The organism is Legionella sp. ST3F1 (assembly GCF_048553315.1).
Taxonomy (GTDB): domain Bacteria; phylum Pseudomonadota; class Gammaproteobacteria; order Legionellales; family Legionellaceae; genus Tatlockia; species Tatlockia donaldsonii.
Map to the genome: position 1 here is coordinate 176,857 of NZ_JBLZIO010000002.1, position 52,054 is coordinate 228,910.

The window sequence follows — 52,054 nt, forward strand, 5'->3', positions numbered from 1 at the left end:
GCAGAAGCTTTGAAAGCGGCTGGCTATGACGCTAAAGCCTTATCTGATGCCGGTTTTACTCCTCAACAATTGCTGGATGCTGGTTTTACACCACAACAATTAGGCCAGGCAGGAATTAAAACAGCAGCTGTAATTGCGGCTGGCAGGACGGCGGATTGTAGTGTTGCTTCATTAAAAGCGGCTCGTGCGGCTGGCGTCTCTGCGGCTACAATAAGACAAACACTTGGTTGTAGTGCAGCAGCAATGAAGGCTGCGGGTTATACTGCCGCAGAATTAAGAGATGCGGGTTTTACAGCCGCTGAACTTAAGGATGCAGGTTTTACCGCGGCTGAACTTAAAAATGCCGGTTTTAGTGCCAAAGAATTGCGTGATGCCGGTTTCAGCGCTGCTGATCTTAAGAATGCTGGCTTTACTGCCAGTCAATTAAAAGACGCAGGATTCAGTGCTGCTGACCTTAAAAATGCGGGTTTTACTGCGAGTCAATTAAAAGCAGCCGGGTTTAGTGCCAAAGATCTAAAAGATGCTGGTTTTAGCGCGGCTGCTTTACGTCAAGCCGGTTTTTCGGCAAAAGATTTAAAAGATGCCGGCTACACCGCTGCAGACTTGAAAAATGCTGGTTTCAGCAACGCAGAGATACAGAATGCAGGGTTTCCTCCAGATACTTCTCAGCTGGCAGGTTTACAAGCAGCCACTCAACCAACGGCTGTTCCATCCAACTTGGCAGGGATACCCAGCGTGCCCGGGCAAGCGCCCTCTGCTACTTCAGCACAGGCAGCCCAAGCACAGCAATTACAGGAAATTTTGAAAAGACAGAACCAACAATTAGCTGATCAAAAATATCAGCAAAAAATTCAACAACGTACAGGCCAAATGTTGGGTGTTGCGAATCAGTCACTACAAGAATGGAAAAAGGTGGCTACCCAGGCCTATACTGGTGGCCAAGAGGAAAAAGCGCCGGGTGCGGAAGGTGCTGAGGTGAGTGGTGCTCCTCAGTCAGGAATGGCCGGCGGCATGGCGAGTGGCCCTGGTGGTGCTGGCGGCAGTACTCCTCCACAGAAAGCAATTGTTAGAACGGGCGATATCGTATTCGCTGTTTTAGATACTTCCGTTAATAGTGATGAGCCAGGCCCCATCCTTGCAACGATCGTGTCTGGTAAATTAAAGGGCTCTAAACTAATCGGCAGTTTCAATTTGCCTGCGAATGCCGATAAAATGGTGATTAGTTTTAACACATTATCGGTTCCGGGGGCTGCTAAAACGGTGAGCATTAGTGCGTATGCCATTGATCCAAATACGGCTCGCACCGCATTAGCCAGTAATACGGATCACCATTACCTTCTCCGTTACGGTTCTTTATTTGCTTCTTCTTTCCTGGAAGGTTTTGGTAATGCTTTCCAATCAGCCAACACAACAGTGACAATCGGCGGGACTGGGGGTGGTGATAATATTACCGTTCAAAACGGTATTGGTCGCTCTGCATTGGAAAACGCTGTGATTGGTTTGGCGACGGTGGGTAAAAGTTGGGGGCAGGTTGCACAACAGCAATTTAGTCGACCCACCACCGTGGAAGTATATTCAGGTACTGGCTTGGGTATATTATTTACTCAGGACTTAACCTCACTTTAACTTGATGAGCAGGTAAAAAATGGCAGACGACAAAGATGAATATAGTGATGAGTACCAGTTTGCTGATCTGGATGTAATAAGTCCGGATTCATCGGATGAAGAGGCACGTCCTTCAGAAGCAGCTGGCGGGGAGACAAAGAAGTTTGATGGCGGCGGCAGAAAAGATATTAGACGAAATGCGCTAATTGTTGTTGGTATTGTGATTGTCATCATGCTCATTTATGAGTTTTGGGGGATGTTTTTCTCCGGTAAAACAACCGATGCAGAGACAACAACTGTTCCACCAATAACAACAGCAACACCTCAACCTACTCCAATACAGCCACCTGTTACTGCAACAGTACAGCCTGTGACCCCTCCAACCCCGCCAGTACAGGCAGGGCCTGATAATACACAAATCACTCAAAAATTGTCTGCTTTGGAAATAAGTCAACAAAATCTGCGCTCTGAAGTAAATGCGCTGAACGATCAGTTAAGTGGTATTAATAGCAATGTGAATGAATTAACCACCAAGATAGCTGATCTTAATCAAATGCTAACTACCCTGGCAGCTAAAGTTGATCAGCAATCAAACCAAATTGCCATATTGACAACCAGAACTGCGCCAAAACCTGTGCCCCGTGTAGTTCATAGAGGGCCTCCACGACCTGTTTTCTATATTCAAGCAGTAATACCCGGCAGGGCATGGTTAATTGCAACAAATGGGTCTACACTTACTGTTAGAGAAGGATCACAAATAGCTGGTTATGGTGTAGTGAAGCTGATTGATGCACGTCAGGGACGTGTAATAACCAGTTCAGGTCAAGTAATAAGGTTCAGTCAGCAAGACAGTTGAGGCAAGTAAATATGTCAGGAACTAGTAATTCTTGGATAGCAAGTCAAGTTGATGTTTTAACTAATCTTGCAACTAATTTGCTCCCTGTTGAGCGGATGGTAACAGGAGCCGCTTATGTAATTGGTTTGGCATTCGCTTTTAAGGCCATTTATAGCTTGAAGATGTACGGCGAGTCCAGGACAATGATGTCGAGTAATACGAGCATGAAGGAGCCAGTAATTTATTTAATAGTAGCAGGAATGTTAATTTATTTCCCTACGGGAATGGCTATTATGTTAAATACTACCTTTGGCTCTTCGAATATTTTACAGTATGCACCGGTAAACAGTAATAATCCATTGATTAGCAGTCTGTTTGGCCCGGGCAACCAAGCAGGTTGGGCGCTGTCTATTATAATCCAGGTAATAGGAGTCGTTGCGTTTGTGAGGGGCTGGGTACTGATAGCTCGTTCTGCTTCGCAAGGCCAACCTCCAGGGGGGACAGGTAAAGGGCTGATGCATGTTTTTGGTGGTATTTTGGCGATGAATGTTGTAGCAACGCTACAAATCATCAATAATACATTATATGGTACAGGTGGTTAATAATAGGAGAGATTAAAGTGAAGAAGCCAGTAACATTAAATACAAAGCGTGGTAATAAAAAACGCTTATTGATGTACACAGCTTGTATTGGTTTATTGATTATTGCTGGGGAGGTAGCTGCTTCTAGTAGCACTATTGGTAGTATGGCCTCACAAATTACTGCATCATTTACAAACCTGGCTAAATTAATTACTGCAGGTTCGTATTTGGCGGGACTAGGCTTTTCTATCGGTGCCATTATGAAATTTAAGCAGCATAAGGATAACCCAACCCAGATTCCAATTGGTACGCCTATCGCATTGGTTTTTATTGCGGCAGCGCTATTATTCCTGCCCTCTATCCTAGGTGTGGCCGGAGCAACCATGTTTGGCGGTAGTGGTGGTTCAACTGCTGGTCCTACTGGTACAATTTTCAGTGGTAGTGGTGGTTAAACGTTAAACTTATTTTTAGAAATCAGGAAGGCAGGTTTTGCTTCCTGATTTTGTTATTAATTCATTGCAATTATTGAGAGCATAGTCATATGGCTGAGAACCAGGGGCGTAATACGACTTTAAAGCTTGTAGCGAGTCCTGGCTCATGGAGGATGTATTCAGCCAGAAAGGCTGATGAGCGTTTTAAAGCCTACGAACTAAAGGTTTTTCAGCGTGATCGCTATACCTGTCAGTTTTGCGGGTTTCAGGCAAGGTTATATCAAGAAGTTGTGAACCTTGATCATGATTTTTCTAATAATCGATTATCTAATCTTGTAACAGCGTGCTGTTTTTGTGCCCAATGTTTTTTTATTGAGTCCGTTGGTGTTGGTGGCTATGGCGGCGGCACATTAATTTATCTTCCTGAACTAAGTCAGCCAGAATTAAACAGTCTTTGTCACGTTCTTTTTTGCGCAATTACTAATGACACAGGATACAAATCCAGTGCGCAAAATATTTATCGTAGTTTTAAATTTCGCTCTCAAGTTGTGGAAGAAAAGTATGGTGAAGGAACCAGTGATCCAGCGATATTTGGTCAATTAATTATTGATTCGAATATTACATCAAAGGATGTCTCTGAAAGCCTTTTTAAAAACATCCGATTATTGCCTTCCAGAGCTAAATTCCGCAAACAAATCGAGCGATGGGCTGCAAGTGCCTTAGAAGAAATTACAGAACATAAATAACTAGTCAGCTTAATTGCATAAAGGTTAAATTTGTAGGGTTCATTGAAAATATTCGTTTAATGGTAGGGAAATGGCATGGGGAACTGGTCAGAATCATTTTTTGAAGGTGTTGATACCTTTTTTGCCTGGTTAAGTACTTCATTGAAGCAAACAACCGAGTCTTATTGCGATTTGGAAACTGCTGATAGTCCAACGGTCCTGGTTAACCATGACGGCGCTTTATTGTCTATTCTGAAAATTGAAGGCGTTACTGCGCTTGCCGGTGCCGAAGAATTTGATCGCCTGGTTGAAGGGTTGAGTAATGCGTTTCAGCCTGCCATGGGCAGGCCTGGCCATGCCCTGCAAGTCTATTTTAGCCATGACAAACAAAATATAAGAAAACTTATCCAGGACATTTACGCGCCCGCTGATGCAACAGCAAAGCGTCTGGAACTGGGCCTTGACGATTTATTCAATGAACGTGTTAATTTTCTGGCTCAATATTGTGCTGAAGAACGGTTATATTTTGTTCTTTACACCCGTCCTTATAATTTATCGCAAGAACAATTAAAGGCGGCAAATAAAGCTAAAATGAAAATGCTGAAAGACACCAAAGCGCCGCCTTTTAAAAATACCCAGACTATTTATGCTGCGATTCCAGAGTTACGTGATACGCATGATGCCTATGTACGTTCTATACTTAACGATCTGGATGCGCTTAATATTTATGCAAAATTGGTCGAAGTTCATGATGCAGTACATGCTATCCGCATGACTGCGGATCCTGATTTTACTGCTGATGATTGGCAGGCGACACTCCCTGGCGATAAGATAATGCCACGTGAGGTGAATAATTTTGATGGAGACCCCTCCGATTTGTTATGGCCCTCTTTAGCTAAACAAGTACTTCCACGTGATGCGGAAGCTCTCGATCTACGCACAGTCCGAGTTGGTAATAAAATCTATTCTTCGGTTTTTATTGATTTATTCCCCAAAGATATTAGGCCGTTTATTAATTTGTTTGCCCGTATTTTACCCTCTCATATTCCTTGGAGAATATCCTTTTTAATAGAGAGCGAGGGATTAGGTACCATCAAACTTAAAGGGTTATTGTCCGCGATCCTCAGCTTTTCTTCTGCTCAAAATAGATTAATCAGTGATTCGGTAAACTTATTAAAATATTTACAGCTTAATACGGATGATTCCATCATACGTTTGCGGGTAGTCGCTGCTACCTGGGCTCCAGAAGGGGAGCTTGCTTTATTGCGACGACGTAGTTCGGAACTGGTTAAAGCGATAGAAGGATGGGGTTCAACGGACGTATCTGAAATCTGCGGCGATCCTTTTGCGGGATTTGTTTCCAGTATGCTGGCCACAACAATCAATAGTACTGCCGTGCCTTCTGTAGCTCCTTTATCAGATGTGATCAGCATGTTACCGATTACACGGCCTGCATCGCCCTGGGAGCATGGTGCCTTGTTATTTCGTACACCCGACGGAAAGCCCTGGCCATTTCAGCCAGGTTCGACCCAACAAACTACCTGGATTGATTTGGTGTATGCTCGTCCTGGTTCTGGTAAGTCAGTATTATCTAATGCGATGAATTTGGCACTTTGCCTATCGGGGGGGCTAACCCGCTTACCTCGGATAGCTATTATTGATATTGGTCCTTCAAGTAGTGGACTCATATCGCTTCTTAAAGAGGCGTTGCCTGCTTCTAAACGCCATTTAGTAGCCTATCATCGATTACGTATGACGCCCGATTATTCAATTAATCCCTTCGATACCCAGTTAGGTTGCCGTTACCCGACAGCGATTGAGCGTTCATTTTTAGTTAACTTCCTAACGCTGCTGACCACCCCGTTGGGTGCTGCGAAACCTTATGATGGTATGCCTGATTTGGCAGGTATGGTTGTTGATGAATTATATAAAAGTTTGGCTGATGAATTTAATCCCACCCCCTATTCGCCGGGTGTGGAAGAGTTTATTGACAGTATTTTAGAGGAAATTGGTTTTGTTCGAGATTCAAAATCAACCTGGTGGGAAGTAACTGATTCCCTTTATTCAGCAGGTTTTATCCATGAGGCTATGTTGGCACAACGTTATGCAATGCCCTTACTTGCAGATGCCGCCTCAATCTGTCGTACACCCTCTATTGAGGATTTATATGAAAAGGTCACTGCGCCAACGGGTGAATCATTGATTAATGCTTTTTCTCGTATGATTTCTGGTGCGGTTCGTGAGTATTCAATTCTATCAAGGGTGACAAGTTTTGATATTGGTGATGCACGCGTCGTGTCTCTCGATTTGGATGAGGTTGCCAAGAGTGGTGGAGACGCTGCAGATCGCCAGACTTCGGTTATGTATATGTTGGCGCGTTATGTACTTGCACGCCATTATTACTTGACCGAGGAAAGTTTGACCAATATCCCTGAGCAGTATAAGGAATATCATAAAGAACGGGTTTTAGAAATTAGGGAAGATCCCAAACGGATTGTCTATGACGAATTCCACCGCACTGCCAAATCCTCTGCAGTTCGTGATCAGGTCATTATCGACATGCGTGAGGGTCGGAAATGGAAGGTACAAATTGCTTTGCTATCGCAATCAGTTGATGACTTTGATGCAGTAATGATTGATTTCAGTACTGCAATTTATGTGATGGATGCGGGCCCATCCCAGGCAGTAGAAAAGACCAGTCAGATCTTCGGTTTGTCTAATACAGCCAAAGTGGCATTGCGTACACGAGTACATGGCCCTCGCCAGGGGGGGGCAACCTTCCTGGTACAATATGCAACCAAGAATGGTGTTAACGTGCAATTACTGACGCTGACCTTGGGACCTGTCGAGTTGTGGGCGTTTAGTACCACGGCAGAGGACGCGGCAGTCCGTAATCAATTGTATCGTCACTTAGGGCCTTCGGAAGCAAGAAGATTGTTAGCGGCGATGTTCCCTAATGGCTCAGTTGCAAAAGAAATTGAAGCTAGACTGGCTGCGATGAGAGAGCAAACTGGCCTCATTGAGGAGGATGCAAAATCCAGCGTTGTGGAGCAGCTGGTCGTCGATATATTGAACGCCTACTCTAAAGATCCTAATGTGAAAATCTTGCCAAAACACTAGAGTCTTTCTACTGCCGTGGCACTTTTATGGCTTGATGTTCTGCCTTTCGCTGCTCACATACTCGCAGGTATGCTGTGCAGCATGTAAAATAGCCTTCCAAGTCTCATTATAAAATTATTCAGAAAGTAACGAGGGTATTTGGCTGTGGTTTGTTTCCTGAGTAGGGTCGTGGATTTTTACCCTGGATTTGCTGATCAACAGGTAGGCTAGAGGTACGACATACAACGAGAAAAAGGTGCCTACCACCATACCACCAAGAATTACTAAACCGAGTTGCTCCCGGCTTTCACTACCTGCACCCGAGGCCAATGCTAAAGGCAGAGCCCCTAGGACCATTGCCAGAGTAGTCATTAATATAGGCCGTAATCGAATGCGAGCACTTTCCATGACTGCATTTAATCGATCATGACCAAGTTTGAGTTGTTGATTGGCAAACTCTGTGATCATGATGCCGTGTTTGGTAATCAAGCCGATAAGCGTCACCATCCCAATATTACTATAGATTGATAAGGAACCGCCAAACAGATACAGCGCAATAACCGCTCCGACCAGGCATAAAGGAACGCTAAAAAGTACAATGAGAGGATCAATAAAACTTTCAAATTGTGCAGCTAACACCAGATAAATGAATAAAAGGGCTAGTAAAAAAGCGTATAGGCTACTGCCTGATGATTCAAGATAGTCTTTTACAGCGCCAGTAAAGTGGTATTGAATGTCCTCTGGTAATTTTTCCTTCAACAGTCTTTTTACCTTGGTGAGTACTTCGTTCAAATGAGCCCCAGGAGCCAGTTCCGCAGTTATATTGGCCGTGCGTAAACGATTTAGATGGGGGAGACTGTCTGGGCCAATGGTATTTTTTATCTGAATCAGGGTTGATAAAGGGATCATACGCCCACGCCCACTTTGGACATAAAGTTTGTTTAATACAGAAATATCACGGCGCTCAGCTTGTTGTAGCTGTAGTATCACCTTGTAGGCTTGACCGTCGTAATTAAAATTCACCGGGTTACTACCTCCCAGCATTGTAGAAAGTAATTCCGCCACGTCCGCTAGATTCACATTTAGATCAGCCGCTAATTGCCGATCAATTTCAACATCAATCTGTTCGCTATCCAAGGCTAAATTATTTTTTACATGCCTGAAGCGCGAGTCGTCAGACAGGGATTTGGTAATGTCGTTAGCAATTTGGTTTAACCGCAGGTAGGAGGTATTCCCTAAAAGGGCCATACTAAACTGACTATTAATTCCTCCTCCACCTCGATGACCCAAGGGGTTAGGACTTGCGGGAAAAACATTGATACCAGTAATTTTTTGCATTTTCTCGCTAAGCTCATTACTTATTTCTCTTTGACTACGGTGCCGTTCATTCCAGGGAGCTAATTTTAAGAGAGTAAAGGCCGATGAGGGTTTTACTGAAGTAAGATAGACTACTTTCTCAGGAATTGTTTCATAAACGGCCTCTAGCTCGCGACTATATTGATCGGTATAAGCCGTGCTGGCATTAGTCGGTGAAGAGATAGGGGCTATGATATACGATTGATCTTCTGTTGGAGCAAGTTCTGCCCCCAGGCGTAGATAGCAAAACAAGCCAATGAGGCAAGAACAAAAAACTAAAATACCAAGACGTGAAGGTTGCTTAAGTACGGCAAACAAACTTTGATGATAACGAGTGCTTAGTTTTTCAAATTGTTTGTCTAACCACAGGCTGTAACGACCTTCTTGATGTCGTAAAAGCCTTGAACACATCATGGGTGATAAACTTAAAGCAACAATACCAGAGATAATCACTGTCAAAGCCAGGGTGGTCCCGAATTGCAGGAATAGTTTGCCAGTAAAACCGGCAACAAAGCCCATAGGGGCATAAACTGCTGCCAGGGTGATTGTCATTGCCAAGACAACAAAAACGATTTCTGTACTCCCTTTTATTGCTGCTTGCATGGCAGATAATCCTGCCTGCATATGGCGGTGGCAATTTTCGAGTACAACAATAGCGTCATCCACTACCAAGCCAATTGCCAATACCATTGCTAATAAAGTAATCGTATTTAATTCAAAACCCAACCAGTACATAGGCCAGAAAGCACTGACCAGGCAAATAGGAATGGTAATGATAGGAATCATTGCCGCGCGCAAATTACCTAGAAAAAGAAAAACCACCAGTCCAACAAATAAAATGGCTTCAATAAATGTTTTATAGACTTCATGGATAGAACGTTTAATAAAATTGGTTGAATCAAAAACCAGTTGAATGCTAAAACCCGGGGGCAAGGTTTGCTGCAAGGAAACCAATGTTTTTTTAACCGCTGCTGCCACGTCGACAGGATTTGCAGTGGATTGCGCAAGGATTGCTAATCCAACTGCCGATTTACCATTAATACGGAGTAAATTATCTTCATTTTCGCTGCCTACCGAAACGGTTGCCACCTCGGCCAGACGGATGAGTTGATTATTACGATGGGCAATGACGAGATCAGCAAAATGCTTAGCATCTTGCAAACGTGCATGAGTGACTACCGTATAATAACGGTTAGTGCTTTTAATTTGACCGCTTGGAATGTCGAGATTTTGCTGGGTAAGTGCATTTTTAACTTCGGCAACAGTGACTCTCCGGGCTGCCATTTTTACCGGATCGAGGGCAATTTTAACGGCGTAATCTCGTCCACCATGATAGGTTACTTCTCCGACCCCTTTAATTTCTTGTAACCTGGGTTTGATGTGACGGGAGACATAATCGGTGATTTCAAGGGAGTCTTTTGTTTTATCATGAAAGCCAATAACGGCAACAGGATTTGCATCTGCGTCGTTTTTACTGACGACCGGTGCATGGCTATCTTTGGGGAGTTTTGCCTGGATCGCGGACATTTTGTTACGAATATCGCTAACGATCTCATTGATATCAACGCCCAGTTGAAAATCAATATTAACCCGGCTTTTACCTAACATACTGGTGGAGCGTAGCGAGTCAACGCCTGATATACCTGACAAGGCATTTTCAATGGGAATAGTAATTTCTTTTTCTACCAATTCAGGACTTGCCCCATCATATTCAGTAGAAATATGGACAATGGGTTTATCGATATTGGGTAAATGCCTTACCGGCAATTTGTTGAAATGAATCAAACCGGCAATAACCATTAGTAAAGTGAAAACAATTGTAAAAACGGGTCGTTGGATGCAGCGTTTGGAAAAATTCACTCTATTTCCTACCCTTCATGAATATCAATGACGTGACTTCCTTCCTTGAGCTTGTGTTGACCTCGCACAATCACGATATCATCGGCTTGCAAGCCACTGCAAATCTCGGTCATCGAGGCATGATGCGCGCCTGTTTCAACAGGGACAGCGACGGCTATATCATCACGTAATACAAAGATTTTTTGACCATGGATAGTCGGAATCAGGCTTTCTTCGGGAACCAGGAGACGTTTTTTCTTTTCACCAAACTGGTGACTGACTCGCACAAACAATCCCGCAGACAGTATGCGTTGCGGATTATCGATCAACGCTTCCACCGCGATAGTTCGTGTTTCGCGGTCAACTGCTGGATCAATATAATTAACCACGCCTTGAAAAATTTTTTTAGGAAAAGCATCAGAAACCACATTGACTTTCTGTCCCTCTTGTAAACGGGGTAAGTAACGTTCTGGCAGATTATATTCGACTCGCAATTTTTGATTGGCGACCAAATGGACCAGCGGTTGGCCAACTTTTACATATTGCCCTACACTGACTTGTCTTGAGCCCAGCGTCCCGGAAAAAGGTGCCCGTAAGCTTAGTTTTTCTAATTGGGCCCTCTTGGCTTTCACCGTATTCTGTTTTTCCTGCAAATCAGCTGAGGCTTGGTCCAAGGCTTGTGCCGAGGCAAGTTTACGTTTGGCCAATTCATTCATACGTTGGTAGCTTGTTTCACTTAGTGTGAGATTGGCTTCTGCACTGGCCAATTCACTTTTTAAAACGGTATTATCGAGCTGGATTAAAAGCGTGCCTTTTTTTACACTGGCTCCCGGTTTGAAATAAATCGCTGCAATTTGCCCGGCTAATTCGGAACTAATATCGATGTTATCGGTACTGGCAAGACTACCCAGGGTTTCAAACTGTTCTGCTAAGATTTTTTCCGTAACCGCTGCCGTTTCAACGGCAATTGCATTCATAGGAATGGGGTTACTAACCGCTTTCTTGTGTTGAAAAATAAAGATAGATGTTGAAACGATGCCCAAGAGTGTCATGAGCAAGATAATGGAGCGAGATTTCATGCCGAAGGCACCCAATAGCTATAGATCGGTAGATTATAAAGCACTTTGGACGAAGATTCAAAAAAAGGTAATCAGGTATAGGTTTAATAGATATCAATTAGCAAAATTACTAAACAAAGGGGTTAATGCAACATTTTCCAATAACCCCATTAATCAACGTGGTGGATTAGCTAAGCTTACTACATTGTACAATGTTCTGAATTCTCTTCGGGAAGAAGTGATTGTCTACGTGTCTCAATGAATGTTTGCTTCTCTTCTAATTGGGTTTTGTATTCCGTGTATGCCAGATAATTACGTGCCATAGTCTGGTAGTTTTCAAAATTGGATAAAGCATCCTCCTTGACTAAAGATTCTTCAGAAGAGAAGAAGTGCAAGCTGCTACTGAGTGCCTGGAATCGTTTCATCTGTTCAATAACGATACCACTGGCATGGTTATTGATAAGGTCCAGGGTTCGTTGCTTGGTTGCACCTGGCTCGAATAATTCGAAAAGACTCCAAATGGACGTGACTAGGTTATTAAGCTCCTTAAATTTTTCAAGATGGTTATTGGCTTCTTCAAGTGTAAATTTTTTAATCTGTTCTTCAGTAAGATTCGCCAGGACCTGCATTTGTTCTTTCATGGTTAAATTTTCATCAAGTAGTAAAATAGTAGTGTTTGATACTAACAAAATGTGATCGTTGTTACTACTATAAAAGAGTTATTCTTTTAATAGGGAGATAAAGAAATGGACACGAGACTTGATTATTATAAAATTTCTCCGGATGCGGTCAAAGCCCTCTACAGTCTTGAGAGTCATGTTAGCAAAAGTGGTTTGGAAAAGACCTTATTAGAACTGGTTAAATTAAGAGTATCACAAATCAATGGCTGCGCTTACTGCGTTGATATGCATACTACTGAGGCTCATAAGTTAGGTGAAACAGAGCGCCGCTTACATGCGGTGGCTGTTTGGCATGAATCGCCTTTTTTTACCAAGCGTGAGAGGGCAGCTCTGGCTTGGGCAGAATCCGTTACCTTATTATCAGAAACACAGGCTGACGATGAGACTTATCAACAAGTCCGCCAATGTTTTAATGAGTTGGAAACGGTCGAGTTGACGATGGCAATTATTACCATAAATAGCTGGAATCGCCTTGCTGTATCTTTTCGTAAATTGCCAAAATGAATGGGAATAAAAAATTGAATTGGAGAGGGTTAACACCTTGCCAGCAGTAGAGTGTCACTGCATGGCAAGGATTAAGATTTTACTTATTGCCTAGCATAGCATTTTGGTTACAAAAGCGTACTTCATCTTGTTTATCAAATCCTTGAATAGCAGTAACCACAGGTCGACTAATCAGGCTAATAGCCGATTTAAGGAAACTTGCTGCGGCCAATAAAAAGGCAGCGCCAGCGACAAACAGATAATGAGACATCTGCAAATCTTCATCGATAGAAACTTTGTCTTTAGCTTTCATAAAACCAGTGTGAATTGCCAAATCTTGAACACCTTCCCAAATAGCAGCTGCTGCAGCTACGGTTGCGACGGCTAAACTCATAAGCGGTATGGCAGTGGCACCAACGACTTCATCAAAATAATCATGGCCATCACGTAAGCTTTCAAAAATCTTCAAACGTTCCAGCGCTTGCTCAGATAAAAAAGCAAAACCATCATCAAAGGTCATTTTCATGAGCGTTGCACCTTTTTTCTTAAACTTTTCTTCCAGAAAATCCAAGTGATCTGCATAATTTTGGAAAAAATTCTTTTTTACATCAGGTGTATTTTGACCTGTACAAATTTTTACATTTTGGAAAAAACTAACGATGCCCATTTCCACTCCCAGATGTTAACTAAATTGAATTTATGGTTAGCAATTATACATTTATTTTATTTTTCGTCAATGCAGTACAGAGAAATTCAAATAAGTTTAAATTTCTTTACCCAGAAAGAAGATACAGTTTTTTATTTTTTTAGCCAATTAATTTAACAGACTGGTAATAATATTTGAGAGTAATTTTACAGCTTATTCGAAAAGAAGCTAGACTTGGTTAGTGTTGGTTTGCTGACTGCGTGGCAAAGACATGAATTTTAAATCATAAATTAAAACAATTTGTTCAAAAAAATATTGATTTCTCGGAAGCCAGCCTCTTTCGAGGCAGCAAGTTAAAAATCCCGAGTCTTAAGGTGATTATTGTTTATTCTCTGCTAACCAGGTGGTTAAAACATCAATAATTTTTCGCGCTTGTTCTTCACTGGAAATATTGAATTTAGATTTCATCCAGTATTGGTTATTACGTTTTTGATAACGTCTGATTGAGTATTTGATTGGGCCGAACTCTTTTTTACTCGCATCCCAATCCTGGTAGCGGAACATAATCGTCGTCCAGGCGCCTTTGGATAATACCTCTTTTCCCAGTTCGCGAGTCGTTTCCGTCCCATCTTCGCTATAAGCAATTGTTAAATCATCAATCGTTTCACTCATGGTTATTTCCACGCTGTAAATTAATCGATGGATTGTAATTTGCCGTTAACAAATGTCAAGCTAATTGGTGATTGGTATTGTCCAGGCTGATAAATCCACAATTCTGGTTTTTGATTACTCACGATGGGTTGATTGATAAAGGTATTATTGACAACGGAGGGATTACCACAGGCGTTGTAAACCGAGGTGACGGGATCCCCCACTTGAATACTCCGGCCGCCACAGATAGAAAAGGCATTGCTGCTATTACCATTGAGACGGATGGCACTCACTTTATTATCAATCACATCAACTTCCAATTGTGCGCCGCTATTTGTACCTACAGGGACAGACCAAACACCATAAAAGGCTGTCTGACTACCCTGATTGTTAAACATGAGTTGTTGCATGGGTACTTTTTGAGTGACTGGGCGATTTAATTGCTGTTTACTTAAGGGTTGTCCACAAGCAGCCATCACTTGGTCTGTTGTCATACCAATATTGATGTAGCCTGCATTTTGTGGACAATAAAAGGATTGAGCAGCAAGCACATTGAAAGATAAAGAAAAAGAGGCTATCCCTAAGGCAGTTACGAATCGGCTAGTCATAAGCGTGTCCAAAATGATTGCAACCTGATTCAAGTATAGCTCTCCCAATGTAGTTTTGCCGTTTAAAAATAGGCTAAACAAGTCGTAAAGGCATTGATGCACTCATGAACAGAGTAATCACCTTTAAAATAATTAAAACAATAAAAGGAGAAAAATCAAAACCAGAAATATCAGGTACCAAACGTCGCCCTAAATCTAATAAAGGATCGGTCACCATCTTGATAATATCATTCGCAGGATGTTGCCATGCTGGATTAACCCAACTCATAACGACCCGGATCAGAATCATATAGAAAAGCAGGTTACAGGGTTGAACAATAAGATCAGCCACAGAAAATAACAGAATATAGGAGATTGGCATGAGGGTTTTATAAAGAAGCAAGCCAAGGACTATAAATTTAATAATTTCAACAACAATGAGTAGACCAAAACAGACCCAGTCATAGCGCTGTTTTGCCGGTAGTTTTTCTGTTCCTATCAGCCGTTCTAGTGGGCCGAGCAAAGGATCTGTTAATTTGTTTATCGCTTGGTGCACAGGATGCAGGCTACTTACATGGAAGTAACGCAAAATAAGACGTAACCATAAAACAAACAAAAACAAATTGAAAAATAGGCTGATCAGAAAATAGGTAACCGCCATCAATCCCGCCATCATATCCTCGCAAAAAAGGTTAATTAGAAATTTATCCTAGCGTGTTTATAGCATCGATTTATTGCTGAATATCACTAGGATCCCAGTTGTTGTGCGCGTTCACAAGCTGCTTTCATTGCCTGAAATATCAGCTCTTCGAATCCTTGTTGTCGCAGTATATCGAGTGCAGCGGCAGTTGTGCCAGAGGGAGAGGTCACCTTTTTTCGTAAAGCAGACAGTTCAAGGGTATTATTTTTAGCTAAATGGGCAGCTCCGAGAACTGTTTGCAAGGTGAAGCTGTGAGCAATGTTCTCGTCAAGCCCAAGTTTTTTGGCCGCATTAATCATTGCTTCCATGAAAAGAAAGACATAGGCCGGCCCGCTACCGGATAACGCTGTCAATGAATCAATATCACTTTCTTTCGTAACCCAGGTCGTGAGGCCAGAGGCTTGAAAAAGTTGTTCAATTAGGTGCTTCTGTTTGTTGGTAACACAATCATTCGCTATTAAGGGAGTGGCTCCTTCCCGCACAGCGATGGGTATATTAGGCATACTACGGACGATTGCTTGGTTCGTGGGACAGTATTGGGCTAACCAGGAGAGACTCATGCCAGCAGCAATCGAAACCAGTAAGCAGTTTGGAGGCAGGTGAGGGCTAATTTGAGTTAAAACGGTTTTCAGGTTCGCCGGTTTAACGGCTAAAAAAATGACGTCAGCATCCTTAATAACTGCCAGATTATCATGGTCGGTGTGAAAGCCATCATCATTAATTCCTTTTGCAAGGGAAGGAGAGGCAGCAAAAATTTGGTAATCACGATTATTGCGTAAAGTACGCGCAATTGCCTGTGCCATGTTGCCGAAACCAATAAAACTAATTTTCATCGCTGTTAACCTTGTCTTTCACCAAAGATAGCGCGGCCAATGCGTACTAGAGTACTACCAGCACGAATCGCTGCTTCAAAATCATCACTCATTCCCATGGATAGAGTATCCATGGATAGGTTCAATTTTTTGTTCAAATCAGCTAATAAACTAGCAAGACGCAGAAAACTCTCATATTGCTGCTGTGTGTTGTCTTGAGGACGAGGAATGGTCATTAATCCTCGCAATGTCAAGGAGGGTAATTGACCAACAAAAAGAGCAAGTTTTTCAGCCTGAATTGGGCTGACACCCGACTTACTCTCTTCCTCATCCAGATTAATTTGCAGACAAATATTAAGTGCAGGCAGGTGTGCAGGACGATATTTAGCCAGCATCATCGCAATTTCTTCGCGGCCGACACTATGTACCCACTCAAAGTCTTGGGCTATACCCCGAGTTTTATTGCTTTGAATGGGGCCGATGAAATGCCAGTGAATTGCTAAATCAGATAAGGCATGAATTTTGACTTGCGCCTCCTGTAAATAATTTTCACCAAAATCACTGATCCCTGCTTCAAATGCCTGTTTAATTGCATCGCTTGACTGACCTTTGCTGACAGCCAGTAATTTTACTGTATTTGCTTCGCGCTCGTAACGTTCAGTAGCTGTAGTGATAAGCGTTTGAATTTGATGAACGCGATCGCTAATGGTCATGATTTAAGACAACCCAAAAAGCCTAAAGGTAGCAAATTATTGTGCTGTCTAACAATAGAATGCGATCGAAATGCTATTTATTAGCGTGAAGTGAGTTTCGAATGAAAACATGAGTTCGCTAGACACAATCCGGGTTACTCTGCATGATAGTTTGGGATAAATAGTTGCAAAAACAGGGATCGATATGGATATCAAGGAATTATTAGTAGTTGCAGTAGACAACAAGGCCTCGGATTTACACTTATCAGCTGGGTTACCCCCTGTGATTCGTGTAGATGGAACTTTGCATCAGACAGCACTTCCAGTCTTGGAGCAGCAAGAACTTAGTCAGCTCCTTGCCAATAGTATGACTACCGAGCAAAGAAACGAGTATGGGCAGAATAAAGACATTGATTTTGCTTTCGAAATTGCAGAGCTGGCTCGTTTTCGAGTGAATGTCTTTCATCAAGCACGGGGTGTTGGCGCGGTATTCCGTGTTATTCCATCAAGAATTCCCAGCATGGCGGAGCTGGAACTGCCACCGATTTTTACTGAAATTGCTTTTTATTCTCGTGGCTTGATATTAATTACCGGGCCTACCGGTTCGGGGAAGAGTACTACGGCTGCTGCATTGCTCGATCACATCAATACAGTGCGTTCTCAACATATTCTTACGATTGAAGATCCGATTGAATTCATCCACCAAAGTAAAAAATGCCTGGTTAATCAGCGTCAGGTTCGGCGTGATACAATCAGCTTCAATGCAGCTTTACGTTCAGCCTTAAGGGAAGATCCGGACGTTATTTTGGTCGGTGAGTTACGTGATTTGGAAACCATTCGTCTTGCTATGACTGCTGCTGAAACAGGTCACTTGGTGTTTGCGACTTTACATACGAACTCTGCCGTAAAGGCAATTCACCGGATCATTGATGTGTTTCCTGGCGTGGAAAAATCACTGGCACGCTCCATGTTAGCGGAATCTTTGCAAGCCGTTATTGCGCAAAATTTGTTGCCAAAAATAAAGGGCGGCCGTATTGCTGCCTTTGAAATCATGCTTTGTAATACCGCTATCCGTAATCTGATCCGTGAAGATAAACTCGCACAAATGTACTCTTCTATGCAGACTGGACAGGCTAAGGGGATGCAAACCCTGGAACAACATTTAATGCAGCTATGGCGATCCAATTTGATTGCAGCGCCTCATATACAGGAAGGCGGTGTTCATCTAAGCTAATGGATCGTGCGTTCGACATGGAAGGAGCAAGTTTCTCACTTGCTCCCTTGCTGGGTAGGGGTTAGGCGTTTTTCTGTATTTCGATGAGCTGAACAATCCCATTTTCTGCCAGGGCCAACATCTGATTGAGTTGATCACGATTAAAACTCTTATCTTCTGCTGTACCCTGCACTTCTATGAATTGGCCTTCTTCATTCATTACAATATTCATATCGGTTTCTGCCAAGACATCTTCAGCATAATCTAAATCAAGGACAGGTTGGCCGCGGTAAATACCGACGGAAACAGCTGCAATGTAATTAAATGCGGGCATTTTACGTAGTTTTTCGCGTGCCACCATCCATGAAAGGGCGTCTTTCATTGCTACACAGGCACCAGTAATTGCTGCAGTACGAGTGCCGCCATCTGCCTGAATCACATCACAATCGAGGGTAATGGTGCTTTCGCCCAAGACTTTCAAATCGATGCAAGCGCGTAAAGAGCGTCCGATGAGCCGCTGAATTTCAAGTGTCCTGCCACCTTGCTTCCCTTTGCTGGCTTCCCTTTCTGTCCGGCTGTGTGTAGCGCGAGGCAACATACCGTATTCAGCAGTAATCCAGCCCTGGTTTTTGCCTTTAAGAAAACGGGGTACGCCATCAATAACCGAGGCATTACATAAAACGCGAGTCTCGCCAAACTCAACCAAGACTGAGCCTTCGGCATGACTAGTAAAATTACGGGTGATTTTGATCGCACGTAATTGATTGGGTTCACGATTGCTGGGGCGCATGCTTAATCCTCACTAAAAATGGGCGATTATAAACCTTTCGGTCGGACTATGCACCTGGGCTTGCATTTGTACAAATTTAGTTTATAGTCGCCCAACGTTAAATTTTGCTAGTATTATTTATGACCTATAGTATGACCGCCTTTACCAGAGTGCAGAAACAGCTCGATGAAGGTATTCTGTGCTGGGAAATTAAGTCAGTGAATCATCGCTATCTGGATGTCTCTTTTCGTTTGCCGGAAGTCTTCCGTTTTTTAGAAACTTCTTTACGCACTATGATGCGTGGAAAAATAAGTCGTGGTAAATTGGAGTGTCAACTTAAGTTCCAGAGTAGTGCAAAGGATGCCCAATCCCTACGTATCGATGACTGCCTGGTCAACAGTCTAATGGCGGCAGGACATCAGTTGGCGACGACTAAGCAATTACCTAATGATTTAACGTTAAGTACCATTTTATCCTGGCCTGGTGTGATACAAACCTCCCAATCTGATCAGGAGGCATTAGGCAAGCAGGTGGAGTTATTATTTCAGGAAACCCTGGATCAGCTATTGGCGGTAAGAAAGTCCGAAGGGCAGGCATTGAGAGTACATATACAAAGTCGTTTAGATAAATTACAGGATGAAATTAAAGTGGCATGGCAATTGGTTGCACCACTTACGGAACAAACAAAAGACAAGTTACTGACCCGGTTGCATGTTTTGCAACTGGAGGTCGATAAGACACGTGTAGAACAAGAGATTGCTCTGCAATTGGCTCGTTTGGATGTGACTGAAGAGCTAGACAGGTTGCAAACCCATGTGGTTGAAGTCGAAAAAGTGCTGCAACGTGAGGAAGCGGTTGGACGCCGTCTGGACTTTTTGATGCAGGAACTGAATCGGGAAGCGAACACGCTGAGTTCAAAATCAGAATCCGTTGCTTTGACCCAGAGCGCTGTTGAAATGAAAGTGTTAATTGAGCAAATGCGTGAACAAATTCAAAATATAGAGTAAGACCATGGCCGATGCTTATGCAGGTAATTTAATAATCGTTGCTGCTCCCTCCGGGGGAGGGAAAACCAGTTTGGTGCGAAAGTTAGTGACTTCACTCCCTGAAATCGAAGTCTCTATTTCCCATACTACCCGTAAAAAACGGCCCGGTGAAAAAGATGGGGTGGATTACTTTTTTGTTGATGAACAGCAATTTATGGCCATGATAGAAGCCAATGCATTTATAGAGCATGCCCTGGTATTTAATCATCATTATGGTACTTCTGTAGCGCAGATAAACACCCGTCTCCAGGCAGGCGTTGATGTGGTTTTAGACATTGATTGGCAAGGTGCCCAACAAATTAAAGATATTTTTCCTGATGCTGTTTCTGTCTTTGTCATACCGCCTGCACTGGATACCCTTAAACAGCGGCTTTTAGACCGGCGTCAGGATAATGAAGAGGTTATTTCCAGCCGTATGCGGCGGGCTCAGGATGAACTAAGCCATTTTTCAGAATTCGATTATCTGATAGTCAATGATGATTTCAATAAAGCAGCTGCTGAGTTACAAGCCATAGTCATTGCAAACCGGCTCCGAATGGCTCGTCAAGTCAATCAGCAAGGAAAATTACTTTCATTCTTGATGGCATCGCAGTAAAATAGACTATTTTGGCTCCAAGTTGGTATCTTTTTTAAGTTCTGGAGGAGAAGAGTATGGCACGTGTAACCGTAGAAGATTGTTTAGAGCATGTTGCAAACCGGTTTGAATTAGTCATGGTGGCTACCAAACGTGCTCGTGAGATAGCTGTTCGTGGCGAACAACCCATGGTGGAATGGGAAAATGATAAACCTACTGTGGTTGCTTTGCGAGAAATTGCTGAAGGGTTAGTTAAGCCGGATATCCTGGACAAAGACTAGGATTATTGGAAGCGGTCGACATTGTCATTGGCATGAGTAATTAGGATTGGAGTATGTGAGTATTTCCGCACAGAAAATCAATCCAAGTGTAAAAATGATAGAAATGTCAACGGACTCTAGTTTTGATAGTCAATTTTACTATAATGGTGAAACAAGAGTGTTTTTTATACTGATGTTTCCAGGTTGTTTTACCGCGCTTAAAACAAGCTGCTCCAAGCTATTAGAAAATTGACGAGAGAACTCAATGTTGTATCCGGGGGCATTAGCCCAAATAAATTCAGCGGTAGTTGAAGGGAGTGTTGTGTGAGCTACTTTAAGGAGTTAGACGAAGAGCTTAAATGCTACCTTGAGCAACCGCTTATTGAAAAATGTTATCAAGCTTATCTGGTCGCTGAAAAAGCACATCGCGGCCAAATGCGTCGCTCAGGTGAACCTTATATTACCCATCCGGTTGCCGCAGCGTTGATTTTAGCCCGTATGCGCCTGGATTATCAAACCATAATGGCCACTCTACTCCACGATGTGGTTGAAGATACCTCCATTAGTAAAGATGATTTAACCCAGCAATTTGGTGAAGATGTTACTGCCTTGGTCGATGGAGTAACCAAACTGACCAAAATCAAATTTGAATCTCGCGCTGAAGCCCAGGCGGAAAATTTCCGCAAAATGGTTTTAGCGATGGTGAAAGATATCCGTGTCATTATTGTAAAACTCGCTGATCGTTATCATAACATGCGTACCTTAGGCGCAATGCCATCGGTAAAGAGAAGACGCATTGCGATCGAAACCCTGGAAATTTATGCCCCCATTGCCAATCGTTTGGGGATGCATGCTATCTATATTGGTCTTGAGGATTTGGGCTTTCAAGCGCTTTATCCCATGCGCTATAGGGCTATTAAGTCAGCAGTCGAAAAATCACGAGGTAATCGGCGTGAGCTCACCCAAAAAATTGAACAGGATTTGCAGCAGGCCTTGGAGAAACTCAATATTCCCTATGAGCATGTTTTTGGTCGGCAGAAACATTTATATAGTATCTATCGTAAAATGCGGCAAAAAAAAGCGTCTTTTACTGAAATAACCGATGTTTTTGCTTTTCGAGTGATTACTGAGGATATTGATTCCTGTTACCGGGTTCTGGGAGCCTTACACCAAACGTATAAACCCGTGCCGCAACGTTTCAAGGACTATATCGGGATTCCTAAAGCCAATGGTTATCAATCCCTGCACACCACTTTATTTGGCCCCTTTGGGGTTCCCCTGGAAGTACAAATACGTACTCGCGACATGGATAAGGTGGCTGAAAACGGGGTGGCTGCCCACTGGATTTATAAATCGTCTGGTTTGGAAGTGAATGAGGCCCAATTACGTGCACGTGAATGGGTACAGCGCTTGTTGGAAATGCAGCGCAGCACAGGAAATTCTTTGGAATTTATTGAAAACGTTAAAATTGATTTATTCCCGGATGAAGTGTATGTATTTACCCCTAAAGGCCATATTATGGAATTGCCCAAGGGCGCTACACCAGTTGATTTTGCCTATACAGTGCATTCTGGTGTGGGAAATAGTTGTGTTGCCGCCAAAGTGAATCGTCGGCTGGTTCCACTGAGCATTCCATTAACGAATGGCCAGACGGTCGAAATTATTACTGCACCTGGGGCTCGCCCTAACCCGGCCTGGCTTAATTTTGTGGTGACTGGCAAGGCGCGCAGTAACATACGTCATTTCTTGAAAAGTCAGCAACATACGGAATCGATTGTGTTGGGTAAACGTTTGTTGGAGCAATCGCTTGTTGAGTTAGGCAGTGATTATGCCAAGGTACCGCCGGAGTCTTTGCAAGCCTTGTTACATGATCTAAATTATAAATCCGCCGATGAGTTACTTTATGCTATTGGTATTGGTAATCAGATGCCAATGATTATAGCCAAACGGCTGGTGATTAGTCAGGAAAGTAGCGAACTTGATAAAACAGCGAAAAGTGGTCCTTTGGCTATTAAAGGTACTGAAGGGATGGTGGTTCATTTCGCTGATTGTTGCCAACCGATACCAGGCGATAGTATTGTTGGGCGTTTTCAGCAAGGTCGCGGTATTATAGTGCATGCCAGTGATTGTCCTAACATTAATCAAGGACGAAATCACCCGGAACAATTGGTTTCTTTACGCTGGGATGACCAGGTGCAAGGTGAGTTTTGGGTAGATATTACCGTTGAAGTCGCTAATCAGCGCGGTGTTTTAGCTGCATTAGCAACAGCAATTTCTGAGGCGGAATCCAATATTGGTAATATTAATGTCGATCCACGAGATGGGCGGCATAATGGAGTAACTTTTTCCATCAGTGTGCGTGACAGAACTCATTTAGCACGAGTGATGCGTCGTTTGCGTGCTAATAAAGTGGTGATGCGCCTATATCGTAAAAAGCAGGGAGATTAATTGATGCAACCTATTCATAGTGCGTTAGCGCCAGCAGCGATTGGCACCTATAGTCAAGCAGTTCGTTGTGGAGATATTGTTTATCTCTCCGGGCAGATTCCGCTTGATCCGCAAACCATGCAATTATGCAGCGATGAAATTCGCCTGCAAATTAATCAGGTTTTTGATAACTTGGAAGCTGTTTGTAAAGCGGCAGGTGGCAGTTTGGCAAATTTGGTTAAATTGACTGTTTATCTGGTTGATCTGAACCATTTTCCGTTGGTTAACGAAGCAATGACGCGTTATTTTGATGAACCTTATCCAGCCCGGGCAGCAATTGGAGTAAGTGCCCTGCCGCGTGGAGCGCAGGTAGAAATCGATGGGGTGATGGTTTTACCCGCATCAGTTCAAGGTTAAGGACGTGGTTGATAAGCAATATACACAAACCGGGCGTTGGATGTTTCTCATTGCCTGGTTGTTGTTTTTTGGGTTATTGCTTTTATTTTTTTATTATTACGGTGAGAAGGAACAAGGTTCCTATCAAATCACTCATGGATCTGTCACGATTGTTGCTGATGAACAGGGGCACTATTACATCGATGGTTCCATTAATGATTATCCGGTTAAATTTATTTTAGATACAGGGGCTACTTTGGTGGCTATACCCCAATGGCTAGCTGCCAAGTTGCAGTTGCAGGGTCGTTATCCAATTAGCATCCAAACAGCCAGTGGCGAAGTGACAGGGACTTTGACTCGCCTAAAACAACTAAGTTTTGCTAAATTTACCTTAAATAACGTTAAGGCAGTGATTGTACCCGGCAGTGATGATGACACTATCTTATTAGGTATGAATGTGTTGTCCCAGTTTAATTTATCGCAGCAGGATAAACAGTTAATTATAAAAAAGTGATTTACCCTCAGGACTTACGAAAAATGTCGAAGTCGAGGCAAAATTGGATTTTAATGAGAGTGTTTAGCATGACTAAATGACCGAATTAAAAGCAAAATTTTAACGAAGGGGATCGGAGGTTGCGTGAGTTTGATCCTATTGAGTTTAGATTAAAGAGTCGTTGAGCTAGAAGATAGCAACCAAAACCTAAGCACATCAGGATAGTATCAACAGCTCTAAAAAAGCGATGAGTTTGTATGAGTATAGTTTCTCTTCATGGGGTAACCTTAAAACTTGCTGGCAATTGCTTGCTTGATGCGGTTGATTGGCAGATCCAGCCGCAGGAGCGTATTGCTTTGGTGGGACGAAATGGCGCTGGTAAATCTACTTTGTTGCGTTTATTGCAAGGCGATTTGCTGCCTGACAGTGGGCAACTGAATAAACTTGGCGGGTTACGCGTTGCTGGTTTAACTCAGGAAGTTCCCATAAGCGGTAAAGAGACGGTTTACCATTTTTTGGTAAAAAGTTTGGGTGAAGTTGGGGAGGTACTTGCGCAATTCCATCATTTATCAGCGACCAATGATTTAGCCAGATTAGCTGTATGTCAACAGCAAATGGATAATCTGCATGCCTGGGATTTGCTACCCAGGGTAGACATGATGGCAAGTCGTTTAGGCCTTGATCCGCAAGCGCAAATGAGTCGTTTATCAGGCGGAATGAAACGGCGGGCTTTGTTGGCTGCAGCCCTGATTGCTGCCCCTGATCTTTTGCTACTTGATGAACCTACAAACCATTTGGATGTGAATGCCATTGAATGGTTGGAATCTTATCTAAAAACCTATACGGGTAGTTTACTGGTTGTAACGCACGATCGTGAATTTTTGGGGCAGATCGCTAATCGCATTGTCGAAATTGATCGCGGCAAACTTTACAGTCACGAATGTGATTACGATACTTATTTGGATCGGCGTGAAGCACTACGGCTCAGTGAACAAAAGCAAAATGCTTTATTTGATAAGCGTCTGGCAGATGAAGAGGCATGGATTCGTACTGGTATCAAAGCCCGCCGCACTCGCAATGAAGGACGTGTACGCGCGTTAAAAGCAATGCGAGAAGAATACAAAGCCCGCCGCGCGCAATTAGGCAAGGTACAAGCATTAACCTTGGATGTATCGCGCTCAGGTTCTTTGGTTATCGAGGCGAATAAGGTTAATTTTTCCGTATCAGGCCAAACCTTGCTGCGCGATTTTTCACTGCTACTGACCCGTGGTGACAAGATTGGTATTATTGGTCCAAATGGTTGTGGTAAAACAACGTTAGTCCGTTTGCTCTTAGGCGAATTGAGTCCTGACTCCGGGACAGTTCGACAAGGGACCTCTCTGGAAATCGCCTATTTTGATCAATTACGCCGTCAACTGGATGAACAACAGACGGTGATGGCCAATGTAGCAGAAGGGGCTGATTACGTAACCATCAATGGTAAACAAAAACATGTGGCGAGTTATCTGCGGGAATTTCTATTTCCATCCGAGCGTTTTAATCAGCAGGTTGCCACACTGTCTGGGGGCGAACGTAATCGCTTATTACTTGCCAAGTTATTTGCCAAACCAGTTAATTTGCTGGTCATGGATGAGCCGACCAATGATTTAGATATTGAAACCCTGGAATTATTGGAAACCATGTTAATGGATTATCCTGGTACCTTGTTGTTAATCAGCCATGATCGCGCGTTTATTAATCAAGTCGTGACTTCCGTACTGGTTTATGAAGGAGAAGGCGTCTTTAATGAATATGTCGGTGGTTATGATGATTATCGTAGACAGAAAAAAGAGCGGCGTGAACAAGCCCCGGTTAAAGCAGCCGTTAAACGGACTACTGCTTCGGCGAAGTTAAGCTTCAATGAGCAACGTGAATTAAGCCAGCTGCCTCAGAAAATTGAAAGCCTGGAGCAAAAAATTGCTGCTTTACAGACAAGAATGGCTGAAGCAGATTTTTATCAGCAAGATGCCCAGATGATTACTTCACATACACAACAATTAGCGGCAGACGAAACGGAGTTAACTAAACTTTATGCCCGCTGGGAAGCGCTTGAAGAGAGGGGATAAACACAAAAATGGATATGGTCGTTTTATCTTTAGTGGTTGTAGGATGTGCAATTGTGGTGTTTTTCTCACAAGAGTTTGGCAATGCGTTTAAAAAATTATTTGCTATTCGCGGGATGAAACTCCTATTACCTCTTATTTTAACGACGGCTTTGATTGTTTATTATGAACATTGGGTGTTATGGGGGTTTCTGCATTTTCAAACCATCTTGCAACGCTCCGTCACGCTGTTTGCTGGTTGGCTACCATTTCAAAAGGGTGCTGACAGTGTGGCCAAGGTTCTTATCCTCTTTGTTAGCTGCATTCTTCCCGTTTTTGCGCTTAATGTCTGGTTGAAGAAAAAAACCTATCATTCTTTTAAGCATGCTTACCTGACCAGTACGATTATCTGGTTGCTGGTAGCGATATTGTTGACAGTGAGTTATCAAGCAACGATTGCCTAGGTTGATAATCTATTACCATCCGCTGAAAAAACCGTTACAGAGGCTTACGTAAAACGCCAGGTTCGAGGCAAAATTTGCATAAATCATTGAGTTAATGGGTCTGCATCTCTCCCAGATGGAAAGGATAGCCTTGGCGGCAGCGATTGTAGGAAGAAAAAACATAGCCGGGATTGGCTGAATAACTGTAGTGGGTTGCATCGTAATTACAACAGGGAATCCGGCTCATAAAACAACCGCGTTTGGCTTGCCAAACTAACCCCCCTCCTGTTCGGCTGAGCGAACGCCCATCGACACAGACATAACTGGGTTTCTCAGATACTTTGCCTGTAATACATCCCTGGGCAAAAAGGGTTGTAGGCACTAAGGCCAAAATAAAGCAAAAGTGTATCTTCATTCCCTTGTCCATTTGCTTGCTATACTCTTAAAATAGATGAGTTTAAAGACAATTCAAGTTGTTTTCGCAAAAATCATGCAAAGTTTAAGGACTGCTTAAGATTTTATGTTTAAAATGATCGTATATGACTTGCGGAGTTATTCATGCCTATCCAAAATGCGGAACTTTTAGCTGCCCTTCAAGATGATACTATAATCAGCCGTGCTGCAGGAGCAGGTGCCATTGATGCTCTCGATGCACTTATGAAAGTAAATCGCACTGTGCCCGGTGATTTTAGAGGAGTGATTCTTGCGAAAAAGGGTTTTTGGCATGGCTTCCACGCTATGGATGTAGATCCACCTAAACCGAATGATGGAACTTTTTTGGATGATACCGGTGGTCTTGTTGGTGGTGGTGCGAATTTTACGGCTCTGCATAAACTTGCAGTACAAAGAAGGGCTCAGGCTGGTTTAAAGGCCTCGGGTAGCACCTTAGATGAGGCCTTTTTGGTAGACCTTATCAATGGTGATGCGACTAATGCACGCACTAAGCTCGCTACTAAACCTGCAATCTTTGGTGCTTTATCTACGCTTACTCATCCAGCTGCTTGGGATCCTGCGACGCAGGATTTTCTAACTGACACAGCTGTAGACGCTATTAAAGCTCAAGCAAAAGAACAATTGTTACTTAACAAAATCAAGAATACTGCTGCTAGCAAAGCTGAGATTGAGCATCTCATCACTGAGGCAGCAGCAGGAACTGCGCGATTTCGGGTAGCGCTTCAAGCAGCTCCCTGGAACTTATCTGGGCCAACTGCAGGTAATTTGGCTCATACAGATTTTACCGATGCAGTTAAGAAAACAGCTTTGGAAAAAGGTTTAGCATTAACTATTAATGGGATATCTCAGGCCCATCTGTTAGATCCTGCCATAGTATTAGCTACGTTAAACAAAGATACTGCAAATTTCAAAAATGATATTGGTGCTCCGTATACTGATGCCTTATTGGGTGATCCAGAAATCCAAAAAGCCAAAGGCCAGCTTGGCCAACGCTTTTTAACTGCCAAACTGTCTCAGTTGGGAGGGCCAAGAGTAGGCGATCTGGTCGCACTTGCATCGCAGGGGGATGTTGCCGGTTTCGTGACAACAGTAAAAACATATGCTGATTTAGCTGGTGGGGCTCCTGCAGATGTTAATAATTTTGTGGCTCATGCTGTTACTCCCACTTCTTTGCCCATTTTGCGCCAAACTGCCGCTTTGCAGGCACTTAAAATAAAAATCGCACAGTGTGAGGATCCAGCTGCTTTAGATGCCTTAATCGCAGCGACAACAAAAGAACAAGTGAAGCAAGTTTTAACTGATAAGTCAGCTTTTGGTTTCAGCACCAGCCCGGCATTTCGCGAAGCGCTTAATAATCTTAGTCCTGCTCAGGTCAATGACATTGTGGCGGCTGCTCATGTACAAAAGCGATTGCTTGCTGCCGATGCCACTCAATTGAAAGCCTTCGTTGCCAGCCCTACTGCGGCCAACGATATTCAAGTTTATATGGGGCACAATCTCTCAGTAGCTATGCAGCCCAAAGTGACTGCCCATTTAACGCCTGAAAGAATAACCGAAATACGTGAGAAAGCCTTATTAGGTTATGCCAAAACCGAATTATTAAAACCTACGGTAATCGATGATGATGCTTTAGACGCCTTAGTTCAAGCTGGCGATGTTAATGATGTTAGGGATGGTGTCCGCCTACTAATGGGGGGAACTGAGGCTGACGGTTTGATAACGGCACATCTGGATCATGATAGCGGATATCTGCAACAGATACGTGCTTATGCTGCCGCTGAACAGGTCTTTAGAGACGGTAAAGAGCTCGCTAATTTAGACGGGGGCGATTACGATACTTTAGTTGCGGCCATTAATGATTTAAATGGTCATCCACCTCAAGTACACCAACAAGCATTGATGGCTGTTTTACCGCCTCAAGAGAAGCAATTATTGCAAGAGCGTATGGTAACCGACCTGGTAAGTCGATTCCCCACGGCAAAAGCGGGACATTCACCACAACAGTTAACTGCCTTAGCTGTAGCAAAAAATGAGGCTGAGTTTGCCACCGCACTTACAAATATGGGAATAACCGAGCAGAGTTGGGTAAATGAAGGGGCTAGGGCCAGAGTGCAAGAGGCTGCCTGTGCAAAAGCGTTGGATTTTCAAATTAATGCAACTGGTCCACATCCCCAATTACTTGCTTTGGTAAAACAATTGCCCTTGAAAAAACAGCAAGAATTGTTGACTAAACCAGATGTGATGGCCGCTTTATTAAACGTTGCTGTGGAAACGGGCAACGAAGCCGATGCTGCTGCAAAAGTGCGTAATATTCTTGGTGTAGGAAGTTCTGTTAATGTAGACGGCTTTATACAGGAAAACAAAAATTTGGCGTTACTGAGTCAAATTGCTAATCCAGAGGTTGCGCGCATTCTAGCTCAACAAACTCCTCCTTTGACGGCTACTCCTGCGGTAATTCAGGAGATTAATGACATGATTCATGCCAACGTTGGTGGCGGGGGGCATAGTGTATTTGATACCGCGAACGCAGCTGGTGCAAATTATATAAACATTATCAATAACATAAAAGGGAAGTTTTACGTCCACTCTGATGCCAATTTCTTTGCTGCCTTTGGTTTGAATCCTGCTGGTACTGCTTTAGATGGAGGAGCCGGGGCTCTGAGAGCGCCTATAGAGCAACAACACGCTCGCAATGTAAATATGCTAGCCAAAGCAAACGGAGTATTGCCTACACAACCAGACTACAAGTTAATAACCTTTTGTACGGCACTCAAAAAAACAGCTCCGTTTACGACAGCTCCTGCCGGTGCTGCCAATAATCACTATGATCGATTAAAAGAAGACATCCAGGCGTCAGCGTCTCTTGAGGCTTTTATGACAGTAGCCGCCACGCGAGGTGGTTCTTATTACGGTGCACTGGATCCGGCCGCTTTACGGCAACAGCTGACTCCGGAAGTATTTAAACAATTGAAGCGCGAGCAAAGCCGTCAGATTCTGTTAGAAAACGCTACCTATGCAAACAATCTTACTGACAAAAAAAGAGAGATTGACAAGATCAGTGCTCTCTTTGAAAAAATGAAGACAGCCGACGATAAAATACGAGGTGAACTGGAACGCTTTGGTAACACCAAGTCAATTGACTGGTTTAATCCAGCATTTCATGCTGCTGCCAAACAAAATGCCGCGAAGTTAGGGCCGGAATTTTTAGAGTTTGCTAAAGGCTGTGATGCTTTCGTTACGCAATTGGCTCATCAGAAAGCGTTGATTGATGAGCAACTAGCAAGTTTACCATCCCAGACTGCCGTGGCTGCTTTACCCAGTCCTCCTGCAAGGGATGCTCAAAAACGTGATATTGAAGCCTATCGCAAGGTGTTAATAGATAAAGGGAATCTCGTTGGAAAAGAGCTGGAGCATTACCAAAAAATGCAAAAAGTACTCCGAGGAGATCCGGATAGTCCTAATCCCCTGATGCAAAAAGGTCTTGTAAAAACTGTGGAAGAAGCCAAAGAGGGTAAGCAAGATATCCGATTTCACTTTGATAGTGAATGTGAGCCCGATCGCCCGGCTTCTGAGATGGCTGAGTTTTTTAAAGCGGATTGGAGAGGTAAAAAGACTATTCCTGCGGGGGTATCGACGATGTCAGCCACGGGTGGAAATAGGCCAGCGTATTACCATGCTGTACCTGTAGTCGCTGAAGGGATGGTGCGCGCCCACCGCATTTCTTATGGGGGAGATCCAACACATCCCAATGAGAGGCTTACGGGCGGATTTCTCGAACAGCGGGGCGCAGATAGAGGAACCCCTGGTAAAGACGGGTCGATGGAATACTTGCCAAGCATTAAATTAACCGTCAATGCCTTTCCGCAAAAGCTACCAGCGAACCCACCACATCCAGAGACCACTGATCAAGCTTTGCATGAGGCACGAGTCAATTTTTCCATGGCAATGGCCTGCCAGGTTTTGGCGGGTTTGCATGATGCACCGACTAAAGATAATCCAATTATACTGGATGGAACAGATCCTAAAGAAATGCAGTACTTATGGTCTGGTTTGGTCGCGATGGGCAAAGCGAATCCGAATATGTCGTTTGGCCCGGATGCAATTAAAGTGATATCAGGTGCATTTCAGCCTAAGAATGAAATGGGTACTATCTACGGTTTATCGAGTAACTCACTTTACGAAAAAGGCTTTAAAGGAAGTCCCGCACTGACTAAAGCAGAATCCTTTTTTACAGAGGCTAGTGGCCATAAATCGGGTAATCAAAAAGGGTTGTCACAAACAACCAAGGATCTTACTAAACTTTCCCAAATGTTTAAACAGGATTTTCAGGGTGTTAAGCGGGTTGCCGGCGTTGTAGATGAGGTAAATCGAGAGAATCAAGATCCTTCTGTCGTTTCGAAAATAACGCCAAAACTGGGTGGATAGTATTAAACAGGGATAAAATGAATAAGAATAAATTACCTATCGGGGTTTTTGACTCAGGAATGGGCGGGTTGACTGTACTACGCGCCCTTAAGGCAGCCTTACCTTGTGAATCGTTCGTTTATTTGGGCGATACAGCACGCTTGCCTTATGGGACTAAAAGCCCGGATACAGTGCAGCAGTATGCCCTGCAAATGGCGCGCGTTTTGGTGGAGAAGCAGATAAAAGCCCTGGTAATTGCCTGTAATACAGCCACGACAGCGGCTTTACCTCATTTACAAGCCATGCTACCCGATATGCCTGTCTTAGGCGTCGTAAAACCTGGTGCTGCAGCCGTTGTTGCAGCAACCAAAAATCAGCGTATCGCTGTTTTAGCTACTGAAACGACGATTGCTTCCAATGCTTACCAGCAGTTGATTTGCGAGCAATTACCCCAGGCTGCTATCACAGCTCGCGCCTGTAGTGTATTGGTCGCCCTGGCTGAAGAGGGAATGGTTAATAATGCCATTGCACGAGAAGCGTTGAAACACTATTTATCCGATTTTAACGAGGAAGATACTTTACTCTTGGGCTGTACCCATTTCCCTGTGTTTAAATCCTTGTTGACCTCGTTGCTGCCTGATGGTGTCACGGTGGTTGATTCAGCGGATGCAACAGCAAAAGCACTACAGCAGGTATTGACACAAGCGGCCTTGCTTAATCCTCATCAATCCGCAGACGCAAAAATAAGTTATTTGGTAACAGATTCCATCAAGCGTTTTCAAACGGTGGGGGAAATTTTTCTTGCTGAACCCTTGGCAATCGATAATATCGAATTGATTGATGCGCGCCCCTCTTGATTTAAAGTGAGCGAGCTCTCGCTACGTAATGTGCTCGAGCAAGTGTAGCAGTGGCCTTGATGCAGCGTAGCGTAATTAAGCGGTTTGGTTTTGGAAAGTGAATACCTTGATTACGCTACGCTGCATCAAGGCTACCAGCTATTCACTTAATAATGAAATGAATTGCCACTTTAAATTGACAACGTTTTCATTCATTGTCGTTGACTTCAATTTGTTTTTTGCGCGCTGATTCATAACGTGCCTGCATTTCGACATCGATATAACGATCGGTTGTGGCGCTTGAGCTATGGCCTGCATCATCGCGTACATGCTCGCGCGGGCGGATTTTTACATCTTCCGAGATTCCCGTGTGTCTTAACCAGTGAACGGTTGCTGCACTTAAATTATCTGCCTCTTCCGTTTGACCACGCTGACGTAATTGGGCAGCAGCCAGATCAAAGCATAGCTGTACCAGACGGCGAATAGGCGCTGTATCACTCATGGGGCCAACACCGCGAATTTTTGGAATAAGCGGCGAATTATCAGCAGGGGAGGGTAATGGGGATAAGCCTAAAAAACCTCGCCAACGGATTAAACTGGCGAGCATAGCTTCACTAACCGCAACCTGCCTTTCCTTGTTGCCTTTGCCAACCGTAGTGAACCACCAATGACCGTTACTGTCTTTGGCAAAATCATTCATACACGGGATCCAGCGCTCACTGGCGGCAAGTTCTGAAATGCGTAAATACATCCCAAAGAGCATGCTTAAGATAAATCGGGTCCGCTCATGTTTTTCCGGTTCGTCTTCAGCCAGATTATCGGCCGCAGTTAAGACCGCCTCCCATTGTATCAGGCTAAGCCGTCTGACAGGCGCATTTTGTTGGCGTTTACGAATAAACTTGCTTTTTTGCCGAATCAAGGCGACGGGATTGGAAACAAGGTATTCTTCGGCAATCAGGAAATTGAAGAAGGTACTTAAAATCGCAAATATTTCCTGCACAGCACCTTGCGATAAATTGAATTGCTCTATTGATAAACTGCTACCTTGCTTTCTTGCCGCTTTGGATTGGGTGACGACAAAAGGGCGCCACTCGGCGTTAGGAATCCGTTTGCCCTCTTTTTCGATAAATCGCGGTACCTTTTTTAAACCGATCCAGCTTTGGGGAGGATTTTGGCAAAAGCGGATGAATTGTTCGATGTCATCGCGTTTTAATGCAGATAAAGTGGTTTTCTTAATGTGCCAACACCACTGCAACAAGCGCTCGGCTTCGCGGCGATAACTATTGAAAGTTCCCTGGCTGCCGGTATAACTTTTGAGAAAGTTCAGACTATGATAGAAATCCTGTTGATAGTCCTGTGCCGGAAGGATGACATTGTCTTGGTTCTTGTGGAGATTGTCCAAATTATCAAACAAAGGCAAAAGTTGTATTTTCATAGCGAACTAAATACAGTCGAGAATAGGTTAATGCTAACCGAAAAGCTAAGCTATCAATAGCCTACAATAGATTTTTATCTTGAATTAAATAGGAGTGCTTAGCTTTGATTTTCGAGCATCGCAGCGGAGCATGCATACGAGTACGTGAGTAGCGAAGCACAGAAAATCAAGGCATAAGCGCCAAGATAGTAGAAATATCAAAAGTACTATTGACCTCCAGAGTCGCTGCGGGTATTATTTGCGCTCTGTCCTCGGGGACGGGTTAACGACGGGGTGTAGCGCAGTCTGGTAGCGCGCCTGCTTTGGGAGCAGGATGTCGGGAGTTCGAATCTCTCCACCCCGACCAGTTTCAGTTTGCGCCCGTAGCTCATCTGGATAGAGCATCGGCCTTCTAAGCCGAGGGTAGCAGGTTCGAATCCTGCCGGGCGTGCCAGCCTTAGTGCAGAATTCCTGATTAAAACAAAGTTGGCAAGAATAATTATGGTGAGCGTAGCTCAGTTGGTAGAGCCCCGGGTTGTGATCCCGGTTGTCGTGGGTTCGAGTCCCATCGTTCACCCCAGACTTCAGAGTCAATTAGCCATCTTATCCTTAAGATTCATCCTGAGTCTTTACAAGACAGTTATACTGTTTGATAATTCCACCCTGTTTGCGAAAGTGGCGGAACTGGTAGACGCGCTGGATTTAGGTTCCAGTGGGGTAACCCGTGAGAGTTCGAGTCTCTCCTTTCGCACCATTACATGATAATTTCCGTGAGGTGACTAGATGCAAGTTTCTGTTGAGACCTTGAAAGGTTTGGAGCGTAAAGTAACAGTTTCGGTGCCAACCGAAAAAGTAGAGGAAGAAGTGAGCACGCGTCTCCACAATCTTGCTCGTAAAGTAAAGGTTGATGGGTTCCGCCCCGGTAAAGTTCCATTCAGTTTAGTAAAGAGCCGTTTTTCACATAGCGTCCGTGAAGAAGTAGCCCGAGAAATAATGCAATCAACGTTATTTGAAGCGTTGCAAAAAAACGAACTGGTTCCCGCTGGGTCACCCTTTGTTGAGCCTGAGAAGCTTGAAGCAGGGAAAGACTTTAAATATACCGCCGTCTTTGAAGTATTTCCAATATTTACCATTACAGAATTAAATCAGGCAGAAGTCGAAACTATTCATGCTGAAGTCAAGGATAGCGACGTCTCCGATATGCTGGAAAAATTGCGTGAGCAAAACAAAGAGTGGCACGAGGTTTCACGTGCAGTGGCTAAAGGCGATAAAGCAGTCATTGATTTTGAAGGTTTCCTTGATGATAAGGCCTTTGAAGGCGGTAGTGCTAAGGGGCATGAACTGGTTATTGGTTCTGGCGCGATGATTCCAGGCTTTGAAGAAGGTATAATCGGTGGTAAAAAAGACAAGCCTTTTGATATTAAAGTCACTTTCCCAAAAGATTATGGCCACAAAGAATTAGCGGGTAAAGAAGCAACTTTTAAAATTACCATCCAGAAAGTCATGGAAGGTAAATTACCAGAATTAGATCAAGCGTTTGCTGAGAAATTTAATATCACCGAGGGTGGTATTGATGCGCTCAAAAAAGATATCAAAGAGAACATGGTTCGTGAATTAGAGCGCCGAGTAAGCTCGATGAACCGTGAGAAGCTTTTTGATAAATTAATGGAGTTAAATACATTTGATCTGCCAGTGGCTCTGATTGATAAAGAAATCGAGCATTTAAAGCATGATATGTATCATCGTCTTTTTGGTCACGAGCATTCTGATGATGAGAAGATACCTGATTTCCCACGCGCGTTGTTCGAAGAGCAAGCCAAAAAGCGTGTTCATCTTGGTTTACTGTTCTCTGAATACGTGAAAAAGCATGCATTGGTTGCTGATAAAGCGCGTGTTGATGCAATGATTGAAAAATTTGCCAGTGCCTATGAAAGCCCTGATGAATTGCGTGCTTGGTATCAAGGCAGCAAAGAACGCCTGGCTGAAATAGAAGCGCTGGTTATGGAAGAAGTTGTTGCTGAAAAAATCAGTGAAGATGCTAAACTTAAGCGCAAAAAAATGGGCTACGAAGAGGTCATGAACCCTAAAAAGGACGCTGAGAATAAAGGAGAGTAAGTATGTCAGGTTATGCAGACAACTTAATAAGAAATGCCAGTGGGTTAGTACCGATGGTTATTGAGCAAACCTCCAGAGGTGAGCGCTCTTATGATATTTACTCACGACTTTTGAAAGAACGAATTATCTTTCTTTTAGGGGAAGTTGAAGATCATATGGCTAACCTGGTAGTGGCTCAACTGTTGTTTTTGGAGTCCGAGAATCCAGAGAAAGACATTGCTTTGTATATTAATTCGCCGGGCGGGGTCGTTACTGCTGGCTTGGCAATTTATGATACCATGCAGTTTATTAAGCCTGATGTCAGTACCTTATGTATTGGCCAGGCAGCCAGCGCAGCAGCGTTATTGCTATGTGCCGGTGCTGACGGAAAACGTTTCTGTTTGCCCAACTCAAGAGTCATGATTCACCAACCGCTAGGTGGGTATCGAGGTCAGGCAACGGATATTGAAATCCATGCCCGGGAAACATTGGCGGTGCGCGAGCGTTTGAATAGCATTATGGCCAATCACACCAAGAAGACACCCGATCAAATTATGCGTGATACGGAGCGTGATAATTTTATGAGTGCTACCCAAGCGATGGAATATGGTTTGATTGATAAGGTTCTCTACGACCGCAATGCGTTGGCTACAACTGAGTAATTAAAGCAGCCAGTTCGCTTTTTTAGTAAAAGCGAACTGGCGTTATTTTTCCGATTGTCTAAAATTTTACTAGGATGTCTATTATTAACTCGACGTATTTGTCACAACATTGGTTTAAGTCCTTCTAAAAGAGGTAACAATCAGTGGGTGAGGCTATTTTAGGGACTGATAAGCAATAGATACTCTAGATTACTACACTGGTGTAGTAACAGTAAAAAGAGGGGTTCGTAGATGAGTAAAACCGGTAACGGCGATAATGAAAAAGTCTTGTATTGTTCTTTTTGTGGAAAGAGCCAGCATGAGGTAAAAAAATTAATTGCAGGCCCTTCGGTTTTTGTTTGTGATGAATGTGTTGAATTATGTAATGATATTATTCGTGAAGAAACCCAAGACATTCCAGAGGAAGCTGAGACCCATTTACCTACACCTAAAGAAATTTCCAATTTTCTTGATGAATATGTGATCGGGCAACCCCATGCCAAAAAGGTTTTATCGGTAGCAGTTTATAACCATTACAAACGATTACACCATAAAACAGAAGATGGTATTGAATTGGGTAAAAGTAACATTTTGCTTATAGGGCCCACGGGTAGCGGTAAAACCTTGCTTGCTCAAACGTTGGCGCGTTTACTCAATGTACCTTTCACCATGGCTGATGCGACTACCTTAACTGAAGCAGGGTATGTGGGTGAGGATGTTGAAAATATCATCCAGAAATTGTTGCAAAAATGCGATTATGATGTTGATAAAGCCCAACAAGGTATTGTCTATATCGACGAAATCGATAAGATTTCGCGTAAATCGGATAATCCTTCTATTACCCGTGATGTATCAGGCGAGGGTGTGCAACAAGCACTGCTGAAATTGATAGAGGGGACTATTGCCTCTGTGCCTCCACAGGGTGGGCGTAAACATCCACAACAAGAGTTTCTTCAAGTAGATACCTCCAATATCCTGTTTATTTGTGGAGGCGCGTTTGCCGGATTAGAGAAGGTGATTCGTGAGCGCAGCGATAAATCTGGAATAGGTTTCTCTGCACAGCTCAAAAATCCAAAAAACAGCCAGGAAATGGAAAAGGTACTAGACTCCCTCGAATCAGAGGATTTGGTTAAATATGGTTTAATTCCTGAATTTGTTGGCCGTTTACCGGTAGTAACAACCTTACACGAGTTAGATGAAGATGCGTTAGTGGATATTCTTACCACACCAAAAAATGCGCTGACCAAGCAATTCCATGCTTTATTTAAAATGGAAGGTGTAGAATTGGAGTTTCGGGATGATGCTCTGCGCCTGATTGCTAAAAAAGCGTTGGAAAGAAAAATTGGTGCTCGTGGTTTGCGTGCCATCCTTGAAAATATTCTTTTAGACACCATGTATGAATTACCTTCCATCGAAGGAGTTAATAAAGTTGTTATTGATGAAAGTGTAATCAATGGCGTCGGAAAGCCTATCCTTGTCTATGAAGGCGAAGAAGGTAAACAATCTGCTGCAGGTGGAAGGGAATAAGAAAGCGTGTAGTAGCAGTAGCAATCTGCGCTGCTGGAATTTATCGGGACTAAATCCAGCAGGGCCGTCCAGGACGCTTGCTTAAAAAGCAGGCGTTTCAACTGAAGGCCATACTATTTCTCTTAGGATTATCGTTTGAATAAGGGCTTATTATGTCTAGCGAAAGCGAAAATGAATTCACAGCGACTGAAGAAGAAAATGACTTGATATCACCGTTACCTGTGTTACCTCTGCGCGATGTTGTTGTTTATCCGCACATGGTTATTCCCTTGTTTGTCGGGCGAGAGAAATCAATTAAGGCCTTAGAAGCGTCAATGATTGACAGTAAACAGATTTTTCTGGTTGCTCAACGTAAATCCTCTAATGACGATCCAACTCCACAGGATGTTTTTACGGTCGGTACGATTTCCAGCGTTCTCCAATTATTAAAATTACCTGATGGCACCGTCAAAGTATTGGTTGAGGGTGAGCAACGGGCAAAAGTAACAGCCTATTCTCAAGAAAAAGGCTATCTCGAGGCCTCCCTGGAGATTATAGAGGAAGTTAGTTCTGACTTAAAAGAACAAGAAATTGAAATTTTAATGCGCTCTTTGATGTCTCAATTTGAGCAATATATCAAGCTTAATAAGAAAATCCCGCCGGAAGTATTAAGTTCCCTGGCAAGTATCGAAGAGCCTGGCCGTTTGGCTGATACCATCGCAGCCCATTTATCCCTCAAAGTAGATGATAAGCAAGAATTACTTGAAACGACTGATGTGGGAACACGCCTTGAGCGATTAATGGCAGCGATAGAAAGCGAGATTGACTTGCTTCATGTTGAAAAACGAGTACGCGGTCGCGTTAAGCGTCAAATGGAAAAAAGCCAACGAGAGTATTATCTCAACGAGCAGATTAAAGCGATTCAAAAAGAACTCGGCGAAATGGGTGAAGAAGGCAATGAAATTGAGCAATTGGAAAACTCGATTAATAAAGCCGGAATGCCTAAAGAAGCCAAAGAGAAATCGCTTGCTGAACTGCAAAAATTAAAATTGATGTCACCCATGTCCGCGGAAGCAACCGTCATTCGCAACTATTTAGACTGGATGCTTAGTGTACCGTGGAAAAGGAAAAATAAAATCCAGTTTGATTTATTGAAGGCGGAGAAATTGCTGGATAAAGAGCATTATGGCCTCGAAAAAGTGAAAGAGCGGATTATTGAGTACCTTGCGGTACAACAACGTGTAAAACGTTTGAAAGGACCTATTTTATGTCTGGTAGGACCTCCGGGGGTTGGAAAAACCTCATTAGGCCAATCAATCGCTAATGCGACGGGCAGAACGTTTATTCGTATCGCTTTAGGTGGTGTAAGGGATGAAGCGGAAATTCGCGGTCATCGACGAACCTACATTGGTTCTATGCCAGGAAAAATAATTCAAAAACTATGCAAAGCCGGTGTTAAAAATCCTCTAATCATGCTGGACGAAGTAGATAAAATGGCCATGGATTTCCGTGGTGATCCAGCTTCTGCCTTGCTAGAGGTCCTTGATCCTGAACAAAACCATACCTTTAACGATCACTATCTAGAAGTCGATTATGATTTGAGTGATGTAATGTTTATAGCGACGGCTAATTCACTGGAAATTCCTGCACCGCTCCTTGATCGGATGGAGGTTATTCGTCTGGCTGGTTATACCGAAGATGAGAAGATCCATATTGCAGAAAGCTATTTGGTGCCCAAGCAATTGATTTTGAATGGTCTAAAGCCAAACGAAATCAATATTGGTGAAAGTGCCATCCGTGAAATTGTACGTCATTATACCCGTGAAGCAGGTGTCCGTAATCTGGAGCGCGATATAGCCAGTATTTGTCGTAAGGTGGTCAAAGAAATACTGACAGGCAAGCGGGTGAAAAAAGTAGCAGTATCCCGTACTAATATTGAAAAATATTTAGGGGTTAAAAAATACCGTTATGGGCTTGCCGAAGAATTTGATCAGGTAGGGCAGGTCACCGGGTTAGCCTGGACCAGCGTAGGCGGTGAATTACTGACCATAGAAGCCTCTATGATGCCAGGTAAGGGTAAAACCACACATACTGGCCAATTAGGTGAGGTGATGCAGGAATCGATCCACGCTGCAATGACGGTAGTAAGAAGTCGGGCGAAGGCTTTTGGTTTGGCGGATGATTTTTACGATAAAAATGATTTCCATGTGCACGTTCCAGAAGGGGCAACACCCAAGGATGGTCCTAGTGCCGGTATTGGTATGTGTACAGCCTTAGTTTCGGTAGTAACACATATTCCTGTACGTGCTGACGTGGCTATGACCGGGGAAATAACCTTGCGTGGTCAAGTACTCCCTATCGGGGGCCTGAAGGAAAAACTGCTTGCTGCCCATCGGGGTGGGATTAAGCATGTTATTATTCCTGAGGAGAATCGCAAGGATTTGGAAGAGATACCTGATAACGTATTGAAGAAACTGACCATCCATCCTGTGAAGACAGTTGAGCAGGTATTAGAGCTCGCTTTACAGCGTAGTCCGATCGTTGATACACCTATTCCGACCATTCATGAGGCTGCAAAAGGAAAAAGTTCTAAAAAAAGTAAAAATAAGGATTTACATGCCCATTAATACCGAGTATATTTCACTCCGTTGCCCGCTACTGGCGGGCGATGCAAGGATGTGACTGCTTGACTGAGGTTGATGAATCTGTTTTAATCGCTTCGGATAAAGGAAGAATAACTGATAGGGGAAAAGATGAATAAGAGTGAATTGATTGAAGCAATTGCAAGTGGTTCTGGCGTAACTAAAGCAGACGCTAGTCGAGTTCTCGATACTTTTATGACTACCGTGACCGATGCTTTAAGAAGTGGCGATCAAGTTGTGCTGCCTGGTTTCGGTTCTTTTTCCACTGGTAACCGTTCTGAACGTACCGGTAGAAATCCACAAACTGGAGCGACCATTCGTATTAAAGCTTCACGTGTTGCCAAGTTCAAAGCTGGTAAGAACTTGAAGGAAGCTGTGCAGTAGAGTTTTTGGGTGCTTAGCTCAGCTGGGAGAGCATCGCCCTTACAAGGCGAGGGTCGCAGGTTCGATCCCTGCAGCACCCACCAAGAATTGGAGTGGTAGTTCAGTTGGTTAGAATACCGGCCTGTCACGCCGGGGGTCGCGGGTTCGAGCCCCGTCCACTCCGCCAAGATTAACGCGCCGAAGGGCGCGTTTTTTTTACCAACCACGTTAAGTCAGTATTTTCTTGCGAAACACCAATATGGAATTTCGAACATGTTGCAGAAGTTGAACGAACGCATACAAGGTGTCATAGCCTGGATAGTCATTGGTTTGATTGTTATCACTTTTACCTTATTCGGCGTGGATTATTATATGCAATCGCGTCAGACCTCAACCGCAGAGGTTGATGTGAATGGCCAGCCGATCAGTAAACAGGCTTTCGAAGCAAATTATAGGCGAGCCCGCCAGCAGCGTGATCCGTCGCAAATGACAGCGGCTAGCGAAGTAGCCTTGAAGAACCAGGTTCTGCGAAATATGATTGTTAATGAAGTCACTATGCAGGCAGCAAAGTCCAGTGGCTTTGAGGTGAGCGCAGAACAAGCGAATGCAGCTATCGTTAATATCCCTCAATTTCAGGAAGATGGACATTTCTCGGCAGAACGTTACCAACAAGCACTGAGCGGAGCCATCTTTACTCCGGAATCTTTTCAAAAAGAAGTCAGGCAAGGCATGCTGCTTAATCAGCAGCGTTTTGCGTTTATAGGGAGTGCCTTTGCTCTACCCGATGAGATTGAACGGTTTGTTAAGCTCTACATGCAAACTCGAGATTACGAGTATGTGCAAATACCAACGTCTTTATTTATCAAAGAAGGGAATGTTTCTTCTGAAATGGTCAATGCTTATTATCAAAAGCATCAAAAAGAATTTCTTGAACCAGAAAAAGTCTCGCTCGATTATGTCCGCTTATCTATGCAAAAAATCAAGGACGCAACGAAGGTCAGTGATGAGGAGATCAAGCGCTACTATGAAGATAATCAAAGTAATTTTCTGACGCCGGCACAGTGGCAGGTTGCTCATATCCTATTTGCTATTCCAGAAAATGCGACTGCAGAGACCCAGGAGCAGATAAAGCAAAAAGCTGAGGAAGCTTACCAAGCCCTGCAAAACAATCCTCTTCAATTTAACGAATGGGTCAAAACCATGTCGGATGATAAATTGTCTGTTGCCAACGAGGGTATTTTGCCCTGGCTGGTTGCAGGTCAATCCGGTTTTGATAAAACCTTGGCAAAGTTAACCAAACCAGGACAAATTTCGCCGCCAGTAAAAGCTGTCCACGGCTATGAGATTTTTAAGCTGGTGGCTTATAAGCCAGCAGCATTAAAACCATTGTCTGACGTCCAAGAAACGATTAAAGAGCAATTAATAATTGAGTTATCACAGGCTCAATATGCGCAAGCCTTAGAGCAGCTCGCCGATTTAAGTTATCAGACGCCAGATTCGCTGACCCCTGTAGCCGATGCATTAAAATTGCAAGTTGAGCAGACTGAGCCTTTTTCGCGACGCGGTAGCAATAGTGAATTGGGTAAAAACAAGCAAGTAGTCAACGCGGCTTTCAGTCATGATGTCTTGGAGCTTGGCAATAACAGCGAACCGGTGCAATTAGACAATGATAGTGTTGTGGTCATACGAGTTAATAAACACATACCCGCCGCCAAGAAATCTTTGGCGCAAGTCAGTGATGCCATCACTAAAAAATTAGCCTTGCAAGAGGCTGGGAAGCGGGCAAAGCAATTAGGTATAGAATTGCTATCGAACAAGGAAGAGGTTGGTGCGCAAGACAAGCTCATGCAAACCAATCAGCTGCAGTGGCAAGAGGTAGATAAAGCAACACGCGATACAGACAAAGCAGATGCTACGGTTAATGATTTAGCCTTTAGCCTGCCGCGTACTAATAGTCGTGATGGACGCAGCTTAAGTAATGGTGATTATGTCATCGTGCGATTGAAAAAAATCAATGATGGCCAATTGTCATTGCTTGATAAGGAACAACAGGCAAGCTTAGCCCAACAAATTGAAGCCAACTATGGCTTAATGGATTACGATTTGTACGTCAATAATTTGGTTCATAAGGCTAAGATAGACAGACATTAAACCTAAGTTAAAAGGGGATGTAATGGCGAAATTTACCGATAACCAATTAGCAAAATTTTTTTTACAGCTCACTAACGATTACAATGAATTAGCAAGCAGGCGAAACCCTCAGCTCTCAATGGAACAAATTAGAGATGAATTAAGACGAAGAGTCCTGTTCGCTTTAAATAATCCTGCTAGCAACTTGTATTGGTTAAGTTTAGCTGGTAACCAGGAAGACTGCCAAAGAGAGGCCGATAAAGTAATGCACGCGTTGAATACTTTTCTGAGCACGCGCCCGGCCTTTGCACAGGTAGATCAACCGCAAGCATTTTTTGCCCATCCCCAATTTGTTCAAATTAATATCGACGTTGAAGACTATAACGAGTACCGACACCGTCGCCACTGTTATTGTGCCAGCAATGACGTATTATTTAACTGGTTTTTGTGGCGCTCCATAATGACACCTCAAGTTGTTGTTATTGACCATTCCTCTAGCCATAGTCATGGCCGTTCAAACAAGGATGAGAAGAAGAATAATGGTGATGTGATCGCTTTCCTCTTTTTAGCCGCCCTGGCTGCCTTGCTCCTGGTTCTGGCAACGCTTGCGCTTTATTATATGCTAGGTCAAGCCTTAAATAGTCTCGATCGTTTTCGATATAATGAGGGTTGGCTGCAAGGAATGACAACAATGGCAGGTATGCTTGCTGCTGGTTACGTTACCTCTGTCTTAAGCTCGGCTTTTGCTGCAACGCCATTAATGAACCTTGCTCTGCTAGCTGGTCTAAGCAGTCCAGTAGGTGTGGTTGTTTTGTCTCTGACTTGTTTAACCATTATTGGTGCTGGATTAGGTTGTTTCGTTACGGATAAAGTACAGAACTATATTTTGCGGAAAACCAATCCTGATGCCCTGGATCCCAACGATCCGAATCGTTTTACTTTAACTGCAGAAGAAGAGCGTCATTTATTCCAGAGGGGCTTCGATCTGATGCGGGTAAAATATGCTATTTTTACTCTACGGTCTGAGTTGGGTGAAGAGGGCGTACCTACTTTGCTGCATCGACGATCGTTTGGGGCGAATAGCAGAAAAGTGCAGGAAAATCTTGATCTCATAAGAAAAATACGTGCAGGTGATTTAGGTGCTGACTCGCTTCTTGAAGGACCTGTAACAGTTCCTTTACGCCAAGGTGATGAGACGATTCACTTTGACTTACGCCGCTGGGATTACTACCAGCCTCCTGTTTACGCGATGTATCCTGATCCACAGGCTTTCATGCAGCCATCTGCCCCACCACAATATTTCAGCTAGTCGTTGTACTGAGTAAGTGCCTTTTTGCAAAGGCGCTTACTTAGTTAATTGATTCAATTTATATGATTTTGCAACTGCGTGGTAATACGCATAAAGTTACATGACTTTAGTCATTCCAGAAACTGAATCAAAATGAAGTGCCCTATATATATAGAGCACTATCACTTAAAAGAAGCAAAACAGGTTAGGTGAGATCTGACATTGAAACTGCATGGTAACCCGCGTCAACATGGACCACTTCTGCGGTAATTCCCGAGGCCAAATCAGAACATAGAAAAGCAGCTGTATTACCCACTTCTTCTGCAGTAACATTGCGCTTTAATGGGGTGGTATTCGCATAAGCAGTTTGCATTTTACGGAAGTCTTTAATCCCCGCTGCTGCTAGTGTTTTAATAGGGCCTGCTGAAATCGCATTGACTCGTAGTCCTCTTGGACCCAAACTGGCAGCTAGATAACGAACAGCGGCTTCGAGACTCGCTTTGGCGATACCCATGACGTTGTAGTTAGGTACGGCTTTCTCGGCACCATAATAGCTTAAGGTCAGAACCGATCCTTGGGTGCCTTCCATCATCGGTAAGGCAGCTTGCGTCAGGCCAACCAGGCTGTAGGCACTGATATCATGGGCAATACGAAAGCCCTCGCGGTTAGCTTGTTCAATGAAGTCACCACTGATTTGATCAGCGGGTGCGAAGGCTACTGAGTGGATTAAAATATCCAGTTTATCCCAATGGCTTCCCAAGTGTTCAAAGACAGATTTTATGTCTAAATCACTGGCAACATCACAAGGAAAGGTAAGGCTGGAATTAAATTCAGCGGCCATGGTTTCTACGCGGCTTTGCAGTTTTTCATTCTGGTAAGTAAAGGCTAGTTCTGCACCTTGCTCATGAAAGGCTTGGGCAATGCCATAGGCAATGGATCGGTTAGAAGCCAGGCCAACAATTAATGCTTTTTTCCCGCTTAAAAATCCCACATTATTCTCCTTCTAATCTTTTGAGTGCGTTGCAAGTAACTCACGCATTTTTGCTTGGATCATGTCAATAGCAATACGATTTTCCCCTCCGCGAGGGACAATGATATCAGCGTACCGACTTGAGGGTTCAATGAACTGTAAATACATTGGTCTTACTGTTGTCTCATACTGATGGACGACTGATTCAAACGAGCGGTGTCGTTCAACCACATCCCGCTTCAGGCGGCGGGTCAAGCAAACATCCAAAGGCGTGGACATAAAAATACGAATATCCATAACTTCGCGCAGTGCCTTGTCGGTAAATAATAAAATACCCTCCAGGACAATAATCGTATGGCGGCCGACATAACGTGTTTCTGGCAAACGAATGTGCTTCGAATGGGAGTAAATAGGAATATTAACGGATTCCCCTTGTTGTAATTGACGCAGATGCTCACAAAGCAGGGCGTGGTCAAACGCTTCAGGGTGATCGTAATTAATTTTTTCTCTTTCCGCGAAGGGGAGGTGGCTGTTGTCTTTATAGTAAGCATCTTCCGAAATCACAACAACTTGCTCTGAACCAAGTTCAGTGACAATAGTATTAGCCAGAAGACTTTTACCAGAAGCAGAGGGGCCGGATATTCCGATAATAATCGCTTGTTTGCTCATGATAAGGTCGTTAAAAATTTTGTACAAATAGTAAGGGTTTATGAGGATAAATTCAATCTGAAATGTAAATAGAACCACGTCATTTCGCCAAAATTGGAGTTATTCCAAAAGACCTCTTTTGAGTACCCAAATAATAGAAATCTTCATCCTATCATTTTTACTCTCTCTGGCGCTTTAACAGGACATATAAAGCACCTGAACCACCATCACGAGTTAAAGCACTGTGAAAAGCTAATACCTCAGGAAATTGCTGAAGCCAGTGATTAACCAAATTTTTTAGGACAGGGGGCTCCCCTTGGGGGCTGCCTTTGCCATGAATAATTAAAAGGCAACGGTGAGCCAAGGCATGTTGTTGTCTAATAAATTGGATCAAGGCATTTTTTGCGTCATCACTGCGTAAGCCATGCAAATCGAGTCTGGCTTGCCAGGAAATTTGTCCACTTTTTAATTCCCGCAATCGCTTGGCTGGAATACTGTGATTACAGTAACTCAGTAGAGTGCTTGCTTGTACGACCTCGGTGTAATAATCCGATAAATAAAAGTCATGCTCCTTTGTCATGGGGGATTGAGAACGATAGGTGGGCGACTTTGTTGCCTGAGGCGGGTTTTTAGCCTTTTCGGAAACAATTTTTTTGTTTTTGGGTAGAGGCTTCACTTTTTCCACGACCTGGCGAAATAAAGCCTTGTCTTCCTCAGACAGAAAATCATTAGACATAGAACTCGTTAATTTAGACATTTGAAGTACTTTTAAAATTATAACGTATATACGGGGCCTAAGGACAAAGAATCGGAATTAGCGTACAATTTGTGATAATTGTATGCATCGATGGTTTTCCTCTCCCTCTTTGGGTCTACGGAAAGTCTAATGATTAAGGTAAGGTTATGACTGATTCTTATGCAGCGCTTACGGCTGATTTTGCAACCCTTGTTGATTTCTTGCGTTTTGGTTTAACTCAGGCAAGGGCTGCTGATTTGTATTATGGACATGGTACGGATAACGCTTGGGATGACATGATGGCCTTGGTGCTAGGCAGTTTATCGTTACCGCCCGATGTTGATCCCTTGCTTTTGCAAGCTCGATTGACACCTGCTGAAAAACAAATGCTCAACGAACGTTTGGCAAGACGGATTATCGATAAAGTTCCGGTGCCATACCTAACGCGGGAAGCCCATTTCTGTGAACTGCCTTTTTATGTTGATGAGCGCGTGTTAATCCCACGCTCACCCATCGCGGAGCTCATTAGAGAGCAATTTTCTCCCTGGCTTGTTGCTGATAACGTAGAGCGTGTACTTGATCTTTGTACGGGAAGTGGTTGCATAGCGATTGCCTGCAGTTACGCATTCCCGGAAGCAGTAGTTGATGCAGTCGATATTTCAGCAGACGCCTTGGAAGTAGCAGCGATTAATCGTGCTCGTCATGGCTTGCAAGAGGTTCTTAACCTGATTGAATCAGACTGCTGGGCCAATGTGCCTAGAGCTCGCTATGATTTGATCGTTTCTAACCCTCCTTACGTGGGCTATGAAGAAATGCAAACCTTGCCGGATGAATATACTCATGAGCCCCGATTAGCTTTGGAGTGTGAGAATAATGGTTTGGCTATTGTTGAAAAAATCCTGGCAAACGCCCATGATTACTTAACAGAGGAAGGCATTTTAGTCGTTGAGGTAGGGAACAGCGAATATGCTTTAGTTGACGCGTTTCCCCAGCTGCCATTTACCTGGCTTGATTTTGAACATGGCGGCCAAGGCGTGTTTCTATTAACCTGCCAGCAATTAAAAGCCTATTTTGGTAATAAGTAATGAGTGGAAACACATTGGGTACATTGTTTACGGTAACGACCTTTGGTGAAAGTCACGGCAAAGCGTTAGGTTGTGTAGTTGATGGTTGCCCCCCAGGCTTAGCGCTTGGTGCTGAAGATATTCAGCCCTTTCTCGATAAGCGCAAGCCAGGACAGTCCAAATATACGACTCAACGACGAGAAGAGGATAAAGTGGAAATCCTTTCTGGTGTCTTTGAGGGACTAACTACCGGGACTCCCATTGCGCTGTTAATTCAAAACAGTGATCAGCGTTCCAGTGACTATAGCGAGATTAAGGATTTATTTCGGCCAGGACATGCTGATTTTACCTACCACAACAAGTATGGACATCGTGATTATCGTGGTGGCGGCCGCTCATCCGCTCGCGAAACGGCAGCCAGGGTTGCAGCAGGAGCGATTGCCCGTCTCTATTTGCAACGTATGGTGGGTATTGAAATAATTGGTTATCTGCAGCAGATGGGTACGATCACCATCGATTTTATTGCGGAAAGTGAAATAAACAATAATCCTTTTTTTTGTCCTAACGATTATCAAATACAGCAGTTGGCAGATTATATTGATCAATTACGTCGCCAGGGTGATTCGGTTGGTGCCCGAATTGCAGTGATGGCTCGTGGTGTTCCTGTAGGGCTTGGTGATCCTGTTTTTGACAAGCTCGATGCGACACTTGCCTATGCTATGATGTCTATTAACGCAGTGAAAGGAGTGGAAATTGGCGCGGGTTTTGCTGCCGTTAGTCAGTTAGGTAGTGAACATCGTGATGAAATGACAAAGCAGGGCTTTTTAAGCAACAATGCTGGCGGTATTCTTGGCGGGATTTCAACGGGTCAAAATCTGCAAGTCAGTCTTGCCTTGAAACCTACTTCAAGTATTATCAAGCCTGGCAAAACAATTAACACTCAAGGCGAGGAAGTAACCGTTGTTACCAAAGGCCGTCATGATCCCTGTGTGGGTATTCGAGCCGTTCCTATAGCTGAAGCAATGATGGCTTTAGTGTTGATGGATCATTACCTGCGGCATAAAGCCCAGAATAAATAATAACCAGGTATCTGCGTCAAGTGGGGACAGCGGTTTAAAGTTTGATGATAGAACCTATAAGATCGAGGTAGTAATGAATAGACGATTAAATGTTGCTATTGTGGGTGCAACAGGCGCAGTGGGGGAAGCATTGCTCACCGTATTGCAAGAGCGTGATTTTCCTGTTGATAATCTTTATCCACTTGCTAGTGCACGTTCAGTAGGTAAGACGGTAACGTTTAATAATAGGCAGTTGGATGTTGAAGATTTATCTACCTTTGATTTCAGTCAAGTTGACATCGCGTTGTTTTCTGCCGGTGGTTCCGTCTCAAAACAATTTGCTCCGATTGCAGCGGCTGCCGGATGTGTTGTGGTGGACAACACATCCTGTTTTCGTTATGACGATGATATTCCGTTAGTGGTTCCAGAGGTCAATGCACATCGCATCGCTGAATATACTAACCGAGGTATTATAGCGAATCCTAATTGCTCCACGATTCAAATGGTGGTTGCTCTGAAGCCGCTACATGATGCAGTGGGAATTAGCCGTATTAATGTGGCCACTTATCAGGCTGTTTCGGGTACAGGTAAAAAAGCGATCACCGAATTAGTCAATCAAGTGGGAGAGTTATTGAATGGTCGCCCAATGAAATCGTCAGTTTATCCACAACAGATCGCTTTTAATGTGTTGCCACATATTGATGAATTTCAGGAAAATGGTTATACCCGTGAAGAAATGAAAATGGTCTGGGAAACCAGGAAAATTATGGAAGATGAGACTATCCTTGTTAACCCAACCGCAGTGAGAGTCCCTGTCCTTTATGGTCATTCAGAAGCAATTCATCTTGAATTAAAAGCCCCTCTGACCGCTGCTGAGGCACGTAAATTGTTGTCTAAGGCTCCAGGAGTTCGGGTAATTGACGAGGTGGCTAAATTACAATATCCGACACCTATTACTCATGCTGTGGGTCATGATGAAGTCTTTGTTGGTCGTATCAGGCAAGACATTTCTCATCCCTGCGGCTTAAACCTGTGGGTTGTAGCAGATAATATTCGCAAAGGTGCGGCAACTAATGCAGTACAGATTGCTGAAATTCTGCAACGTGAGTATTTATAATTTATACTTGTGGTTATGACGAAAAAAATTTTACACGATCCCGATATTGAAGATACTAATACTGGGAATTCTGGTACTAAGGAGGGTGGTACTGGTTTACCGACTCGAATGCCTCCTGGCTTTGAGGGCGGTTCCTTTTTGGTCGACGAAACCTTCCTGATGGGTAGAGAGCAACGCGAGGCAGAGCAGCAAGGTCATCGCCAATTAGCGAAGGTGAATGCCCGTGAGCATCACGAGGAGCAACAAAAAAATGCTCCCGAGGGTGAGTTACAGAATAGTATTCATCAACATCCCTGGTTAGACAGGCAGATCTTTGATGGTATCGATACGGGACCATTGAGCCCGGATCCGCCATTAAATTCAGAAGCCTATACCGAGATGCAGAATCGGGAACGGGAAGAGCAACTGGAAAAGCAATTGCGTTTGGGTAATATGCCTAAATTTTCTTCAACCCCTGAATTTAAACCCTAGGACTGCTTATGACTATCGCCAATGATATCATCAGTTGTCGTATGCCTGACTTTGAGCATTATCTACGTCTAGGGGACTCGTTAGATGATACGGACGAGTATGGTTTTACCCCTTTGATCGAGTGTGCAATTACGCAGCAAATTAATATTGCAGAGCAATTGCTCGCTCGCGGTGTGAATGTGAATAAACCAGATGTTACGGGTCGTACTCCCCTACACTGGGCGGTCGATAATAATGATATTGAGCTTGCCCGATTGTTACTGACTCATGGCGCCGACGCAAATGCTTACACGCGTGCCGGTTTGTCAGTCTTAGTCTATCCTGTTTTAAGGGCTCAAGATCCACTCAAGCATTTGCTCTATCAATACGGGGCTAAACTTGATTTCGCGCTGGATTTTATTCATGGCAAGTTACTTGGGCATCGTTATGAATTACAAGGTGACGTGGATATTGTTAATGCGCAGGGAGAATTCATTGAATTAGATTATGAAGGGTTTATTCTTGAGTTTACTGTTGCAATCGTCAAAGACTCTTTGCGCCGCTTTACGAGTAGTTATTCGACTCGCCATTTGCGTGAACAATTCCCTTATTTATATACCATTATGGATGCGTTTGGCTTAGCGGCTGAACTGTTGCAATTGCAGCATCATCGTCATTTAAATGAACGACATAAAGCACGCCTCACCCAGATTATCAAAACAGCCCCTATATTGATATTGCCAGCCGCGAGCCGTGGTCATGCCTTATGTTTTATTCGTTATAAGCAATGGTGGGCCAAGATTGATCGTGGTGAAAATAGCCTGACGGAAGGCTCTGCCAACATTTATCGCATCACTCGCCCTGAAGCATTCAATGCTCATTTTATAGAAGAGTTTTTATATAAAAAACAAAGTCGACGTTATTTTCATCATATAATTAATCAGCAATTGGGTTTATTGCCAATCACGCAAATGCCGATTAGTTCACAAATTTCAGGAAATTGTTCCTGGGCTAACGTGCAGGCGATAGTCCCGGTAGCCTATGCCTTACAGCAGCTTAGTTTAGAGGGCATAGAGCAGTTTAAACCTGATATTGCTATGAACCTTTATGATATCTGGGTTGAATGGGATAAAGATCGGGCGCTGGATGAATGCGTGCATCGCTTTTATTTAGCTGATCCAGTAAGGAAAGCAAGTTTTGCCTCTATGCTTGCTGCTGTGCTATTTCAAGCCTGTGATTATGCTAACCGTCATCATATCGAGCGCGCGGAGAAAATTCTGACTATCCTGACCTTGCCGGAATATTATTATGTTCTACAAAGTTATTTACAGGCCTATTGCGTGAAACGGTTAACCAGAAGAGGGAATAATTTGCTCAAGCTATTGGATGATTGCGGGGTAAATCCAAATATTGGTGTGACCCCCGTCGCGACAGGTTTGCGAGACGAATAGCACGTAGCAAATAACTGACCTCATTAACCGCTCTCACCTGCGCAAGGAATTGGATGAGGGTGTCTTTCGCGAGAGGGTTGGGGAGAGGACAACAATAACTCGCGAATTTCTTTAGCACGTGAATGCCTCCCTTACACTCCCTCGCCCACGTAAGGAATTGGAATAGTATGAGGATATGTCTTTTCGCTGGAGAGGGTTGGGGAGAGGGACGCCAATAACTGGCGAATTTTCCTTAGTGCGTGAATACCTCTTAACTCCCTTCACCCGCGTAAGGAATTGGAATAGCATGAGGGTGCTTTTCGCGGGA

At 43.6% G+C, this 52,054-nt stretch carries 45 protein-coding genes and 6 tRNA genes (1 of these 51 cut by a window edge); 36 read left to right on the forward strand and 15 right to left on the reverse strand.

Annotation, left to right across the window (positions count from 1 at the left end; all coding sequences use genetic code 11):
- From dotG to ACN4Z1_RS03030, 6 genes are all read left to right on the forward strand, one after another.
- On the forward strand, window positions 1–1,626 hold the final stretch of the coding sequence (gene dotG, locus ACN4Z1_RS03005; protein WP_419388167.1) for a type IVB secretion system protein DotG/IcmE. 1,647 nt of this gene lie to the left of the window's left edge; only the last 1,626 of its 3,273 coding nucleotides appear in the window; the start codon falls outside the window, past its left edge; its stop codon occupies window positions 1,624–1,626.
- A gap of 19 nt (window positions 1,627–1,645) precedes the next feature.
- Window positions 1,646–2,461 (forward strand): type IVB secretion system protein IcmG/DotF, encoded by an 816-nt coding sequence (gene icmG, locus ACN4Z1_RS03010; RefSeq protein WP_115221899.1) that lies wholly within the window; start codon window positions 1,646–1,648, stop codon window positions 2,459–2,461.
- 11 nt (window positions 2,462–2,472) lie between these two features.
- Window positions 2,473–3,042 carry a type IV secretion protein IcmC gene (locus tag ACN4Z1_RS03015; protein ID WP_228363356.1) on the forward strand — a complete coding sequence of 190 codons (570 nt, stop codon included), beginning with the start codon at window positions 2,473–2,475 and terminating at the stop codon, window positions 3,040–3,042.
- Window positions 3,043–3,113: 71 nt separating this feature from the next.
- On the forward strand, window positions 3,114–3,473 hold the full coding sequence (locus ACN4Z1_RS03020) for a type IV secretion protein IcmD (RefSeq protein ID WP_115222742.1): 360 nt from the start codon (window positions 3,114–3,116) through the stop codon (window positions 3,471–3,473).
- An 89-nt stretch (window positions 3,474–3,562) separates the two neighbouring features.
- Window positions 3,563–4,198: a type IVB secretion system protein IcmJDotN gene (gene icmJ, locus ACN4Z1_RS03025; protein ID WP_115221897.1), complete on the forward strand. Its 636-nt coding sequence runs from the start codon at window positions 3,563–3,565 to the stop codon at window positions 4,196–4,198.
- 75 nt (window positions 4,199–4,273) lie between these two features.
- Window positions 4,274–7,297, forward strand: a complete 3,024-nt coding sequence (locus ACN4Z1_RS03030; RefSeq protein ID WP_115221896.1) for a type IV secretion protein IcmB — start codon at window positions 4,274–4,276, stop codon at window positions 7,295–7,297.
- 114 nt (window positions 7,298–7,411) lie between these two features.
- On the opposite strand, the gene ACN4Z1_RS03035 is transcribed toward ACN4Z1_RS03030, so the two are convergent.
- The 3 genes from ACN4Z1_RS03035 to ACN4Z1_RS03045 all read right to left on the reverse strand — a co-directional run bounded on the left by ACN4Z1_RS03035 (window position 7,412) and on the right by ACN4Z1_RS03045 (window position 12,218).
- Window positions 7,412–10,492 carry an efflux RND transporter permease subunit gene (locus ACN4Z1_RS03035; protein WP_228363355.1) on the reverse strand — a complete coding sequence of 1,027 codons (3,081 nt, stop codon included), beginning with the start codon at window positions 10,490–10,492 and terminating at the stop codon, window positions 7,412–7,414.
- Window positions 10,493–10,500: 8 nt separating this feature from the next.
- Window positions 10,501–11,550 (reverse strand): efflux RND transporter periplasmic adaptor subunit, encoded by a 1,050-nt coding sequence (locus ACN4Z1_RS03040; protein WP_228363354.1) that lies wholly within the window; start codon window positions 11,548–11,550, stop codon window positions 10,501–10,503.
- 179 nt (window positions 11,551–11,729) lie between these two features.
- Window positions 11,730–12,218, reverse strand: coding sequence for a hypothetical protein (locus ACN4Z1_RS03045; RefSeq protein WP_419388166.1), 489 nt, complete (start codon window positions 12,216–12,218; stop codon window positions 11,730–11,732).
- Between the two features lie 57 nt (window positions 12,219–12,275).
- Between ACN4Z1_RS03045 and ACN4Z1_RS03050 the strand changes: the two genes are divergently transcribed.
- Complete coding sequence (locus tag ACN4Z1_RS03050; protein ID WP_228363352.1) at window positions 12,276–12,713, forward strand: carboxymuconolactone decarboxylase family protein; 438 nt, start codon at window positions 12,276–12,278, stop codon at window positions 12,711–12,713.
- A gap of 79 nt (window positions 12,714–12,792) precedes the next feature.
- Here the strand turns inward: ACN4Z1_RS03050 and ACN4Z1_RS03055 are convergent, their stop codons facing one another.
- From ACN4Z1_RS03055 to ACN4Z1_RS03080, 6 genes are all read right to left on the reverse strand, one after another.
- Window positions 12,793–13,359, reverse strand: coding sequence for a hypothetical protein (locus ACN4Z1_RS03055; RefSeq protein WP_228363351.1), 567 nt, complete (start codon window positions 13,357–13,359; stop codon window positions 12,793–12,795).
- A 357-nt stretch (window positions 13,360–13,716) separates the two neighbouring features.
- Window positions 13,717–14,010, reverse strand: a complete 294-nt coding sequence (locus ACN4Z1_RS03060; protein WP_228363350.1) for a hypothetical protein — start codon at window positions 14,008–14,010, stop codon at window positions 13,717–13,719.
- A 20-nt stretch (window positions 14,011–14,030) separates the two neighbouring features.
- Window positions 14,031–14,597 carry a DUF2845 domain-containing protein gene (locus ACN4Z1_RS03065; protein WP_181879386.1) on the reverse strand — a complete coding sequence of 189 codons (567 nt, stop codon included), beginning with the start codon at window positions 14,595–14,597 and terminating at the stop codon, window positions 14,031–14,033.
- Between the two features lie 73 nt (window positions 14,598–14,670).
- Complete coding sequence (locus ACN4Z1_RS03070; protein WP_228364075.1) at window positions 14,671–15,249, reverse strand: YggT family protein; 579 nt, start codon at window positions 15,247–15,249, stop codon at window positions 14,671–14,673.
- A 74-nt stretch (window positions 15,250–15,323) separates the two neighbouring features.
- Window positions 15,324–16,109, reverse strand: coding sequence for a pyrroline-5-carboxylate reductase (gene proC / locus ACN4Z1_RS03075; RefSeq protein ID WP_228363349.1), 786 nt, complete (start codon window positions 16,107–16,109; stop codon window positions 15,324–15,326).
- A 5-nt stretch (window positions 16,110–16,114) separates the two neighbouring features.
- Window positions 16,115–16,801 carry a YggS family pyridoxal phosphate-dependent enzyme gene (locus ACN4Z1_RS03080; protein WP_228363348.1) on the reverse strand — a complete coding sequence of 229 codons (687 nt, stop codon included), beginning with the start codon at window positions 16,799–16,801 and terminating at the stop codon, window positions 16,115–16,117.
- A gap of 184 nt (window positions 16,802–16,985) precedes the next feature.
- Here ACN4Z1_RS03080 and ACN4Z1_RS03085 point away from each other — a divergent pair, with 184 nt between their 5' ends.
- Complete coding sequence (locus ACN4Z1_RS03085) at window positions 16,986–18,014, forward strand: type IV pilus twitching motility protein PilT (RefSeq protein WP_228363347.1); 1,029 nt, start codon at window positions 16,986–16,988, stop codon at window positions 18,012–18,014.
- Window positions 18,015–18,075: 61 nt separating this feature from the next.
- Here the strand turns inward: ACN4Z1_RS03085 and rph are convergent, their stop codons facing one another.
- A complete protein-coding gene (gene rph, locus ACN4Z1_RS03090) occupies window positions 18,076–18,783 on the reverse strand; it encodes a ribonuclease PH (protein WP_115221884.1) in 708 nt (235 codons plus the stop codon).
- 119 nt (window positions 18,784–18,902) lie between these two features.
- On the opposite strand from rph, the gene ACN4Z1_RS03095 reads away from it, so the two are divergent.
- The 8 genes from ACN4Z1_RS03095 to ACN4Z1_RS03130 all read left to right on the forward strand — a co-directional run bounded on the left by ACN4Z1_RS03095 (window position 18,903) and on the right by ACN4Z1_RS03130 (window position 26,503).
- Entirely contained in the window at window positions 18,903–19,769 is an 867-nt protein-coding gene (locus ACN4Z1_RS03095) for a YicC/YloC family endoribonuclease (protein WP_228363346.1), read from the forward strand.
- A 4-nt stretch (window positions 19,770–19,773) separates the two neighbouring features.
- Window positions 19,774–20,403 carry a guanylate kinase gene (gene gmk, locus ACN4Z1_RS03100; protein ID WP_228363345.1) on the forward strand — a complete coding sequence of 210 codons (630 nt, stop codon included), beginning with the start codon at window positions 19,774–19,776 and terminating at the stop codon, window positions 20,401–20,403.
- Window positions 20,404–20,459: 56 nt separating this feature from the next.
- A complete protein-coding gene (gene rpoZ, locus ACN4Z1_RS03105; RefSeq protein WP_228363344.1) occupies window positions 20,460–20,663 on the forward strand; it encodes a DNA-directed RNA polymerase subunit omega in 204 nt (67 codons plus the stop codon).
- A 303-nt stretch (window positions 20,664–20,966) separates the two neighbouring features.
- Window positions 20,967–23,090, forward strand: a complete 2,124-nt coding sequence (gene spoT, locus ACN4Z1_RS03110) for a bifunctional GTP diphosphokinase/guanosine-3',5'-bis pyrophosphate 3'-pyrophosphohydrolase (protein ID WP_115221881.1) — start codon at window positions 20,967–20,969, stop codon at window positions 23,088–23,090.
- Between the two features lie 3 nt (window positions 23,091–23,093).
- Window positions 23,094–23,486 (forward strand): RidA family protein, encoded by a 393-nt coding sequence (locus ACN4Z1_RS03115; RefSeq protein WP_115174696.1) that lies wholly within the window; start codon window positions 23,094–23,096, stop codon window positions 23,484–23,486.
- A 4-nt stretch (window positions 23,487–23,490) separates the two neighbouring features.
- Window positions 23,491–23,979 carry a retropepsin-like aspartic protease family protein gene (locus ACN4Z1_RS03120; protein WP_115221880.1) on the forward strand — a complete coding sequence of 163 codons (489 nt, stop codon included), beginning with the start codon at window positions 23,491–23,493 and terminating at the stop codon, window positions 23,977–23,979.
- A 236-nt stretch (window positions 23,980–24,215) separates the two neighbouring features.
- Window positions 24,216–26,063, forward strand: a complete 1,848-nt coding sequence (locus tag ACN4Z1_RS03125) for an ATP-binding cassette domain-containing protein (RefSeq protein ID WP_228363343.1) — start codon at window positions 24,216–24,218, stop codon at window positions 26,061–26,063.
- 8 nt (window positions 26,064–26,071) lie between these two features.
- Window positions 26,072–26,503, forward strand: coding sequence for a hypothetical protein (locus ACN4Z1_RS03130; protein WP_228363342.1), 432 nt, complete (start codon window positions 26,072–26,074; stop codon window positions 26,501–26,503).
- Between the two features lie 91 nt (window positions 26,504–26,594).
- Here the strand turns inward: ACN4Z1_RS03130 and ACN4Z1_RS03135 are convergent, their stop codons facing one another.
- The gene (locus ACN4Z1_RS03135) at window positions 26,595–26,897 is read right to left on the reverse strand and encodes a hypothetical protein (RefSeq protein WP_115221877.1); all 303 of its coding nucleotides are present in this window, start codon (window positions 26,895–26,897) and stop codon (window positions 26,595–26,597) included.
- A gap of 143 nt (window positions 26,898–27,040) precedes the next feature.
- On the opposite strand from ACN4Z1_RS03135, the gene ACN4Z1_RS03140 reads away from it, so the two are divergent.
- A complete protein-coding gene (locus ACN4Z1_RS03140) occupies window positions 27,041–31,360 on the forward strand; it encodes a hypothetical protein (RefSeq protein ID WP_228363341.1) in 4,320 nt (1,439 codons plus the stop codon).
- Between the two features lie 17 nt (window positions 31,361–31,377).
- The gene (murI, locus tag ACN4Z1_RS03145; protein WP_228363340.1) at window positions 31,378–32,196 is read left to right on the forward strand and encodes a glutamate racemase; all 819 of its coding nucleotides are present in this window, start codon (window positions 31,378–31,380) and stop codon (window positions 32,194–32,196) included.
- Window positions 32,197–32,383: 187 nt separating this feature from the next.
- On the opposite strand, the gene ACN4Z1_RS03150 is transcribed toward murI, so the two are convergent.
- Window positions 32,384–33,610, reverse strand: a complete 1,227-nt coding sequence (locus tag ACN4Z1_RS03150) for a tyrosine-type recombinase/integrase (protein ID WP_228363339.1) — start codon at window positions 33,608–33,610, stop codon at window positions 32,384–32,386.
- Window positions 33,611–33,879: 269 nt separating this feature from the next.
- Here ACN4Z1_RS03150 and ACN4Z1_RS03155 point away from each other — a divergent pair.
- The 13 genes from ACN4Z1_RS03155 (at window position 33,880) to ACN4Z1_RS03215 (ending at window position 44,274) form a co-directional block, all read left to right on the forward strand.
- Window positions 33,880–33,956: transfer RNA gene (locus ACN4Z1_RS03155), tRNA-Pro, on the forward strand.
- A 10-nt stretch (window positions 33,957–33,966) separates the two neighbouring features.
- Window positions 33,967–34,043, forward strand: a tRNA-Arg gene (locus tag ACN4Z1_RS03160).
- A 50-nt stretch (window positions 34,044–34,093) separates the two neighbouring features.
- Window positions 34,094–34,169, forward strand: a tRNA-His gene (locus tag ACN4Z1_RS03165).
- Between the two features lie 89 nt (window positions 34,170–34,258).
- Window positions 34,259–34,343: transfer RNA gene (locus tag ACN4Z1_RS03170), tRNA-Leu, on the forward strand.
- A gap of 29 nt (window positions 34,344–34,372) precedes the next feature.
- Window positions 34,373–35,704 carry a trigger factor gene (tig, locus tag ACN4Z1_RS03175; protein ID WP_115221873.1) on the forward strand — a complete coding sequence of 444 codons (1,332 nt, stop codon included), beginning with the start codon at window positions 34,373–34,375 and terminating at the stop codon, window positions 35,702–35,704.
- A gap of 2 nt (window positions 35,705–35,706) precedes the next feature.
- Window positions 35,707–36,345 (forward strand): ATP-dependent Clp endopeptidase proteolytic subunit ClpP, encoded by a 639-nt coding sequence (gene clpP, locus ACN4Z1_RS03180; RefSeq protein WP_115221872.1) that lies wholly within the window; start codon window positions 35,707–35,709, stop codon window positions 36,343–36,345.
- A gap of 231 nt (window positions 36,346–36,576) precedes the next feature.
- Window positions 36,577–37,851, forward strand: coding sequence for an ATP-dependent Clp protease ATP-binding subunit ClpX (gene clpX / locus ACN4Z1_RS03185; RefSeq protein WP_115221871.1), 1,275 nt, complete (start codon window positions 36,577–36,579; stop codon window positions 37,849–37,851).
- Between the two features lie 152 nt (window positions 37,852–38,003).
- Window positions 38,004–40,457 (forward strand): endopeptidase La, encoded by a 2,454-nt coding sequence (gene lon, locus ACN4Z1_RS03190; protein WP_115221870.1) that lies wholly within the window; start codon window positions 38,004–38,006, stop codon window positions 40,455–40,457.
- Window positions 40,458–40,583: 126 nt separating this feature from the next.
- The gene (locus tag ACN4Z1_RS03195; RefSeq protein WP_019216274.1) at window positions 40,584–40,856 is read left to right on the forward strand and encodes an HU family DNA-binding protein; all 273 of its coding nucleotides are present in this window, start codon (window positions 40,584–40,586) and stop codon (window positions 40,854–40,856) included.
- Between the two features lie 7 nt (window positions 40,857–40,863).
- Window positions 40,864–40,939, forward strand: a tRNA-Val gene (locus tag ACN4Z1_RS03200).
- 6 nt (window positions 40,940–40,945) lie between these two features.
- A tRNA-Asp gene (locus tag ACN4Z1_RS03205) sits at window positions 40,946–41,022 on the forward strand.
- Window positions 41,023–41,108: 86 nt separating this feature from the next.
- Window positions 41,109–42,986, forward strand: coding sequence for a SurA N-terminal domain-containing protein (locus ACN4Z1_RS03210; RefSeq protein WP_228363338.1), 1,878 nt, complete (start codon window positions 41,109–41,111; stop codon window positions 42,984–42,986).
- 22 nt (window positions 42,987–43,008) lie between these two features.
- A complete protein-coding gene (locus tag ACN4Z1_RS03215) occupies window positions 43,009–44,274 on the forward strand; it encodes a hypothetical protein (RefSeq protein WP_228363337.1) in 1,266 nt (421 codons plus the stop codon).
- 184 nt (window positions 44,275–44,458) lie between these two features.
- Here ACN4Z1_RS03215 and ACN4Z1_RS03220 read toward each other — a convergent pair whose 3' ends face one another.
- The 3 genes from ACN4Z1_RS03220 to ACN4Z1_RS03230 all read right to left on the reverse strand — a co-directional run bounded on the left by ACN4Z1_RS03220 (window position 44,459) and on the right by ACN4Z1_RS03230 (window position 46,607).
- On the reverse strand, window positions 44,459–45,244 hold the full coding sequence (locus ACN4Z1_RS03220) for an enoyl-ACP reductase FabI (protein WP_115221867.1): 786 nt from the start codon (window positions 45,242–45,244) through the stop codon (window positions 44,459–44,461).
- Between the two features lie 12 nt (window positions 45,245–45,256).
- Window positions 45,257–45,892, reverse strand: coding sequence for a uridine kinase (gene udk / locus ACN4Z1_RS03225; protein WP_058446894.1), 636 nt, complete (start codon window positions 45,890–45,892; stop codon window positions 45,257–45,259).
- Between the two features lie 157 nt (window positions 45,893–46,049).
- On the reverse strand, window positions 46,050–46,607 hold the full coding sequence (locus ACN4Z1_RS03230; RefSeq protein WP_228364074.1) for a Smr/MutS family protein: 558 nt from the start codon (window positions 46,605–46,607) through the stop codon (window positions 46,050–46,052).
- Between the two features lie 167 nt (window positions 46,608–46,774).
- Between ACN4Z1_RS03230 and prmB the strand changes: the two genes are divergently transcribed.
- The 5 genes from prmB to ankH all read left to right on the forward strand — a co-directional run bounded on the left by prmB (window position 46,775) and on the right by ankH (window position 51,747).
- Window positions 46,775–47,692: a 50S ribosomal protein L3 N(5)-glutamine methyltransferase gene (prmB, locus tag ACN4Z1_RS03235; protein WP_228363336.1), complete on the forward strand. Its 918-nt coding sequence runs from the start codon at window positions 46,775–46,777 to the stop codon at window positions 47,690–47,692.
- Window positions 47,692–48,750, forward strand: coding sequence for a chorismate synthase (gene aroC / locus ACN4Z1_RS03240; RefSeq protein ID WP_228363335.1), 1,059 nt, complete (start codon window positions 47,692–47,694; stop codon window positions 48,748–48,750). Before prmB ends, aroC begins: the two co-directional genes overlap by 1 nt.
- 73 nt (window positions 48,751–48,823) lie before the next feature.
- Window positions 48,824–49,846: an aspartate-semialdehyde dehydrogenase gene (locus ACN4Z1_RS03245; RefSeq protein WP_228363334.1), complete on the forward strand. Its 1,023-nt coding sequence runs from the start codon at window positions 48,824–48,826 to the stop codon at window positions 49,844–49,846.
- 15 nt (window positions 49,847–49,861) lie between these two features.
- On the forward strand, window positions 49,862–50,317 hold the full coding sequence (locus ACN4Z1_RS03250) for a hypothetical protein (RefSeq protein ID WP_115221861.1): 456 nt from the start codon (window positions 49,862–49,864) through the stop codon (window positions 50,315–50,317).
- Between the two features lie 8 nt (window positions 50,318–50,325).
- Window positions 50,326–51,747: a Dot/Icm T4SS effector AnkH/LegA3 gene (gene ankH / locus ACN4Z1_RS03255; RefSeq protein ID WP_228363333.1), complete on the forward strand. Its 1,422-nt coding sequence runs from the start codon at window positions 50,326–50,328 to the stop codon at window positions 51,745–51,747.
- Window positions 51,748–52,054 lie beyond the last annotated feature (307 nt).

What these genes read in the sequence shown, in the direction of transcription:
- icmG (WP_115221899.1), top strand. Translation starts at nt 1,646, where the DNA reads ATGGCAGACGACAAAGATGAATATAGTGATGAGTACCAGTTTGCTGAT.
- ACN4Z1_RS03245 (WP_228363334.1), top strand. Translation starts at nt 48,824, where the DNA reads ATGAATAGACGATTAAATGTTGCTATTGTGGGTGCAACAGGCGCAGTG.
- ACN4Z1_RS03135 (WP_115221877.1), bottom strand. Translation starts at nt 26,897, where the DNA reads ATGAAGATACACTTTTGCTTTATTTTGGCCTTAGTGCCTACAACCCTT.
- ACN4Z1_RS03125 (WP_228363343.1), top strand. Translation starts at nt 24,216, where the DNA reads ATGAGTATAGTTTCTCTTCATGGGGTAACCTTAAAACTTGCTGGCAAT.
- gmk (WP_228363345.1), top strand. Translation starts at nt 19,774, where the DNA reads ATGGCCGATGCTTATGCAGGTAATTTAATAATCGTTGCTGCTCCCTCC.
- ACN4Z1_RS03250 (WP_115221861.1), top strand. Translation starts at nt 49,862, where the DNA reads ATGACGAAAAAAATTTTACACGATCCCGATATTGAAGATACTAATACT.
- lon (WP_115221870.1), top strand. Translation starts at nt 38,004, where the DNA reads ATGTCTAGCGAAAGCGAAAATGAATTCACAGCGACTGAAGAAGAAAAT.
- clpP (WP_115221872.1), top strand. Translation starts at nt 35,707, where the DNA reads ATGTCAGGTTATGCAGACAACTTAATAAGAAATGCCAGTGGGTTAGTA.
- ACN4Z1_RS03040 (WP_228363354.1), bottom strand. Translation starts at nt 11,550, where the DNA reads ATGAAATCTCGCTCCATTATCTTGCTCATGACACTCTTGGGCATCGTT.
- murI (WP_228363340.1), top strand. Translation starts at nt 31,378, where the DNA reads ATGAATAAGAATAAATTACCTATCGGGGTTTTTGACTCAGGAATGGGC.
- ACN4Z1_RS03015 (WP_228363356.1), top strand. Translation starts at nt 2,473, where the DNA reads ATGTCAGGAACTAGTAATTCTTGGATAGCAAGTCAAGTTGATGTTTTA.
- ACN4Z1_RS03085 (WP_228363347.1), top strand. Translation starts at nt 16,986, where the DNA reads ATGGATATCAAGGAATTATTAGTAGTTGCAGTAGACAACAAGGCCTCG.
- ACN4Z1_RS03215 (WP_228363337.1), top strand. Translation starts at nt 43,009, where the DNA reads ATGGCGAAATTTACCGATAACCAATTAGCAAAATTTTTTTTACAGCTC.
- ACN4Z1_RS03150 (WP_228363339.1), bottom strand. Translation starts at nt 33,610, where the DNA reads ATGAAAATACAACTTTTGCCTTTGTTTGATAATTTGGACAATCTCCAC.
- icmJ (WP_115221897.1), top strand. Translation starts at nt 3,563, where the DNA reads ATGGCTGAGAACCAGGGGCGTAATACGACTTTAAAGCTTGTAGCGAGT.
- ACN4Z1_RS03080 (WP_228363348.1), bottom strand. Translation starts at nt 16,801, where the DNA reads ATGACCATTAGCGATCGCGTTCATCAAATTCAAACGCTTATCACTACA.
- ankH (WP_228363333.1), top strand. Translation starts at nt 50,326, where the DNA reads ATGACTATCGCCAATGATATCATCAGTTGTCGTATGCCTGACTTTGAG.
- ACN4Z1_RS03115 (WP_115174696.1), top strand. Translation starts at nt 23,094, where the DNA reads ATGCAACCTATTCATAGTGCGTTAGCGCCAGCAGCGATTGGCACCTAT.
- ACN4Z1_RS03230 (WP_228364074.1), bottom strand. Translation starts at nt 46,607, where the DNA reads ATGTCTAATGATTTTCTGTCTGAGGAAGACAAGGCTTTATTTCGCCAG.
- ACN4Z1_RS03195 (WP_019216274.1), top strand. Translation starts at nt 40,584, where the DNA reads ATGAATAAGAGTGAATTGATTGAAGCAATTGCAAGTGGTTCTGGCGTA.
- ACN4Z1_RS03050 (WP_228363352.1), top strand. Translation starts at nt 12,276, where the DNA reads ATGGACACGAGACTTGATTATTATAAAATTTCTCCGGATGCGGTCAAA.
- prmB (WP_228363336.1), top strand. Translation starts at nt 46,775, where the DNA reads ATGACTGATTCTTATGCAGCGCTTACGGCTGATTTTGCAACCCTTGTT.
- ACN4Z1_RS03070 (WP_228364075.1), bottom strand. Translation starts at nt 15,249, where the DNA reads ATGGCGGGATTGATGGCGGTTACCTATTTTCTGATCAGCCTATTTTTC.
- ACN4Z1_RS03020 (WP_115222742.1), top strand. Translation starts at nt 3,114, where the DNA reads ATGTACACAGCTTGTATTGGTTTATTGATTATTGCTGGGGAGGTAGCT.
- ACN4Z1_RS03055 (WP_228363351.1), bottom strand. Translation starts at nt 13,359, where the DNA reads ATGGGCATCGTTAGTTTTTTCCAAAATGTAAAAATTTGTACAGGTCAA.
- ACN4Z1_RS03140 (WP_228363341.1), top strand. Translation starts at nt 27,041, where the DNA reads ATGCCTATCCAAAATGCGGAACTTTTAGCTGCCCTTCAAGATGATACT.
- ACN4Z1_RS03065 (WP_181879386.1), bottom strand. Translation starts at nt 14,597, where the DNA reads ATGACTAGCCGATTCGTAACTGCCTTAGGGATAGCCTCTTTTTCTTTA.
- rph (WP_115221884.1), bottom strand. Translation starts at nt 18,783, where the DNA reads ATGCGCCCCAGCAATCGTGAACCCAATCAATTACGTGCGATCAAAATC.
- aroC (WP_228363335.1), top strand. Translation starts at nt 47,692, where the DNA reads ATGAGTGGAAACACATTGGGTACATTGTTTACGGTAACGACCTTTGGT.
- proC (WP_228363349.1), bottom strand. Translation starts at nt 16,109, where the DNA reads ATGAAAATTAGTTTTATTGGTTTCGGCAACATGGCACAGGCAATTGCG.
- ACN4Z1_RS03210 (WP_228363338.1), top strand. Translation starts at nt 41,109, where the DNA reads ATGTTGCAGAAGTTGAACGAACGCATACAAGGTGTCATAGCCTGGATA.
- rpoZ (WP_228363344.1), top strand. Translation starts at nt 20,460, where the DNA reads ATGGCACGTGTAACCGTAGAAGATTGTTTAGAGCATGTTGCAAACCGG.
- ACN4Z1_RS03095 (WP_228363346.1), top strand. Translation starts at nt 18,903, where the DNA reads ATGACCTATAGTATGACCGCCTTTACCAGAGTGCAGAAACAGCTCGAT.
- udk (WP_058446894.1), bottom strand. Translation starts at nt 45,892, where the DNA reads ATGAGCAAACAAGCGATTATTATCGGAATATCCGGCCCCTCTGCTTCT.
- ACN4Z1_RS03060 (WP_228363350.1), bottom strand. Translation starts at nt 14,010, where the DNA reads ATGAGTGAAACGATTGATGATTTAACAATTGCTTATAGCGAAGATGGG.
- clpX (WP_115221871.1), top strand. Translation starts at nt 36,577, where the DNA reads ATGAGTAAAACCGGTAACGGCGATAATGAAAAAGTCTTGTATTGTTCT.
- ACN4Z1_RS03130 (WP_228363342.1), top strand. Translation starts at nt 26,072, where the DNA reads ATGGATATGGTCGTTTTATCTTTAGTGGTTGTAGGATGTGCAATTGTG.
- tig (WP_115221873.1), top strand. Translation starts at nt 34,373, where the DNA reads ATGCAAGTTTCTGTTGAGACCTTGAAAGGTTTGGAGCGTAAAGTAACA.
- ACN4Z1_RS03030 (WP_115221896.1), top strand. Translation starts at nt 4,274, where the DNA reads ATGGGGAACTGGTCAGAATCATTTTTTGAAGGTGTTGATACCTTTTTT.